Source organism: Pseudomonas sp. PB103, from assembly GCF_009764635.1.
In the GTDB taxonomy this organism is placed as follows: domain Bacteria; phylum Pseudomonadota; class Gammaproteobacteria; order Pseudomonadales; family Pseudomonadaceae; genus Aquipseudomonas.
The window spans coordinates 1-42,608 of the sequence record NZ_RWIL01000024.1 but is presented as its reverse complement, the minus strand read 5'-3'; the positions used below and the strand labels follow the sequence as shown (position 1 = coordinate 42,608).

At 59.2% G+C, this 42,608-nt stretch carries 38 protein-coding genes and 1 pseudogene; 23 read left to right on the top strand and 16 right to left on the bottom strand.

Features of this window, described 5'->3' with window-relative positions; genetic code table 11:
* Positions 1-76 precede the first annotated feature (76 nt).
* Positions 77-517 carry a peptidoglycan-binding protein LysM gene (lysM, locus tag EJA70_RS05075; RefSeq protein ID WP_158830016.1) on the bottom strand — a complete coding sequence of 147 codons (441 nt, stop codon included), beginning with the start codon at positions 515-517 and terminating at the stop codon, positions 77-79.
* 137 nt (positions 518-654) lie between these two features.
* Here lysM and EJA70_RS05070 point away from each other — a divergent pair, with 137 nt between their 5' ends.
* From EJA70_RS05070 to EJA70_RS05055, 4 genes are all read left to right on the top strand, one after another.
* Positions 655-1,542 (top strand): LysR family transcriptional regulator, encoded by an 888-nt coding sequence (locus EJA70_RS05070; protein WP_158830015.1) that lies wholly within the window; start codon positions 655-657, stop codon positions 1,540-1,542.
* Positions 1,543-1,634: 92 nt separating this feature from the next.
* Entirely contained in the window at positions 1,635-2,474 is an 840-nt protein-coding gene (fdhD, locus tag EJA70_RS05065) for a formate dehydrogenase accessory sulfurtransferase FdhD (RefSeq protein WP_158830014.1), read from the top strand.
* Complete coding sequence (locus tag EJA70_RS05060) at positions 2,471-4,819, top strand: FdhF/YdeP family oxidoreductase (protein WP_158830013.1); 2,349 nt, start codon at positions 2,471-2,473, stop codon at positions 4,817-4,819. Before fdhD ends, EJA70_RS05060 begins: the two co-directional genes overlap by 4 nt.
* Positions 4,820-5,109: 290 nt before the next feature.
* Positions 5,110-5,592, top strand: a complete 483-nt coding sequence (locus EJA70_RS05055; protein ID WP_008080497.1) for a glycine zipper domain-containing protein — start codon at positions 5,110-5,112, stop codon at positions 5,590-5,592.
* Positions 5,593-5,688: 96 nt separating this feature from the next.
* On the opposite strand, the gene EJA70_RS05050 is transcribed toward EJA70_RS05055, so the two are convergent.
* From EJA70_RS05050 to EJA70_RS05035, 4 genes are all read right to left on the bottom strand, one after another.
* Positions 5,689-6,123, bottom strand: coding sequence for a thioesterase family protein (locus EJA70_RS05050; RefSeq protein WP_158830012.1), 435 nt, complete (start codon positions 6,121-6,123; stop codon positions 5,689-5,691).
* Positions 6,124-6,266: 143 nt separating this feature from the next.
* Complete coding sequence (locus tag EJA70_RS05045; protein WP_158830011.1) at positions 6,267-7,493, bottom strand: 3-hydroxyacyl-CoA dehydrogenase; 1,227 nt, start codon at positions 7,491-7,493, stop codon at positions 6,267-6,269.
* A gap of 209 nt (positions 7,494-7,702) precedes the next feature.
* Positions 7,703-9,631, bottom strand: coding sequence for an ATP-dependent DNA helicase RecQ (locus tag EJA70_RS05040; protein WP_158830010.1), 1,929 nt, complete (start codon positions 9,629-9,631; stop codon positions 7,703-7,705).
* Between the two features lie 156 nt (positions 9,632-9,787).
* Complete coding sequence (locus tag EJA70_RS05035) at positions 9,788-10,291, bottom strand: polysaccharide deacetylase (RefSeq protein ID WP_158830009.1); 504 nt, start codon at positions 10,289-10,291, stop codon at positions 9,788-9,790.
* Positions 10,292-10,594: 303 nt separating this feature from the next.
* Here EJA70_RS05035 and EJA70_RS05030 point away from each other — a divergent pair, with 303 nt between their 5' ends.
* The 6 genes from EJA70_RS05030 (at position 10,595) to EJA70_RS05005 (ending at position 14,916) form a co-directional block, all read left to right on the top strand.
* Positions 10,595-10,855, top strand: coding sequence for a hypothetical protein (locus EJA70_RS05030; RefSeq protein WP_158830008.1), 261 nt, complete (start codon positions 10,595-10,597; stop codon positions 10,853-10,855).
* A gap of 106 nt (positions 10,856-10,961) precedes the next feature.
* On the top strand, positions 10,962-12,104 hold the full coding sequence (locus EJA70_RS05025; protein WP_158830007.1) for a hypothetical protein: 1,143 nt from the start codon (positions 10,962-10,964) through the stop codon (positions 12,102-12,104).
* A 347-nt stretch (positions 12,105-12,451) separates the two neighbouring features.
* Positions 12,452-12,757, top strand: a complete 306-nt coding sequence (locus EJA70_RS05020; protein ID WP_158830006.1) for a hypothetical protein — start codon at positions 12,452-12,454, stop codon at positions 12,755-12,757.
* A 66-nt stretch (positions 12,758-12,823) separates the two neighbouring features.
* Entirely contained in the window at positions 12,824-12,988 is a 165-nt protein-coding gene (locus EJA70_RS31050) for a hypothetical protein (RefSeq protein ID WP_008080489.1), read from the top strand.
* 171 nt (positions 12,989-13,159) lie between these two features.
* The gene (locus EJA70_RS05010; protein WP_158830005.1) at positions 13,160-13,654 is read left to right on the top strand and encodes a helix-turn-helix domain-containing protein; all 495 of its coding nucleotides are present in this window, start codon (positions 13,160-13,162) and stop codon (positions 13,652-13,654) included.
* Complete coding sequence (locus tag EJA70_RS05005) at positions 13,651-14,916, top strand: type II toxin-antitoxin system HipA family toxin (protein ID WP_158830004.1); 1,266 nt, start codon at positions 13,651-13,653, stop codon at positions 14,914-14,916. Before EJA70_RS05010 ends, EJA70_RS05005 begins: the two co-directional genes overlap by 4 nt.
* A 56-nt stretch (positions 14,917-14,972) precedes the next feature.
* Here the strand turns inward: EJA70_RS05005 and EJA70_RS05000 are convergent, their stop codons facing one another.
* Both EJA70_RS05000 and hslO read right to left on the bottom strand, forming a co-directional pair.
* Positions 14,973-16,514, bottom strand: coding sequence for a phosphoenolpyruvate carboxykinase (locus tag EJA70_RS05000; RefSeq protein WP_158830003.1), 1,542 nt, complete (start codon positions 16,512-16,514; stop codon positions 14,973-14,975).
* Positions 16,515-16,696: 182 nt separating this feature from the next.
* Positions 16,697-17,599 carry an Hsp33 family molecular chaperone HslO gene (hslO, locus tag EJA70_RS04995; protein ID WP_008080485.1) on the bottom strand — a complete coding sequence of 301 codons (903 nt, stop codon included), beginning with the start codon at positions 17,597-17,599 and terminating at the stop codon, positions 16,697-16,699.
* A 104-nt stretch (positions 17,600-17,703) separates the two neighbouring features.
* Between hslO and EJA70_RS04990 the strand changes: the two genes are divergently transcribed.
* The gene (locus EJA70_RS04990) at positions 17,704-18,504 is read left to right on the top strand and encodes a phosphatase PAP2 family protein (protein WP_158830002.1); all 801 of its coding nucleotides are present in this window, start codon (positions 17,704-17,706) and stop codon (positions 18,502-18,504) included.
* 159 nt (positions 18,505-18,663) lie between these two features.
* Here the strand turns inward: EJA70_RS04990 and EJA70_RS04985 are convergent, their stop codons facing one another.
* Positions 18,664-19,071 (bottom strand): RNA-binding S4 domain-containing protein, encoded by a 408-nt coding sequence (locus tag EJA70_RS04985; protein WP_158830001.1) that lies wholly within the window; start codon positions 19,069-19,071, stop codon positions 18,664-18,666.
* A gap of 116 nt (positions 19,072-19,187) precedes the next feature.
* On the opposite strand from EJA70_RS04985, the gene EJA70_RS04980 reads away from it, so the two are divergent.
* From EJA70_RS04980 to rimK, 3 genes are read left to right on the top strand one after another with little or no spacing between them, the layout of a single operon-like run.
* Positions 19,188-19,967: an EAL domain-containing protein gene (locus EJA70_RS04980; protein ID WP_158830000.1), complete on the top strand. Its 780-nt coding sequence runs from the start codon at positions 19,188-19,190 to the stop codon at positions 19,965-19,967.
* A 34-nt stretch (positions 19,968-20,001) separates the two neighbouring features.
* Positions 20,002-20,463 carry an ATP-dependent zinc protease gene (locus tag EJA70_RS04975; protein ID WP_177323309.1) on the top strand — a complete coding sequence of 154 codons (462 nt, stop codon included), beginning with the start codon at positions 20,002-20,004 and terminating at the stop codon, positions 20,461-20,463.
* Positions 20,460-21,365 carry a 30S ribosomal protein S6--L-glutamate ligase gene (rimK, locus tag EJA70_RS04970; protein ID WP_007952690.1) on the top strand — a complete coding sequence of 302 codons (906 nt, stop codon included), beginning with the start codon at positions 20,460-20,462 and terminating at the stop codon, positions 21,363-21,365. Before EJA70_RS04975 ends, rimK begins: the two co-directional genes overlap by 4 nt.
* A gap of 195 nt (positions 21,366-21,560) precedes the next feature.
* Here the strand turns inward: rimK and EJA70_RS04965 are convergent, their stop codons facing one another.
* Positions 21,561-22,874: an ATP-binding protein gene (locus EJA70_RS04965; RefSeq protein ID WP_008080480.1), complete on the bottom strand. Its 1,314-nt coding sequence runs from the start codon at positions 22,872-22,874 to the stop codon at positions 21,561-21,563.
* 112 nt (positions 22,875-22,986) lie between these two features.
* Positions 22,987-23,727: a two-component system response regulator OmpR gene (ompR, locus tag EJA70_RS04960; RefSeq protein ID WP_008080479.1), complete on the bottom strand. Its 741-nt coding sequence runs from the start codon at positions 23,725-23,727 to the stop codon at positions 22,987-22,989.
* Between the two features lie 360 nt (positions 23,728-24,087).
* On the opposite strand from ompR, the gene EJA70_RS04955 reads away from it, so the two are divergent.
* The 7 genes from EJA70_RS04955 to tauD all read left to right on the top strand — a co-directional run bounded on the left by EJA70_RS04955 (position 24,088) and on the right by tauD (position 32,687).
* A complete protein-coding gene (locus EJA70_RS04955) occupies positions 24,088-26,412 on the top strand; it encodes a Tex family protein (RefSeq protein WP_158829999.1) in 2,325 nt (774 codons plus the stop codon).
* Positions 26,412-26,795: a PaaI family thioesterase gene (locus EJA70_RS04950; protein WP_053116527.1), complete on the top strand. Its 384-nt coding sequence runs from the start codon at positions 26,412-26,414 to the stop codon at positions 26,793-26,795. Before EJA70_RS04955 ends, EJA70_RS04950 begins: the two co-directional genes overlap by 1 nt.
* Positions 26,796-27,056: 261 nt before the next feature.
* Positions 27,057-28,640 carry a glutamate--cysteine ligase gene (gene gshA, locus EJA70_RS04945; protein ID WP_158829998.1) on the top strand — a complete coding sequence of 528 codons (1,584 nt, stop codon included), beginning with the start codon at positions 27,057-27,059 and terminating at the stop codon, positions 28,638-28,640.
* 436 nt (positions 28,641-29,076) lie between these two features.
* On the top strand, positions 29,077-30,054 hold the full coding sequence (gene tauA / locus EJA70_RS04940) for a taurine ABC transporter substrate-binding protein (protein WP_158829997.1): 978 nt from the start codon (positions 29,077-29,079) through the stop codon (positions 30,052-30,054).
* 16 nt (positions 30,055-30,070) lie between these two features.
* Entirely contained in the window at positions 30,071-30,865 is a 795-nt protein-coding gene (gene tauB, locus EJA70_RS04935; RefSeq protein WP_007917917.1) for a taurine ABC transporter ATP-binding subunit, read from the top strand.
* On the top strand, positions 30,862-31,701 hold the full coding sequence (gene tauC, locus EJA70_RS04930; protein ID WP_158829996.1) for a taurine ABC transporter permease TauC: 840 nt from the start codon (positions 30,862-30,864) through the stop codon (positions 31,699-31,701). The genes tauB and tauC overlap by 4 nt, the downstream gene beginning before the upstream one ends.
* 143 nt (positions 31,702-31,844) lie before the next feature.
* Positions 31,845-32,687 carry a taurine dioxygenase gene (tauD, locus tag EJA70_RS04925; RefSeq protein WP_158829995.1) on the top strand — a complete coding sequence of 281 codons (843 nt, stop codon included), beginning with the start codon at positions 31,845-31,847 and terminating at the stop codon, positions 32,685-32,687.
* A gap of 162 nt (positions 32,688-32,849) precedes the next feature.
* Here tauD and mgrA read toward each other — a convergent pair whose 3' ends face one another.
* The 3 genes from mgrA to EJA70_RS04910 form a co-directional block, all read right to left on the bottom strand.
* On the bottom strand, positions 32,850-33,887 hold the full coding sequence (gene mgrA, locus EJA70_RS04920) for an L-glyceraldehyde 3-phosphate reductase (protein ID WP_158829994.1): 1,038 nt from the start codon (positions 33,885-33,887) through the stop codon (positions 32,850-32,852).
* Between the two features lie 193 nt (positions 33,888-34,080).
* Positions 34,081-35,400, bottom strand: coding sequence for an LLM class flavin-dependent oxidoreductase (locus EJA70_RS04915; RefSeq protein WP_158829993.1), 1,320 nt, complete (start codon positions 35,398-35,400; stop codon positions 34,081-34,083).
* Between the two features lies 1 nt (position 35,401).
* Positions 35,402-37,627 carry a TonB-dependent receptor gene (locus tag EJA70_RS04910; RefSeq protein WP_158830017.1) on the bottom strand — a complete coding sequence of 742 codons (2,226 nt, stop codon included), beginning with the start codon at positions 37,625-37,627 and terminating at the stop codon, positions 35,402-35,404.
* 206 nt (positions 37,628-37,833) lie between these two features.
* Between EJA70_RS04910 and EJA70_RS04905 the strand changes: the two genes are divergently transcribed.
* On the top strand, positions 37,834-38,871 hold the full coding sequence (locus EJA70_RS04905) for a LacI family DNA-binding transcriptional regulator (RefSeq protein WP_158829992.1): 1,038 nt from the start codon (positions 37,834-37,836) through the stop codon (positions 38,869-38,871).
* Between the two features lie 99 nt (positions 38,872-38,970).
* Here EJA70_RS04905 and EJA70_RS04900 read toward each other — a convergent pair whose 3' ends face one another.
* Together EJA70_RS04900 and EJA70_RS31045 are read right to left on the bottom strand one after the other, a co-directional pair.
* A complete protein-coding gene (locus EJA70_RS04900) occupies positions 38,971-39,435 on the bottom strand; it encodes a type II toxin-antitoxin system HicB family antitoxin (RefSeq protein ID WP_371924505.1) in 465 nt (154 codons plus the stop codon).
* Positions 39,432-39,615 (bottom strand): annotated as a pseudogene (locus tag EJA70_RS31045) (type II toxin-antitoxin system HicA family toxin). The gene EJA70_RS04900 and the pseudogene EJA70_RS31045 overlap by 4 nt, the downstream one beginning before the upstream one ends.
* A gap of 396 nt (positions 39,616-40,011) precedes the next feature.
* Here EJA70_RS31045 and EJA70_RS04890 point away from each other — a divergent pair.
* Positions 40,012-40,272: a hypothetical protein gene (locus EJA70_RS04890; protein ID WP_053116800.1), complete on the top strand. Its 261-nt coding sequence runs from the start codon at positions 40,012-40,014 to the stop codon at positions 40,270-40,272.
* Between the two features lie 23 nt (positions 40,273-40,295).
* On the opposite strand, the gene betT is transcribed toward EJA70_RS04890, so the two are convergent.
* A complete protein-coding gene (gene betT, locus EJA70_RS04885; protein ID WP_172828122.1) occupies positions 40,296-42,257 on the bottom strand; it encodes a choline transporter BetT in 1,962 nt (653 codons plus the stop codon).
* Positions 42,258-42,608: the final 351 nt, after the last annotated feature.

Below are 42,608 nucleotides of genomic sequence, written 5' to 3'. Positions count from 1 at the left end.
AGGCTGCGATCTTTTGATCTTGCAGTTTAAAGATCAAAAGATCGCAGCCTGCGGCAGCTCCTACAGGGTTTGCGGGTTATTCAGGGATACGCAGTGTCTGGCCTGGGTAGATTTTGTTTACATCCTTGAGCAGCGGTTTGTTGGCGTCGAAGATTTTTTGATACTTGTTGGCGTCACCGTACACACGCAGAGAAATCGCGCTGAGGGTGTCGCCCGACTTGACCACAACAAACTGTGCAGCCGTCACAACCGGCCCGCTCACCGTGATCTGATCATCAACACTGCCAACACCGGCAATATTGCCCACGGCCAGCAGAATCTTCTCTTTCTCTTCCTGACTCGCCACCTCACCGGTCACGGTGACCTTGTCGCCGTCGACAGTCGCCTGCACGTTCGGATTGCCCAGCCCGACCTTGCTGATGTGCTCCTTCAATTGCTCACTGGCATTGGCGTTGCCTGGGGTCAGCAGATCGATCAGCTTTTCACCGGCTTCTTTCACAAAGCTCAAAAGACTCATAGCGCACACTCCTTGATTTGGGTTCCAGACGTCCAAGCCTAGACCACGCCGGACAAACCCGGTTCCTGGCCGACCAATGACCCTGCCGGGCGCCAGGCGTTAGAATCGCCTACCCCTGCCAGCCCCCCGGAGCGAAGATGGACATCAAGCAGCTGAAATTCCTCATCGCCCTCGACGAAACCCGCCACTTCGGCCAGGCCGCCGCGCGTTGCCACATCACCCAGCCGACCCTGTCGATGCGCCTGCGCAACCTCGAAGAAGAACTCGATCTGCCACTGGTCAACCGTGGCCAGCGCTTCGAAGGTTTCACCGCGCCCGGCGAGCGCGTACTGGCGTGGGCGCGTTCGGTAATGGCCGCTTACGACGGCTTGCACGCAGAAGCCGCGGCGTGTCGCGGCAACCTCATCGGCACGTTGCGTCTCGGGGTGGTGCCGCTGTCGAGCTTCGATCCGCTGCCATTGCTGCAACGCCTGCACGCCGCGCACCCGAACCTGCGCTTTGAAATGTCGGCATTGAGTTCCGAGCAGATCCTCGAACAGCTGGCCAACAATCGCATCGACATTGGTGTGTCCTATCTGGATCGGCTGGATAACGAACGCTTCGAATCGCACGCGTTCAGCGAAACCCGCATGGGCCTGCTCTACGACCAGCGCACCTTCACGTTCGGCGAGGCGCCGTTGAGTTGGCAAGCGCTGATCGAATTGCCGTTAGGCATGCTCACCAGCGGCATGCACTTTCGTCAGTCCATCGACCACAACTTCCACAGCCGTGGCCTGACCCCGCAGCCGTTGCTGCAAACCGACGCGGTGCATCAATTGTTACAAGCCGTGCACGGCGGATTCTGCTGCGCAATCATGCCGCTGGACGGCGGTCTGGAAAAACTCACCGACCATCTGCGTCTGCAACCGATCGAAAACGCGCAGACCCTCGCCCCGCTGGGCCTGATCATGCGGCGTGGCGCCCCGCGTTCAGCGCTGGCCGAGGCCTGTTTTGCGCTTTATCAACAATCGCCAAGCGGCGCTTGATCGACGGCATCTATCGATAGATCGACAGTAGCAATTAGACGCGACAACTTGCCGCGCCTAGTCTTAACGTTGATCAATCCGTCGGTGATGCCATGAACGCCAAGCGCCCAACTTGCGCGGCGCCTGCACTCGAAACGCCCGCGCCTGCCGCCAGCCAGACCTACAGCTACAGCGATCTTCCCCGTGAGGAATCGGCCAGCACCGCGCTGGCCGAGGAAGTCGCGTTGGCGATCGCCTACAACGGCATCAGTCAGGCCGTGATGCTGGTGACGCCGACCGACCTTGAAGATTTCATCGTCGGCTTCAGCCTCGGCAGCGGCATCATCGAGGACGCGACCGACATTTATGATCTGCAATTGACCGGCGCCGGCTCCGCGCAATACGCGCAAGTGACCATCGCCAACCGTGCCTTCTGGAACCTCAAGCAACAGCGTCGGCAAATGGCCGGCACCAGCGGTTGCGGTTTGTGTGGCGTCGAGGCCGTGGAACAGGCATTGCCTGAGCTGAAAGTCCTGACCGGTGCACTGTTGCCACCGATTGCCTGGCTCGACGGCCTGCGCCAGCGCATCAGCGCGTTTCAACCTTTAGGCCAGTACTGCGGCGCGGTACACGCCGCCGTATTCATGAATGCCAGCGGCGAGTTGCTGCTCGGTCGCGAAGACATTGGCCGGCACAACGCCCTCGACAAACTGATCGGCGGACTGATCCGGCAAAAGATATCCACAAACGGCGGCCTGGCGATTGTCACCAGTCGTTGCAGCCTCGAATTGATCCAGAAAGTCTTGCGCGCCGGCATCCAGACCCTGGTCAGCCTGTCCGCGCCCACGGGCCTTGCCGTGCAATGGGCCCGTCGACACAACCTCAATCTCATCCACCTGCCGCAGAAAAGTGCGCCGCGGGTGTATAGCCCCGCGATGGAGAATCAAGCGTGAGCCAACATCATCAAGCCGACCAGAAACCTGTCCCGCGCTACAAGCCATACAAAGGCGCCGCCGGTGGTTGGGGTGCCCTGATCAGTGTGGCCCAGGCCTGGTTGACCAGCGACAACGCGCTGAAAAACCTGCGCATGATGCTCAAGACCAACCAGAATGGCGGCTTCGACTGCCCAGGTTGCGCGTGGGGCGACTCGCCGGAAAGCGGCATGGTCAAGTTCTGCGAAAACGGCGCGAAAGCGGTGAACTGGGAAGCGACCAAGCGCCGTGTGGACGCCAAGTTCTTCGCCAGGCACAGCGTGACCTCGCTGCTTGAGCAGAGCGACTACTGGCTGGAGTATCAGGGTCGTCTGACCGAGCCGATGGTCTACGATGCCGAGACTGATCGCTACAAACCGATCAGCTGGGACGACGCCTACGCGCTGATCGCCAAACACCTGCAGAGTCTGCCGAGCCCGGATCTGGCCGAGTTCTACACCTCGGGTCGCGCGAGCAACGAGGCGGCGTATCTGTATCAGCTGTTTGTGCGCGCCTACGGCACCAACAACTTCCCGGATTGCTCGAACATGTGCCACGAGGCCAGCGGTGTCGCGTTGGCACAAAGCGTTGGCGTCGGCAAAGGCACCGTGACCTTCGACGATTTCGAGCACGCCGATGCAATTTTTGTCTGGGGCCAGAACCCCGGCACCAACCACCCGCGCATGCTTGAACCGTTGCGTGAAGCGGTGAAACGTGGCGCGCAAGTGGTGTGCGTCAATCCGTTAAAAGAGCGTGGACTGGAACGTTTCCAGCACCCGCAACACCCGATCGAAATGCTCACCAACGGCGACAAGCCGACCAACACCGCGTATTTCCGTCCGGCACTCGGCGGTGACATGGCGTTGCTGCGCGGCATGGCCAAGTTCCTCCTGCAGTGGGAACGCGACGCACAGAAGGCCGGCGAACCGGCAGTGTTCGATCATGACTTTCTCAATGAGCACAGCACCAACGTGCTGGAGTACCTCGGTACCGTCGACGACACGCCGTGGGAGCAGATCGTCGAGCAATCCGGCCTGACGCTGGTCGAGATCGAGCAAGCTTCGCGCATGTACGCCAAAGGCAAAAACGTGATCATGTGCTGGGCGATGGGCATCACCCAGCATCGCCATTCAGTGCCGACCATCCAGGAAATCGCCAACCTGATGCTGCTGCGCGGCAACATCGGCAGGCCGGGTGCCGGTCTGTGCCCGGTGCGTGGTCACAGTAACGTACAGGGCGACCGGACGATGGGCATCAACGAGCGTCCGCCGGTGGCGTTCCTCGACTCGCTGGAGCGTCGCTTCCAGTTCAAGGTCCCACGTCATAACGGCCATAACGTGGTCGAGGCGATCCATGCGATGGCCGAAGGCCGCGCCAAAGTCTTCATCGGTCTGGGCGGCAACTTCGCGCAAGCGACGCCGGACAGCCCGCGTACATTCGCAGCGCTGAGCAATTGCGACCTGACTGTGCAGATCAGCACCAAACTCAACCGCAGCCACCTGGCGCACGGTAAAGACGCGCTGATCCTGCCGTGCCTCGGTCGTACCGACATCGACATCCAGACCGAAGGCCCGCAAGCCGTCACCGTGGAAGATTCGTTCAGCATGGTTCACGCCTCTAACGGTCAGTTGCAGCCGCTGTCGAACCAGATGCGCTCGGAGCCGTCGATCATCGCCGGCATCGCTGCCGCCACTTTGGGCAGCAAGCCGGTGGACTGGAATTGGCTGGTAGCCGATTACGGACGCATTCGCGAACTGATCGCCGACACCATTCCGAATTTCAAAGAGTTCAACGAGAAAATCAAAAACCCGGGCGGTTTCTACCTCGGCAACAGCGCCGGCGCGCGCAAGTGGAACACCCCGTCGGGCCGCGCCAATTTCCGTGCGAACATGCTGCCCAAGGATCTGGTGCACGAACGCACCCGCGCCACCGGGCAACTGCCGGATTTGATCCTGCAATCGATGCGTTCCCACGATCAGTACAACACGACGATTTATGGCCTCGACGATCGTTATCGTGGAGTGAAGGGTCAGCGTGATGTGTTGTTCGCCAACGAGGCAGACATCATTCGTCTGGGCTTTCGGCCGGGGCAGAAGGCTGACATCGTTTCGCTGTGGGACGATGGTCGCGAGCGTCGGGTGAAGGGCTTCACCTTGTTGGCGTTTGATATTCCAGCGGGGCAAGCAGCGGCTTATTACCCGGAAGTGAACCCGCTGGTGCCGCTGGAGAGCACCGGTGATGGCAGCCATACGCCGACGTCGAAGTTCATTGCGATCCGGTTGGAAGCGGCGAGTGAGACTGGGTTGATCATGGCCAAGTCGGCTTAACACAAGATCAAAAGATCGCAGCCTTCGGCAGCTCCTACAGGGATCAGTGTAGGAGCTGCCGAAGGCTGCGATCTCTTGGTTTTTGCATTTCAATCGCCCACAAAAAAGGCCGCTTTTTCACAAAAGCGGCCTGTCCGAAGTAGTTAAAGACCGGCGAAAATCGGTTAAGTTCCGCATACAAAACAGTAACTTGCGAAATTGTATACAAGTCGTGTTATTCGTCGGATTTCGATTGTCACGCTTGTTACACAGCCTCAGGATCGGCGCCGTCATCCCTTTGAGGCTCCTCTATGAAGTTCTCCCAAATTCTCTTGTTGTCCCTTGGCCTGGTCAGTGGTTTTGCGTCGGCAGGCGGCACCACCGAAGCAGGTGTCGGCGGCGCATTGGGCGGGGTTCTTGGCTCGGTCGTCGGTCAGTCATTAGGCGGCAATACAGGTTCCACTATCGGCGCAGCCTTGGGCGGCGCGGGTGGTAGCGCAGTCGGTGCCGACAAACGCAGCCGTGGCGAAGCCGCCATCGGCGGTGCATTGGGCGCTGCCGGCGGTAACGTGGTTGGCCGCAGCATGGGCGGCACCACCGGCAGCCTGATCGGCTCCGCAGCAGGTGGCGGCGCCGGTGGCGCGCTGGGCAACTACATGGGCAACAAAAGCGATGACGATGATCGTCGCTACGACCGTCGCCATGATGATCGCCGCTACTATCGTGACGACCACCGTGGTCGTGGTCATGCCTACGGCCATCGCAAGCATCACAAGTATTATCGCCACCGCTGATTGCTGATTGGCGGCACGTAGATCCAAAGATCGCAGCCTGCGGCAGCTCCTACACAGATCAATGTAGGAACTGCCGCAGGCTGCGATCTTTTTGCTTTACCCCACCACCAGACGCTCCAGCGCCTGCCGTAATTGATCTGGAATCGGCACCGGCTGATTGCTCGCCCGATCCACGAACACATGCACGAATCGCCCGGCCGCACACGCTTCACTTTCGCCGACCTTGAACACCGCCAGTTCGTATTGCACCGAGCTGTTGCCCAACTTGCCGACCCGCAGGCCGATCTCGATCAGATCCGGAAAGGCGATCGACGCAAAGTAATCACACGCCGAACTGACCACAAACCCCACCACTTCACCGTCATGGATATCCAGACCACCGACCTGAATCAGGTAAGTGTTCACCGCCGTGTCGAAGAAACTGTAATAGGTGACGTTGTTGATGTGGCCGTAGGCGTCGTTGTCATGCCAGCGCGTGGTGATCGGCTGGAAGTGTGGATAGTCGCTGCGTTGAGGAATCGGGGTGGACATCGGTAATGATCCATTAAGTTTATCAGCAGTTTAAAGCGAACTACGCGTTGCCCCTATCGCGAGCAGGCTCACTCCTGCCTTGGAATGCGTTCCCTGTAGGAGTGAGCCTCCTCACGATAGCGGTGGCTGATGCAGAGTATCTCTCACTGGTCAGCAAAGCCCTTGCCCTGCGCCGCCAACTCACCAATCAACCGCGCCGGTTTCCACTGATCGCCCTGCCGCGTCTCCAGCGCCAGCAAGCGCTGATGAATATCCGCCAGCCCCTGTTGATCCGCCCAGGCCATTGGCCCGCCCTTGTCCGCCGGGAAGCCATAGCCATTCAGATACACCAGGTCAATGTCATGCGCCGACTCGGCAATGCCTTCCTGCAGAATCTTTGCACCCTCGTTGACCAACGCCAGCAGGCAACGCTCAAGAATCTCCTCCGGGCCGATCTCTCGACGCTGGAAGCCCAAGCCCTCGCTGACCTGCAACACCAACGCATCGACCTCAGGATCGTGCTCGGCCTGACGACTGCCCGGCTCGTAGTGGTAATAACCGTTACCCGACTTCTGGCCAAAGCGGCCCAGTTCGCACAAACGGTTATCGACTTGAACCTCCGGCGCGTCCTGGCCTTTGCCGGCCAACTCGCGGGCACGCCATTCCAGGTCAATACCGACCACGTCGTACATGCGAAACGGGCCCATGGCAAAACCGAAACCCTGCAACGCCGCGTCGACCTGCTGTGGATAAGCGCCCTCAAGCAACATCTTGCGCGCCTCCAGCACATACGGGTGCAGCATGCGGTTGCCGATAAAACCGTGACAGTTGCCCGATACCACGCTGACCTTGCCCATGCGTTTGCCCAAGGCCAGTGCGGCATCCAGCGCCGCCGGCGAAGTCCGCGCGCCACGAACGATTTCCAGCAGTTTCATGATGTGCGCCGGGCTGAAAAAGTGCAGGCCCAGCACCTGCTCCGGACGCCGGGTTACGGCAGCAATCGCATCGATATCCAGCGCTGACGTATTGCTCGCCAACAACGCTTCAGGTTTCAGCAAGCCATCCAGCTCACGAAAGATCTTCTGCTTGAGCTCAAGATTCTCATACACCGCTTCAATCACCAGATCGACAGTGCGGATCGCCGCGTAATCCGCCGCTGCAGTGACGCGAGCCATACGCGCATCAGCCTCGGCCTGATCAATACGGCCCTGACGCACGTTGTGTGCATAAGTCTCGGCGACGCTGGCGAGGGCTTGCTCAAGCATCTGTGGATTGTTATCGACCCACTGCACACTGACGCCGGCATTCGCCAGGCACATGACGATGCCCCGGCCCATGGTGCCGGCGCCGATCACGGCCGCTTGCTGAATATCGAAGGATGTCTGGCTCATGTTGTTCTCTTGTTGGCGATCCAAAGACTGGTCTCACCATAGTCAGCGAACGACGCTTTTTGAAGTTTATTACCGTGATGATCGACATTCAGCGAATGGATAAACCACTCAATGTAGGAGCTGCCGCAGGCTGCGATCTTTTGATTTTGTTTTTTGATCAAACATTGAAGATCAAAGGATCGCAGCCTTCGGCAGCTCCTACATAGGGTTTAGAGGTGTGTTTGGGTCCAGTGGCGGACTTCGGCGTAGGGGTATTCTTCAAGGGCTGCATAGCCGGCAATCGTCCGCGCCTTGAGCTTGGTAAACAACGGCACGCTGATCCCGCACAAAAACCGCGTCAACCGTTCCGCCGTCGGTGCTACCGCGGTGAGTTGCTCATGCCTGTGGATAAAATCTCCACACAGTGCCGCGAAGTTTTTATCCACAAGCGCCGGCAATTCCGGCGGCGCCGGCAACCGCGCAACTTGCCCGTGGCATACCGAACAATGCCCACAGTGCTCAGGCGCATCGTGATCGCCAAAATACTCCGCCAGTCGATAACCCAGGCAGCGTTCAGTCGCGAACACCTCAAGCATCGCGTGAATTCGTGCGACCTCGGTCTGTTCATGGCGGGTGAAATAATCGTGCAGTTCGCCACCCAGAACATCACTGTCGAAGTCACTGCGCAGCACGCTGTAGACCTCGGTCATCTGCTTGCTCTCAAGCTCGACCCAGCCCTTCTCCTGGAAATAGTCCAGCGCCTTGACCACCCGATTGCGTTCTGCCGAATACTGTTCGTACATCGACTCGAAACTCACCGTCGCCCAAGTACGCGCGCGGCTTGAAGTCTGGATAATCGCCGCGACAAAATCCCTGCGCTCACCTTCAAAACGCTCAAGCAGTGCCTCAGGCTCCAGCAGGTATTTGAAGCGGTACTCGGCGTAATAGGCGTAGCGCGGCGCGATCAGCCCACGCAACTCCAGTTGCACCAGCAAGGTCTTCAGCGGCAACGAGCGGATGTTGCTTTGATCCGCCAGCGGCCCGAGCAAAAACTCCCACTGCCCGTCCGGCACCGAAGCCTTCAATTCGTCGAGCACATAACGAATGCCTTCGCGCTCTGGCGTGTCGCCGTAGACGAAATTCTCCAGCACGTTGAGGCTGTCGCGGTTGGCCAGCACCAGACAGTCCGATGGCTGCCCGTCACGCCCGGCGCGACCGATTTCCTGGCTGTAGTTTTCGATGGATTTGGGCAGGTCGAAGTGCACCACATTACGGATGTCACTTTTGTCGATGCCCATGCCGAAGGCGATGGTGGCGACGATGCAATTGGACTGTCCGGCCATGAAACGTTTCTGGATCGCTTCACGTTTATCGTGGGGCAAACCCGCGTGATAGGCCTCGGCCTGAATGCCGTTGCGTTCCAGATGTTCAGCGATGTGCTCAGCGGTTTTCTGCAAGGTCACGTAAACGATGCTGGGCTGGCCGGGGCGCTCGCTCATCCACTCCACCAGACGCCGGCGCTTGTCCTGACCGCGCACCGGTTCCACCAGCAGATTGAGATTGGGTCGGTAGAAACCGGTGGTCACCACATCCTCAGGGGCAATGGCGAATTTGGCTTGCATGTCGGCGATGACCTGGGGGGTCGCCGTGGCCGTCAGCAGCAGGGTCTGCGGGATGTTGAACTGGCGCTGATAGTCCGGCAGTTTGAGGTAGTCGGGGCGGAAGTTGTGGCCCCATTCCGAGATGCAATGCGCCTCGTCCACCACCAGCAACGAGATCGGCACCTGCTGCAAAAAGTTACGGAAGCGCTCGTTTTTCAGGCGCTCTACCGAGATCATCAAGATCTTCAGCTCACCCAATCGGGCACGCGCCATTACGTCATTGGCGTCCTCGCGACTCTGTGCCGAATCGATGCTGCCCGCCGAGATGCCATGGCGTTGCAGGAACGCCAATTGATCCTGCATCAGCGCCAGCAACGGCGAGACCACCAGCGTCAGATGCGGCAGCAGCAACGCCGAAATCTGGTAGCAAAGGGACTTGCCGGAACCGGTGGGGAAAATCGCCGCCGCCGAGCGCCCGGCCAGCACCGCGCTGATCGCGGCCTCTTGCCCGGGCCTGAACTGTGGATAACCAAAAACCTGTTCCAGGGTGTTGTGCATTCGCTGTCACTCCTTTGACCGCTGCTATGCCAACAGCCTAGCGGGCGATCGCAGCGAGTCGAGAAAAGGTCGGGGCCAAATCGATTCGGAATGATACAGCGGATCACGCAGACCCTGTGGAAGCGAGCTAACTCGCGAAGGGGTCAACCCAGAAACTCAAGGGCGCAGCACCGCCACCCGCAGTTGCTCATTCAACACCTGCTCATGCACGCCCTGGCTCTTGCTCGCCCACAACGCATGGGCCGGGCTGATATCACCGGTGAACGCCGCCGCCAACTGGCGCAGATCCGCGACGCTGCGCACGCGCGGGCAGAAGGGCTGCTCGTCACAGTTCTGACTGGCGTTGCGATAGGTGCTCAGCAAACGATCCCACAAACCGTCACGCACTTGTCGGATCGATTTGAGTTGCACGTGCGGCACGCCGAGTCGTTGCTCCAGCCCTTTCTCATCAAGTGCTTCGCTGGCCAAAAGGGCTTTGGCGAACGTCAGGACCTCACCACGCGAAGCGGTGTCCATGTCGGCCTGGCTGGTCAGCGCATCCGGCCAGCCAGTGCGGTGCAGATTGTTGAACATCGGTGCGTTGTTTGCGTCAGACGCCATTGTCAGACGGCAACCGCTGGCCCACAGCAATAAAATCGAGGCCATTCGTAGCCATTGCATACCTAATTCCCTTTAAGCGCGTGTCAGACGTTTAGAAACGTCCTACAGATTCTGGCGCGCACCATACAGAGGTTTACCGCGAATAGCCTGACAAACCTGTGGGATTTTTTACGCCTAAGGGTTTTGCCTTGAATAAGCCATGAAATGCCGTAGGGAATATCCGTAAACCCGGGAAAAACCCCTACGAATGCTGTCCATTGCAGCTGTCTTGTCCCACCGCGCAACGCCCTTCTATAGTGGCCGGCGCGGCTGAAAACACTCTGTCGGCCGGCCCGAGCGTCTTCGAACAGGACAAGCCTCACCATGATCAACCGCTATCACCCACTCAAGACCTGCTACAGCGAAAACCCCGTCATAGTGATCGACACCGACGCCAGCCACCGCGAACTGCTCGACGCCGCCGATCAACGTCTGCGCGCCGCCAGCGATCTGCTGGAAACACTTTACTGTGTGTGTTTCAAACAAGCCGACGCCAAAGACATTCCCAATATCGTCAATGCGCTTTATCTATTGGTTCAAGATGGTTGCGACTTGCTTGAAGTTGCAAAGCTACAAACTCCGTAATGCAAAGATTGCAGAAAATTCACAAACCTCGAAACAACCCAGCACTTTCTTTATCAACTCATTCAACACTAAGTTGTTTGCTCTTATATTCAACAAGAGCAAGACCATGACAACAGTCACTATATTTTTCTGCGGCACCGGCTCCAACAAGTTCGACGTTACACACGAAAACTTCTGGGATGGCGAACTTGTATCGACGCTGGCCTCGCATCACGCCGGACGCGAATTCGCCGAATGGATTGTGGTCGACGGACCAGGCAGCGGCAACCTGCAGGCTGACGCCCTCTTCACCCAGACCAAGGATTACGGCCTCAGCGGCACGCTGTTCGGCAAGGGCTGGGAAGAAAACGTACAACACGCCATGAACATCCTCAAAGGTCAATGCGACTGGCAGCGCCAACAACTGACAGAGGCCGAATACAACCGTCTGAAAGCCGCCGGCATTCCCATCGAAGATGTAAAGGCAGAGGGTTCCTGGTTTTGGCGCAAATACAACTACGGCGACCGAAGCGTCACTCAACAGAAGTTGCAGGAACAGATTATCAAGACGTTCCGCAAAGACGGACTCATCCCCACTCAAGTTAACCTGGTCGGCTGGAGCCGCGGCGGTATTAGTTGCCACATGCTGGCCAATGCGATGTTCAAGGACAGTGCATTGAAAAACATTCCGGTTAATATTTTCGCCCTTGATCCCGTACCGGGCATTGGCAACTTCCAGAATGAACGCGTCAAACTCGCGGCCAACGTCAAAGAGTATGTCGGCGTCTACGCCCGCGACGAGCGCTCCAAAGGCTTCAGCTGCGTCATTCCACAAACCGCTACGGGCACCAAAACCTACATCTACCCGATGGCCGGCCGCCACGCCACCATGGCCGGTAACGCCACCGCCAGCGGCGGCGTTCCGACCAGCGCCAACGACCGCAAAGCGCTGATCGAGCCCGGCCGCATCGTCCGCCACCTCGCCGAGATCTGCCTCAAGCGCTGGGGCGTGCAACTGAACAAAACCCTGAACCTGACCCAGGCCGACCTGCAAAATTTCACCAATGCCATCGCCCGCGACGAGGCGAAATACAAGCTCATGCACAACCTTTCCTACACCTACTTCACCGAGCTGGACAAAGGCGAACGCTATGTTTCGCTGGGCAGCAAAGGCGTGGCGTTCTCGACGGTAAAAGGCCCAATCTACAAACCGGCGACAGGGTTGGCGACGAGCTTGCTGGATATTTCGGCGTATGCGCATTTGCGTTGAAAAGTGTTGAAGGTTCGGTAGGAACGTCCGATGAAATCTTCGTCCCGTTCCTACAGCGACAGACGCTTTGTCGACTATCGGGATTTGAGGGTGCGAATCTATAGTCGTGCCTGTCGCTGCTAATCAGCGGCTCGGGCTTGGTCACCCGTATTAGATGTGCATTCACAGTCGTTGTATGCTGCTGGCGCTTTTTTGTGTCAGTACGCTTTATGGCGGCTGTGTTCGGGACGCTTTCGGGCGTGCCGGTTGTGAATGCCTCATCGGTTGACCAACCCGAACGCAGTCCGCCACCTATCGCTTGGTCACGGTGGGAGTGGATTCTCATGACGCAATACGAGGCAAAAATAATGAAAACATGGAATCAATTCACCACCGATCGCTACCGCTCACTCGAGTCCAGTCTCACTGACACCAACCCACTGATCATCGACACAAAAGCCAACCCGCAAGACATCCTCGAATGCGCCGTCCAGCGCTTGCGCGCTTCAAGCGACCTGCTACGCACCCTCTACTGCCTCAACTTCAAACAAGCCGACGTCGAAGACATTCCCCACATCACCCACGCCCTTTATCTGCTGACGCAGGATGGCTGTGACCTGCTGCAAGTTGCGCAGCAGCAAATGCTCAACTGGAAAGTCCCGACCGGTGCTTGAGTGATCACACCGCTCTCACCTATTCGTCGGGAGTGGTAAATAAGGCCATTAACCATCGGAATAACCATGAGCAAGTTTTTTGACGAGTTGATGGCAAGCGTCCAGGAAATGGACGAGATCTTACGCAGGGAGCGTCACGCTTCCAGTCCGACCTCTACACCGGAAACAGACGACAAGACCGCTTTGTCGTTTGAGCAAAAGCAAGCCTACTACGACAAGAACAAAAACTGACTGGCAATCACTACCGCCATAAGTGGCAGTATTCTGGCTATATATTGTAAAAACAGTTGGAATAATGCCATTTAAAACCTTAAACACTGCAGATCCGCCCAGCCCTGCATTTTTCAACTTAAGTGCTATTATTCTGGCAGTTATAGTTAAAAAATGAAGGAATACTGCCACATGGCCAAGAAAACAGCGCCGCTTTTGCCCTCTACTGCTCGACTTCTGGTCGACTTAGGCGAACGCCTGAAACTGGCTCGCCTGCGCCGCAAATTGACGGCCAAGCAAGTCGCTGAACGCTCCGGCATGTCGCTGACAACCTTGCGCAATGTGGAGACGGGAGGATCAGGAGTGACCATCGGCGCCTACCTTTCGGTCATGCAAGTGTTGGGGTTGGAAAAGGATCTGAACAAACTGGCTGCAACCGATGAGATGGGACGCCAGTTGCAGGATGCGCAGTTAATCCCTGCAACAAGATCCGCAGCCAAAAAAACCAAGCGAGTACGAGCAGCCAGTGCGGTAAAAAAGGGCGCACCCGAACACGTCGGGACTTCGAACGTTATCGATGCCGCCACTACCACGAAAATTCCGGCTGACTTCCCACTCAACACACACTCACTCTCCAGCCTTTTGAACAAGAGAAAAAAGGTCGGCCCCCCAACAGGTGAAGAATGACGCTGATTGCTGTTTATGCAGACTGGGAATCCTTGAAAGGCGCCAGACGCCTCGGATTTCTGCATGCAAGGAAAACACGCAACACCAACGTGTTCGAATTTGAATACGATCCTAAGGCGCTGGCCGACCCCGAGTTGAGTTTCATAACTTTAGACCCGCGCATCGGCCCCTTCGAAGGCCGCCAATTCCCCGGCGAACATCAGAGCCGCTTTGGCGTCTTTGCAGACTCGAGCCCTGATCGTTGGGGCCAAATGCTTATGAAGCGCCGTCTGGAGAGGGACGTTCGCGACGGCTTGCTTCCCAGCAACAGCAAGTTGTTTGAATCCGATTACCTGCTTGGCGTGCACGACCTGTTCCGTGTCGGTGCCCTTCGCTACAAACTCAATGACGCAGGCAACTTCCTCGACGACCGCGACGGCGTTGCCGCCCCACCCTTTGTCGAACTACGCGCCTTAGAGCAGGCAAGTCTCGCCTTGGAAAACGATAGGGACAACACAGCCCTCGATGGCCGCGAATGGCTAAGAATGCTCATCGCACCGGGCGGCTCGCTGGGCGGCGCCAGGCCGAAAGCCAGCGTCGTCGACGAGTTCGGCCGACTGTGGATCGCCAAATTCCCAAGTACGAGAGATGACTACGATGTAGGTGGTTGGGAATTTGTAGTAAACGCTTTGGCGCTCAATTGTGGCCTACGTGTTGCCACCGGCATGGCCCGACGCTACGCAAGCGATCACCACTGCTTCCTGGTGAAGCGTTTCGACCGAACCGAACGCGGCGGCCGACATCACTTTGCATCGGCCATGACCATGACCAACCGCGTCGATGGCGACGACGCCTCAACCGGCGCCAGCTATCTAGAGTTGGCGGAAGTAATCATGGAACACGGCTCGGAACCCAACACCGACCTCCGTGAACTCTGGTCACGAATCGTCTTCAACATCCTCGTATCCAATACCGATGACCACCTACGGAATCATGGGTTTATTTTCGATCCTGGGCGAGGATGGCGATTGTCGGCAGCCTACGACATGAATCCGGTGGCGCATGCGGATGGGTTGAAGCTGAACATCACTGATTCTGACAACGCGTTGGACTTAGAGCTGGCGAGGGAAGTCGCTGGTTATTTTCGGGTGAGCCGTGAGGATTCAGCAGACATCATTGAGCGCACTCAAGACGTGATCCGTCTTTGGTCGGAGATCGCGAATGCGCTTGGAATGTCCAGAAGTGAGCAGGAAAGGATGGCACCTGCTTTTCGTACCTTCTGATCACCCAAAAAAAAGCCGCCCCGAAGGGCGGCTTTTTCATTCACAACAAACCAATCTTACAACTTCGGCCCAGCAGCCTTGATCGCGTCGCTCACTTCGAACTTCTTGAAGTTCTCGATGAACAGACCGGCCAATGCCTTGGCAGCCTCGTCGTACGCAGCCTTGTCAGCCCAGGTGTTGCGCGGGTTGAGCAGGTTGGTTTCAACGCCCGGTACGGCCAGTGGCACGTCGAGGTTGATGGTGTCGAGGTGCTCGGTGTCAGCACCGATCAGCGCGCCGCTCTGGATCGCTGCGATCACCGCGCGGGTGGTCGGGATGTTGAAGCGTTTGCCGACGCCGTAGCCGCCGCCGGTCCAGCCGGTGTTGACCAGGTAAACCTTCGAACCGAAACCGCGGATGCGCTTGATCAGCAGCTCTGCGTATTCGCCAGCCGGGCGCGGGAAGAACGGTGCGCCGAAGCAGGTGGAGAAGGTCGACTTGATGCCGCTGCCGGAACCCATTTCAGTCGAGCCCACCAGCGCGGTGTAGCCAGACAGGAAGTGGTAGGCCGCTTGTTCTTCGTTGAGGATCGACACTGGCGGCAGGACGCCGGTCAGGTCGCAGGTCAGGAAGATAACAGCGTTTGGCTCGCCACCGAGGTTCTGCTCGGAACGCTTGGCAACGTGCTCCAGCGGGTAAGCCGCGCGGCTGTTCTGGGTCAGGCTGACATCGGCATAGTCGGCGTGCTTGGCGTCGTCGATGACAACGTTTTCCAGCACAGCGCCGTGCTTGATGGCTTTCCAGATAACCGGCTCGTTCTTCTCGGAGAGGTCGATGCACTTGGCATAGCAACCGCCTTCGATGTTGAACACCACGCCTTCGCCCCAGCCGTGTTCGTCGTCACCGATCAGGTAACGGCTTTCGTCGGCCGACAGGGTGGTTTTACCGGTGCCCGACAGACCGAAGAACAGGGTCACGTCGCCTTCTTCGCCGATGTTGGCAGCGCAGTGCATTGGCAGCACGTCAGCGGCCGGCAGCAGGAAGTTCTGCACGGAGAACATGGCTTTCTTCATCTCACCGGCGTAACGCATGCCGGCGATCAGCACTTTCTTCTGGGCGAAGTTGAGGATCACGCAACCGTCGGAGTTGGTGCCGTCACGCTCAGGCACGCACTCGAAGTTGGCGACGTTGAGCACTTGCCATTCTTCACGGCCAGCCGGGTTGTACTGGGCCGGGTTGATGAACAGGCAACGACCGAACAGATTCTGCCAGGCAGTCTGGGTGGTCATTTTCACGGCCAGGTAGTGATCTTCAGCCGCGCCTACATGCACGTGGGAAACAAAGTGCTCTTGCGCGTTGTTGAATGCCTCGACGCGAGCCCACAGCGCGTCGAACTTGTCGGCCGGGAACTTGCGATTGATCGGGCCCCAGGCGATAGCGTCCTGGGTGGAAGGCTCTTCAACGATGAAACGGTCAACAGGCGAACGACCGGTGCGGTGACCGGTGCGAACAACCAGAGCGCCGGTATCGGCAAGCTCGCCCTCACCGCGATTCAAGGCTTCTTTTACCAGATCATCGACACTCAGATCGGTGTACACGGCGTTATTGGCTTGCGTCATGAGATTCCCCGTCGGCCAGTGGCCGAGTGTGCTCCAAACGTTTTGTAGTAGAAAGTCGTGCACTACTACCGCGACAAAAAGTGGGCCGGATTATGCCAGAAACGCCCAAAAAGAGTAGGGTCCTCCCGTCGTAACGGCGATATTCCGTCGTTACGCAGTGAATTTACCTGCGCTGAACCGTTTTAGTGCCGGGTATCTGACGGGGTGTCGACACCTGCGCCAGCGAACAATTGAGCAATATCGGCTGCGTCGAACAGATAACGCTCGTTGCAAAACTGGCAATCGATCTCGACGGTGCCACCCTGTTCGGCGACCAATGCCTGCGCGTCTTCCAGACCCAGACTGACCAGCGCATTGCCGGAACGATCCCGCGAGCAGCTGCAACGGAAGCGCAGATTCTGCACATCGAACAGACGCACCTGCTCTTCGTGGTAGAGGCGATGCAGCACGGTTTCGTTGTCCAGGCTGAGCAGTTCATCGGCGGTCAGGGTAGTGGCCAACGCGGTGATGTGCTGCCAGCTGGCGGCGCGATCTTCTTCGTCTTTCAGACGGTCAGCCGGCAGTTGTTGCAGCAGCAAACCACGGGCACGACGACCGTCGGCAAACAGCTTGAAGCGGGTGCCAACCTGTTGCGACATGACGAAGTAGTTGGTGAAGCAATCGGACAGGGTTTCGCCGTCGAGGTCGACGATGCCCTGGTAGCGCTGGCCGACAGTCGGGTCGACGGTCAGTGCCAGAACACCGTTCGGCATCAGGTCGGCGAGGGTCGCATCCGGCGCGATCTGATCGGCGTGATAACGCGCCAGACCACGGATGTCGCGGTCGCTGGAGCACTCGATCATCAGCATCGGGATCGGTCCTTCGGAACGCGCCTGCAGAATCAGCAAACCGTCGAACTTTAGAGTGCCCACCAGCAACGAGGCGGCGGCCATCAGTTCGCCCAGCAATTGCGCGACCGGCTCCGGGTACGGGTGCTTGGCGAGGACTTCGGCGTAGCTGCGCTCAAGCGCGACCAGTTCGCCGCGGGTGTCGCTGTCATCGAAGATGAAGCGTTGGGTGAAATCGGTATCCGGTAGGTCGGTCATAGGTCTGGGTATCTGAATGTGGTGACAAAATGGTTACAAGACGTGAAAATTTGCGTTTCTGGCACCCTTTTTGGTGCCGACTGCTCTGCCATGGGAGGCATTTTATGAACAATCCGGGTTTGTTCCAATCAAGGTGGAACCTCGGCCGGCTGGTTGTGTGCAACGTATTGCCATTAGCGCTACTGGCTTTCTGGTTATGGCCTACGGGCAACGCGCTGTGTGTGATTTTCGACGAGTGGCTGTTCCGCTCGCTCAATGCTCCGCTGGCCAGCAACCCGATATGGCTCCACATATGGGCAATTGCAAGTATGCGGCCGTTCGACATCGTCGTCGGGCTGATTCTGCTGACACTGCTGATCAAGGGCGACTGGGTGTTCAGGGCGATTGACGTACGTCGGGCTTTTTTCGGTTTTCTGTCGATCCTGTTGTTGATGGTGGTGATTCGCGCACTGTTTTCCAAGTTCGCCGACTACATGGATTGGCAGCACAGCAGTCCGTCGATGGTGCTTGAGGGCGCTGTGCATATCAGTGACTACTTCCCGGATCTGGAAAAGACTTGGGAGCTGAAAGATCGCTCCAGCCAGAGCTTTCCCGGTGATCATGCTTCGGTGTTGTTGATCTGGGCGCTGTTCATGGGCGTGTTTAGCCGCACGGTCGGGCAGTTTTTGACGGTGTGGGGTTTGGCGGTGTTGTTCATGTTGCCGCGTCTGGTGGCCGGTGCGCATTGGGGCCAGGACGATTACATCGGTGGGGTTTTGCTGGCGGTGTGGGCGCTGGGCTGGGGTTATTACACGCCGTTTGCCTATCACGCGGCGAACTTCTGGCTGAAGGTGACGGCGCCGGTTTTCGCGTTGCTGGGCAAATTGCCGGTGGTTTCGCGGATGAGTGTGGTACGTAGCGCCTGATACCGCGTCGTCCATGGCGAGTGCTGCGCACTCGATCGCGGGCAAGCCACGCTCCCACAATGATTTTCAGCGAACACAAATCATGTGAACACCTGAGAAACCTGTGGGAGCGGGCTTGCCCGCGATGGCATCAGCACCAGCAACACAAAAATACCGTCTTTATTCGTCGTGGCTGCTGCCGCGAAACTTGAACAAATCCCGCCGCTGTTTCTTGCTCGGCTTGCCGTCGGTGCTGACCCCCAACGCCCCGGCCTTGCGCATTGCCGCCGCCGCTTCACGTTTGGCGACACTCTCGTCAGTCTCCACGTACAACGTCTGCGCTTCGGGTGCGCCACGTCGCACGATCGACAGCGCCTCGACCTTCACCGTGCGCACTTCGAACCCCATACGAATCTCGAACTCATCGCCAATGCGTGGCTCTTTGCCAGGCTTGCAGCGATCACCTCGACAATGCACCTTGCCACTCTCGATCGCCGTTTTGGCCAAGGCGCGGGTTTTGTAAAAGCGCGCGGCCCACAGCCATTTGTCGAGACGGACCTTGTCGTCCTCTTCGCTTTTTTGAGCCATATGAATTCCTCGTTCAGCCAGTAGTCGGAACTCTACTACCGTTTCTGTCGGGCGCAATAACTCCGCCCTCCAGATAAACTGTGATCTGGGCCGGTTCATCGGCATGGAGTGATCGAGTGACTAAATTTCCGTCTTCATTAACCTCACCCAAGGCCGGTTGCCAAGGGTGTCAGCAAAGCGAACCCTTGGGCTTCGATTTTTCCTTCGCTTATCAACCGATCGTGGATCTGCGCGATCAGTCGATTTTCGCCCATGAAGCGCTGGTCCGTGGCGCTGCGGGTGAAGGCGCATTGACGGTGTTGGATCAAGTAACAGAAGAAAACCGCTACCGTTTCGACCAGCTCTGCCGCACCCGCGCCATCGAAGGCGCGGCCAATCTAAATATGCAGACACACTTGTCGATCAACTTCATGCCCAACGCCGTCTATCGTCCAGAGTTATGCATTCGCAGTACGCTCGAGGCGGCAAAAAAACACAATTTCCCGATCAACCGATTGATTTTCGAAACCCTGGAAAGCGAGCACGTAGATAACTATCGCCATTTGACCAATATTCTGCGTGAATACCGCGAATTCGGCTTCAAGACCGCCATCGATGATTTCGGTGCCGGTTATTCGGGGCTCAATCTGCTGGCTGATTTCCAACCGGATCTGATCAAACTCGACATGGCGCTGATCCGCGATGTCGATCAAGACCGTGTTCGTCAGGCGATCGTTCGGGGGATTGTCACAATCTGTGCGGAGTTGGACGTTACAGTCATTGCCGAAGGCATTGAGAGCGCCGGTGAACGGGACTTCCTGGCGGACTGTGGAATATTTCTGATGCAGGGCTACTGGTTCGCCAGACCTGCATTCAAAGCGTTGGCCCAGGTCACACCTGAGGCCTGGAAGCGTTAATCGTTGGTTGCTCCTATTGAAGACATTTGACCATTTGACCGTTGTCGGTCTGCGCGAGTGGGTGGCGCTCCCGGATCTGGGAGTCGCGGGCCTGCGGGCGAAAATCGACACCGGTGCCAGCACCTCCAGCCTGCACGCCACCGACATCGAGCCGTTCGAACGCAACGGCGAGAAATGGGTGCGCTTTACCGCGCACCTGGGCACGGTGGTGCAGTTGCGTCATCGGCGTTGTGAAGCACCGCTGGTCACGCGCAAAACCATTAAAAGCTCCAACGGCCATGCGCAGGTGCGTTATGTGATCAGCACCACCCTGGCCCTCGGTGATCGGGTCTGGCCGGTCGAGTTCACCCTCGCCTGCCGCAAGTCCATGCGTTATCGCCTGCTGCTCGGTTCCAAAGCCCTGATCGATGGCCAGTTGGTGGTCAATCCGGGCATCAAATATGTACAAGACAAGCCGGTGTTCCCGGTATCTACCTCCTCCACAGGTGTTGCATGAAGATCGCTGTGCTGTCGCGGAACCCGCGTCTGTATTCCACCCGCCGTCTGGTCGAAGCCGGAACCGAGCGCGGGCATGAAATGGTAGTGATCGACACCTTGCGCGCCTACATGAACATCGCCAGCCACAAGCCGCAGATCCACTATCGCGGCAAACCGCTGGAAGGCTTCGACGCGGTGATCCCGCGCATCGGCGCGTCGGTGACGTTCTATGGCTGCGCTGTGTTGCGTCAGTTTGAAATGATGGGGGTGTTCCCGCTCAACGAATCGGTGGCGATTGCCCGTTCGCGGGACAAATTGCGTTCGCTGCAATTGCTCTCGCGTCGCGGCATCGGTTTGCCGGTCACCGGGTTTGCCCACTCGCCGGATGACATTCCCGACCTGATCGACATGGTCAACGGCGCGCCGCTGGTGATCAAAGTGCTGGAAGGCACCCAGGGCATCGGTGTGGTGTTGTGCGAAACCGCGACCGCGGCCGAATCGGTGATCGAGGCGTTCATGGGCCTGAAGCAGAACATCATGGTTCAGGAATACATCAAGGAAGCCGGCGGCGCGGATATTCGTTGCTTTGTAGTGGGTGACAAAGTCATCGCGGCGATGAAGCGGCAGGCGAAACCGGGCGAGTTCCGCTCCAACCTGCACCGTGGCGGCAGCGCCAGCCTGATCAAGATTACGCCGGAAGAACGCATGACGGCGTTGCGTGCAGCGAAGGTCATGGGGTTGTCGGTGGCGGGCGTGGATATCCTGCGCTCCAATCACGGGCCGCTGGTGATGGAAGTGAACTCGTCGCCGGGGCTGGAAGGGATCGAGACCACCACCGGGAAGAACGTGGCGGGGATCATCATTGAGCATCTTGAGAAAAATGGCGGGCCGAATATGACTCGGACAAAAGGCAAGGGCTAGAGCGAAGAGCAAGAGCCCCTAACCCTCTCCCGAAGGGAGAGGGGACTGATTGGGGGATATTGGAAAACTCCGCCGACATGATCGATCTTTACCGAATCCATAATCGACTCGGAATTTCAGGTCGATGTATGACGCCAGACACCTCGGTCAGCGCCCTCTCCCTCCGGGAGAGGGCTGGGGTGAGGGTTTTATGGTTTAAACGGCATCCCGAGGCAACATCAACCCCAACGGCAACCGCACCCGCGCCTCCAGCCCACCGCCGGACCGGTTACGCAATTCAACATTGCCGCCGTGCATCGAAGCAATCCGCTTGACGATCGCCAAGCCCAACCCTGTGCCCTTCCCGCCTCGCGCACGATCACCACGAGTAAACGGGTTGAAGATCGCCTCAAGCTCCGAAGGATCAATCCCCGCCCCACGGTCCATCACGCTCAGCACCACGTACGGCGCACTGACGTCGCCGGACACATACGCCGCAACTTCAACGCTACCGCCCGCATGGTTCAAGGCGTTGCCGATCAGATTGTTCAGCAAGCGTTTCATCGATACGCGACGCAACGGAAACGGCTGGATCGGTTCCAGACGTAAATGCACTTTCTCTTCATTCTGGTTGTACGGCGCAGCCACTTCGCGCACCAGATCCGTAAGATCGACCTCTTCCACCGACTCGTCACGACCATCGCGAATGAATGCGAGGAACTGGTCGAGAATCGCGTCCATGTCCTCGATGTCACGCACCATGTCGTCAGTCAGATCGTTGCGATCGCCCATCAATTCCAGCGACAGCCGCAAGCGGGTCAACGGCGTGCGCAAGTCGTGGGAAACCCCCGCCAGCATCAACTCGCGCTCGCGGCCGGCCTGCTCGACGTCTTCGGCCATCTGGTTGAACGCGCGATACACCTCGGTCATTTCGCTCGGCGTATCGCTGATCGGCAGACGCACACTGCGGCCCTGACCGAGTTGCCGGGCGGCAAACACCAGACGCTTCAACGGCTGGTTGAGCTGGCTGACGAAAATCCATGCCGAAGCCGTCGACAGCAAGCCGATGGCGAGGAACCAGCCGAGCACGTTCCAGATTTTCTGGCCGCGCAATGGATGCGGATACAACGGCACTTTCAGCCAGCCATCACCGAGGCTCGGCGCGCGGACCCACAGCGCTGGCGGCGAATGCATGCGCAAACGCACTTCGGTGTCGGCACCCAGCTCCGCCTGCATCTGCCGCTGATAGATTTCGCTATACGGCCAGTGCTGTTCGCCTTCCGGCACACCGGCACCGACCACCCGGATCAGGGTCGCGGCATCGGCAATCTTCGCGCGGTTTTCTTCGTCAGCGGCCCAATAGGCGCGCAGCGTCAGGGCGACGCCGTGGCTGTATTGGCGATCCACCAGCACGTCTTCGTTCATCAACAGATAAACCAGGGTCAGCGCCTTGGAAAACAGCACGACGATGAGCACCAGCCAGAGGGTGCGGGAGAAAAAGCTTTGGGGGAACCAGACGGGGGTTTTCATGAATAACCGCTACACACTTGCAGGAGCGAGCAATGCTCGCATATTGCGGATTGCGAGTCTGCGGGGCAGGTCATTCAACCCGGCCCACAGACCCGCTCCTACAAATCGCCGATCACTTGGTGGCGGCGCCATCCGGTACGAACACGTAGCCCACGCCCCAGACAGTCTGGATGTAGCGCGGCTTGGATGGATCGGGTTCGATCATCCGGCGCAGACGCGAGATCTGCACGTCGATGGAACGCTCGAGGGCATCCCATTCGCGGCCACGGGCCAGGTTCATCAGCTTGTCGCGGGTCAGCGGCTGACGCGCGTTCATCACCAGGGCCTTGAGTACCGCAAACTCACCGGTGGTGAGCATGTGCACTTCGTCGCCGCGCTTCAGTTCGCGGGTGGCCAGCGACAACACGTAATCACCGAAGGTGACGTTTTCGTCTTCGCTGCCCGGCGCGCCCGGCACCGGTGCGGCCTGACGGCGCAGAACGGCTTTAACCCGCGCCATCAGCTCGTCCGGATTGAACGGCTTGGCCAGATAATCGTCGGCGCCCAGTTCCAGGCCCTTGATGCGGCTGATCTCATCGCCCTTGGCGGTGAGCATGATGATCGGGATCTGATTGTTCGCGGCGCGCAGGCGGCGGCAAGCGGTCAGGCCGTCTTCGCCCGGCAGCATCAGGTCGAGTACGACCAGATTGAACACCTCACGCGACAACAGACGATCCATCTGCTCGGTGTTCGGAACGGTACGGGCGCGGTAGCCCTTGCTGACGAAGAAACGTTCCAGCAGGCTGCTCAGCCCCGGATCGTCATCAACGATAAGAATTTTTTCGCCTTCAGCAGTTTGTGCAGTGCTGCTCATTGGATGCTCCTTTTAGCTCGGCGCGCATTATGGCGTAGCTGCCGTTATACGCACCGTGTGCATTGTTAGCAGATTTTTCCTTCACTGCCAGAAAACCGGGGTTTATGCCTACAGACTGCAACACCCCCGAATGACAGAACGCTGGTTATAATGCGCGGCGTTTTGTGCCAGGCAACGTCTGAATCGTTACCGCAGGTGGCAGCCGGTTTTTTTCATGGCAACCGCAGTAATTGTTCGATTTCACGGGTCAATGGGGTGCCTTTTGACCCAGGCAGCGGCCATCTTCATGCCGCTCAACCAGACTCCGGGCCTTTATTTCCGTGCCTGCGAGCCTGCTTTCACACTATGTCAGGTGGTTTTATGGACAGCATCAACAGCCGCATCGCCGAGGAACTCGGCGTACGCCCACAACAGGTCGAAGCGGCCGTCGCGCTACTCGATGAAGGCTCAACCGTTCCCTTCATCGCCCGTTACCGGAAAGAAGTCACCGGCAGCCTCGATGACACCCAGTTGCGTCATCTGGAAGAGCGCCTGCGCTACCTGCGAGAACTCGACGAACGGCGCATCAGCATCCTCGCCAGCATCGAAGAGCAAGGCAAACTCACCCCGCAGCTTGAGCGCGACATCAAGCTTGCCGACACCAAAACCCGCCTCGAAGACTTGTACCTGCCGTACAAGCAGAAGCGCCGCACCAAGGGCCAGATCGCCCTGGAAGCCGGCCTCGGCGACCTTGCGGACGGCCTGTTCAACGACCCGAACCTGGCCCCGGAAACCGAAGCAGCACGTTTCGTCGATGCCGAAAAAGGCGTGGTCGATGTCAAGGCAGCCCTCGAAGGCGCCAAGTACATCCTCATGGAACGTTTCGCCGAAGACGCCAGCCTGCTGGAAAAACTGCGTAACTACCTGAAACAGGAAGCCACCCTCAGTGCCCGCGTTATCGCCGGCAAGGAAGAGGAAGGCGCCAAGTTCCGCGACTACTTCGAACACGACGAACCACTGAAAAGCATGCCGTCGCACCGCGCGCTGGCGATTTTCCGTGGCCGCAACGAAGGCATCCTCAGTTCTGCGCTGAAAGTCGGCGACGAGCTGCCGGGCACCATGCACCCGTGCGAAGGCATGATCGGCCAGCAATTCAACATCCAGAACCAGAACCGTCCGGCCGACAAATGGCTCGGCGAAGTGGTGCGCTGGACGTGGAAGGTCAAGCTCTACACGCACCTGGAAACCGACCTGCTCGGCGAGCTGCGTGACGGCGCCGAAACCGAGGCGATCAACGTATTCGCCCACAACCTGCACGACCTGCTGCTGGCCGCCCCGGCCGGCCCGCGCGCTACTCTGGGCCTCGACCCGGGCCTGCGTACCGGTTGCAAGGTGGCCGTGGTCGACTCGACCGGCAAGATGCTTGATCACGCCACGGTTTACCCGCACGTGCCGCACAACAAGTGGGATCAGACCATCGCCATCCTGGCCGCCCTGTGCGCCAAGCACTCGGTTGACCTGATCGCCATCGGCAACGGCACCGCCAGCCGCGAGACCGACAAACTGGCGATCGAACTGATCAAAAAATACCCGGCGATGAAAATGACCAAGGTCATGGTTTCCGAGGCCGGCGCATCGGTGTACTCGGCATCGGAACTGGCGGCCAAGGAGTTCCCGGATCTCGACGTGTCGATCCGTGGCGCCGTGTCCATCGCCCGCCGTCTGCAGGATCCACTGGCAGAACTGGTGAAAATCGATCCGAAATCCATCGGTGTCGGCCAGTACCAGCACGACGTTTCGCAGCTGAAACTGGCGCGTGGTCTGGATGCAGTGGTTGAAGACTGTGTGAACGCCGTCGGCGTTGATGTGAACACCGCTTCGGTGGCGCTGCTGGCGCGTATCTCCGGCCTCAACTCGACGCTGGCGCAGAACATCGTGACTCACCGCGATGAGCACGGCGCGTTCAAAACCCGTGCAGCCCTGAAGAAAGTCGCGCGTCTGGGCGAAAAAACCTTCGAACAGGCGGCCGGATTCTTGCGCGTGATGAACGGCGACAACCCGCTGGATTCCTCGGCGGTTCACCCGGAAGCCTATCCGCTGGTGCAGCGCATTGCCGCTGAAACCGACCGCGACATCCGCTCGCTGATCGGCGATGCAAGCTTCCTCAAGCGTCTGGATCCGAAGAAATACACCGACGAGACCTTCGGTCTACCCACCGTCACCGACATTCTGCAAGAGCTGGAAAAACCGGGCCGCGACCCGCGTCCGGAGTTCAAGACAGCGGAGTTCCAGGAAGGCGTTGAAGACCTGAAAGACCTGCAATTGGGGATGATCCTCGAAGGCGTGGTCACCAACGTGACCGCGTTTGGTGCCTTCGTCGACATCGGCGTGCATCAGGACGGTCTGGTGCACATCTCGGCGCTGTCGGAGAAATTCATCAAGGATCCACGCGAAGCGGTGAAGGCCGGTGACGTGGTGAAAGTGAAGGTCATGGAAGTCGATATCCCGCGCAAACGCGTTGGCCTGTCGATGCGCATGGGCGACACCCCGGGCGAGAAGATCGACGGTGCGCGTGGCTCGCGTCCGGGCTCGGCGCAGCGCCAGCCTTCGAACAATGCGCCACGCAAGGAAACCGCCACCGCCGCGCCGGTGAACAATGCGATGGCCTCGCTGTTCGCTAACGCCAAGCAGTTGAAGAAACGCTGATGGAGATTCCGGCCGGGCTCGTCGAGAGCGCGTTTTTCAAGCTGTTGGGCTGCCGCCTGCACAGCCTGGAAACCGGGGTGGCGCAAGTCGCCCTGGTGCTGGAACCCGAACTGCGTAATCGCGGCGGCAAATTGCACGGTGGCGCGCTGTTCAGCCTGGTCGACATCGCCATGGGGCTGGCCTGTTCCAGCACTCACGGCTTCGATCAGCAGAGCGCGACCATCGAGTGCAAGATCAACTATATCCGCGCCGTTTCCGACGGCGAGGTCATGTGCACGGCGCGGGTTATCCACCCGGGCCGGCGCACGTTGGTGGTTGAAGCCGACGTGATGCAGGGCGACAAACTGGTCGCAAAAGCACAAGGCACGTTCGCTGTCCTGTAGCTACCGGTCATCATTTTGAGTTAATTTCGGCGCAACGCATCCTGTAGGAGCTGCCGCAGGCTGCGATCTTTAGATTTTGTTTTCCAAGAGCAAGATCAAAAGATCGTCCGATCGCGGCCCGAGCCTTCGGCAGCTCCTACAGAGTATGTGTGCGGCTGACCGGCTAGAAAAACCAGGCGATAACGCCAGTTTCAACTTCACCCTTGTAGACCGTCCTGCCCACCCCCATATTGGGGCGACTGACGCGTGAAGGAATCCAAATTGAGCGAACTTCTCAACCGCCGCCTGGCTCTGCTCGGCGAGCGCGCTAACCTCTCTCTGCTCGAGCAGTGCCTGCACGGTATCGAACGTGAATGCCTGCGCGTGACCAGCGAAGGTCGCCTGGCGCAAACGCCGCACCCCGAAGCCTTGGGTTCCGCGCTGACCAACGAACAGATCACCACCGACTACTCCGAGTCGCTGCTGGAATTCATCACGCCCGCCCTGCCTGACCCGGCTGATACGTTGGCGAGCCTGGACAAGATTCACCGTTTTGCCTACAGCAAACTCGGCAACGAGTACCTGTGGAGTCCATCGATGCCGTGCCCGTTGCCGGCCGAGGAAGACATCCCGATCGCCTATTACGGCACCTCCAACATCGGTCAGCTCAAGTACGTTTACCGCAAGGGCCTGGCCCTGCGCTACGGCAAGACCATGCAGTGCATTGCCGGGATTCACTACAACTTTTCCCTGCCGGAAAAGCTCTGGCCACTGTTGCGTGAAACCGAAGGTTTTGTCGGCACGGATCGCGATTTCCAGTCGGTTTCCTACATCGCGTTGATCCGTAATTTCCGTCGCTACAGCTGGCTGCTGATGTACCTGTTCGGTGCCTCGCCTGCGCTGGACGCCGGTTTCCTGCGTGGTCGTTCGCATCAGCTCGAACAACTCGATCCGGACACCCTGTATCTGCCGTACGCGACCAGCCTGCGCATGAGCGACCTCGGTTATCAGAGCAACGCCCAGGCCGGCTTGACGCCGTGCTACAACGATCTGGCGAGTTACACCGACAGCTTGCGCAAAGCCGTGGCCACGCCGTACGCGCCTTACGTTGAAGTCGGCACGCACAAGGATGGTGAGTGGGTGCAGCTCAACACCAACATCCTGCAGATCGAAAACGAGTACTACTCCAACATCCGCCCGAAACGCGTGACCTACACCGGTGAGCGGCCGATTCAGGCGCTGGTGGCCCGTGGCATTCAGTACGTCGAAGTGCGCTGCCTGGACATCAACCCGTTCCTGCCGATGGGCATCGACCTCACCGAGTCGCGCTTCCTCGACGCGTTCCTGCTGTTCTGCGCGCTGAACGACAGCCCGCTGCTGACCAACACCTCGTGCGGCAATGCGACGTCGAACTTCCTCAGCGTGGTCAAGGAAGGTCGCCGTCCGGGTCTGGAGTTGCAGCGTGACGGTGAGTCGGTCGAGATGAAGACCTGGGCTGCCGAACTGCTGGAACAAATCGCCCCGCTGGCGGCGTTGCTGGATCAGAGCCATGGCGGCGATGCGCACAGCAAGGCACTGGATGCGCAACTGGCCAAGGTCAGTGATCCGTCCCTGACGCCGTCCGCGCAGGTTTTGGCGGCGATGGCTGAGCATAAGGAAAGCTTTGCGCAGTTCTCGTTGCGTCAGAGCCAGGCGCATGCGGAGTTTTTCCGTAGCGAGCCTTTGGCGGCGGATGAGCAGGCGAAGTTTGAGGAGTTGGCGCGTTCGTCGCTGGCTGCGCAGGCTGAGCTGGAGCAGAACGAGGTGGGGGATTTTGATGTTTTTGTCGGGTCGTATCAGGCGAGTATTTTGGCGATCAGCAACTGAATAGCCCCTCACCCTAGCCCTCTCCCAGAGGGAGAGGGGACTGACCGCGTTGTTGATGCGAAGTACACCGACCTGAACTACCGCGCCGAACTCAGGCCTTGAAAAGCACAGAGATCGGCTCCCTTTCCCCCTCGCCCCTTGGGGGAGAGGGCTGGGGTGAGGGGGCAAGAAATCTAACGTCGAACGCTCGATCCGAAATATCCACAATTTTGATCGTTCCCATGCTCCGCGTGGTAACGCCTCAAGGGACGCTCTGCGTCCAGGTGACGCGGAGCGTCACCGGCTGCATTCCCACGCAGAGCGTGGGAACGATCTGACTCCCTTCTTAGATTTTTCCGCTCATAAGCTCATTCGAAAAAGTTATTTATTTACTGATTCTTAGATCATTTAGTCTCCTTTCACGCCGACGCTCGGTCGCCTGATATGGAGCTCTTCAATGAAACTGAATATCCCGCTTCGCCTGCTCGCCGCAGCCTCCCTGGCCGCCGCGAGTTTTCTGGCTCAGGCCGCCGACCTCACCGTCGCCTACCAAACCACCGTTGACCCGGCGAAAGTCGCTCAGGCCGACGGCGCTTACGAAAAAGCCACCAAAGCCGACATTGCCTGGCGCAAGTTCGACAACGGCGCCGACATCATTGCCGCCATCGCCTCCGGTGACGTGCAGATCGGCTACCTCGGTTCGAGCCCGCTGACCGCCGCGATCACCCGCAAAGTCCCGGTCGAAACCTTCCTCATCGCCACTCAGATCGGCGCTGCCGAAGCACTGGTCGCCCGCGACGGTTCCGGCATCAAGACGCCGCAGGATCTGATCGGCAAGAAAATCGCCGTGCCGTTCGTGTCCACCGGTCACTACAGCCTGCTCGCGGCGCTGAAGCACTGGAACATCGATCCTTCGAAAGTCACCGTGCTCAACCTCGCCCCTCCAGCGATCATCGCCGCGTGGAAACGCGGTGATATCGACGCTACCTACGTGTGGGATCCGGCGCTGGGCGTGGCCAAGGAAAACGGCAAAGTGCTGATCACCTCCGGCGAGCTGGCCAAGTTCGGCGCGCCGACTTTCGATGCGTGGATCGTGCGCAAGGACTTCGCCGAGAAGCACCCGGAAATCGTTACCGCGTTCGCCAAGGTCACCCTCGACGCCTACGCCGACTACCGCAAAGACCCGAAAGCCTGGCTAGCCGATCAATCCAACGTCGACAAACTGGTGAAACTCTCTGGCGCCAAGGCCAGCGACATCCCATTGCTGCTGCAAGGCAACGTCTACCCGCTGGCAGCTGATCAGGTCGTCACCCTCGGCGCGCCGACCACCAAAGCCATCACCGACACCGCTGCGTTCCTCAAGGAGCAAGGCAAGGTCGAAGCCGTTCTGCCGGACTACGCGCCGTACGTCAGCGCCAAATTCATCACCAACTGATCGGGAGTTAACCGCGATGGCCTTGCTACAGCTGGAGCGCATCAGCGCACAGTACCCGGGCAGCCCGACACCGGTGCTGGCGGATATTTCTCTGACCCTGGGGCCTCAGCAATTGCTGGTCGCCCTCGGCCCGTCCGGCAGTGGCAAGACTTCGCTGTTGAACCTGATTGCCGGTTTCGTTGAACCGAGCGCCGGGCGCATCACCCTCGACGGCGTGCCGGTCAAAGGCCCGAGCGCCGAACGTGGCGTGGTGTTCCAGGACGACGCGTTGCTGCCTTGGCAGGATGTGTTGGCCAACGTCGCATTCGGCCTGGAGCTGGCCGGCGTCGCCAAGGACAAACGCGAAAAAATCGCCCGTGAAATGCTCGCGCTGGTTGATCTTTCCGGTTTCGAAAGCCGCCGAATCTGGCAACTGTCCGGTGGCCAGAAACAACGTGTCGGCCTCGCCCGCGCCCTCGCCGCTGATCCGCGTGTGTTGCTGATGGACGAGCCTTTCGGTGCCCTCGACGCGTTCACCCGCGAGCAGATGCAGGAGCTGTTGCTGCAAGTCTGGCAACGCACCGCCAAGCCGGTTTTCCTGATTACCCACGACATTGAAGAAGCGGTGTTCCTCGCCACTGACCTGATTCTGCTCGCGCCGAATCCGGGGCAGATCGTTGAGCGTCTGCACTTGGATTTCGGTCAGCGTTACGCCGCTGGCGAGTCCGCCCGCGCGATCAAATCCGATCCGCGCTTTATCGAAACCCGCGAACACGTACTGAGCAAAGTGTTCTCGCAACGCAGCGCCGGGCAACGGCAGGAGCGCGCATGAGCAGTTACGACGTTTCCTCGGCGGCGGTAAAACCGGTCAGCGCATCGGTGGTGATTCCGGTGCGCCGCAGCCTCAGCACGCGCTGGATCAGCTTGCTGACCTTGTTTGCATTGTTAGCGATCTGGTGGGCGGTAACTGCCACCGGTTTGATCGAACCGCTGTTCTTGCCGCCACCGTCCGCCGTGCTGCAAAAGGGTTGGTTGCTGGCGACCACCGGTTACATGGATTCGACGTTGTGGCAGCACCTTGGTGCGAGCCTGAGCCGTATCGGTCTGGGTCTGGGTTTTGCGATTCTGACCGCTGTGCCGGTGGGCATTGCGATCGGCGCCAACCGCATCGCTCGAGGTGTGCTCGATCCGCTGATCGAGTTCTACCGGCCGATTCCGCCGTTGGCTTATCTGCCGCTGATTGTGATCTGGTGCGGCATCGGCGAGTTGTCGAAAGTGCTGCTGATTTATCTGGCGATTTTCGCGCCGATTGCCATCGCTACCGCAACCGGTGTTCGTACAGTTGACCCGGCGAAATTGCGCGCGGCGCAGTCGTTGGGTGCGACGCGTTTGCAGCTGATTCGCCATGTGATTTTGCCGAGCGCGTTGCCGGACATTCTCACTGGTGTGCGCATTGGTCTGGGTGTTGGCTGGTCGACGCTGGTCGCCGCCGAACTGATCGCTGCCACCAGCGGTTTGGGCTTTATGGTGCAATCGGCCGCGCAATTTCTGGTCACCGACGTTGTGGTGCTGGGGATTCTGGTCATCGCCCTGATCGCCTTCGCCATGGAAATGGGCCTGCGCGCCCTGCAGCGCAAACTGGTGCCATGGCACGGCCAGGCCCACTAAAACATCTTTTGAATCACCCCCCTGTAGGAGCTGCCGCAGGCTGCGATCCTTTGATCTTGATCCTCTTAAAAACAAGATCAAAAGATCGCAGCCTGCGGCAGCTCCTACAGGGAGGTGGTTATCCGCAATTGACGAGAAAGACCATGAGCAGCCTCGACATCACCCCGTTAAGCTCGGCCCTCGGCGCGCAAATCAGCGGCGTCGACATCAGCCAGCCACTGAGCCTGGAACACCGCGACGCGATCGAGCAGGCGCTGCTCAAATACCAGGTTTTGTTCTTCCGCAACCAGCCAATCGAACCGCCACAACAGGCGCGCTTTGCGGCGTACTTCGGTGACCTGCACATTCACCCGATCTACCCGAACGTGCCGGAACAGCCGGAAGTGTTGATCCTCGACACCGCCGTCACCGACGTGCGCGACAACGCGATCTGGCACACCGACGTGACCTTCCTGCCGACGCCGGCGATGGGCGCGGTGCTCAGCGCCAAGTTGCTGCCGGAGTTTGGCGGCGACACGTTGTGGGCCAGCGGGATTGCTGCGTATGAAGCGCTGTCAGCGCCGCTGAAAGGTTTGCTTGAAGGCCTGACTGCGACTCACGACTTCACGCGCTCGTTTCCGCTGGAACGTTACGGCAACACGCCAGAAGCATTGGCGCAGTGGGAAGAAGCACGGCGCAAGAATCCACCGCTGTCACACCCGGTGATTCGCACGCATCCGGTCAGTGGGCGGCGCTCGCTGTTCGTCAACGAAGGCTTCACGTCGAAGATCAATGAGCTGTCGGAAACCGAGAGCGAGGCGATTCTGAAGTTCCTGTTCGCCCATGCGACACGGCCGGAATTCACCATTCGCTGGCGCTGGCAGCAGGACGATATTGCGTTCTGGGACAACCGCGTGACGCAGCATTACGCGGTGGATGACTACCGCCCTGCGCGGCGGGTGATGCAGCGGGCGACGGTGTTAGGGGATGTGCCGTTTTTTAAATAAGCCCAGGTTTCTCTAGCGCTTGAACCGGCCTCTTCGCGGGCAAGCCCGCTCCCACAGGGTTCATTGTTGGAACACCATTTTGTGTTCGAAGCAGAAACCTGTGGGAGCGGGCTTGCCCGCGAAAGCGTCAGAGCAGGCGCCGGGAAAATCGGCGCCAGTCACTTATTCAGCCGTCGAAGGCCTCTCCCAAAGATTGATCCCGCCCTCTTGGGCAAACCGGTCAATCTCCGCCAGCTCTTCAGCACTGAAGCTCAGATTCTTCAACGCCCCAACGTTCTCGATGATCTGCTCCGGCCGGCTCGCGCCGATCAGTGCCGAGGTCACCCGAGGATCGCGCAGCGTCCACGCCAGCGCCAATTGCGCCAGACTCTGACCACGACGCTTGGCGATCTCGTTCAGTGCGCGCACGTGAGCGATGTTGGCCTCTGACAAATGCGAAGCCTGCAACGAACCACCGCCCGGACGATTGACCCGCGCATCCGCCGGCACGCCGTTGAGGTATTTGTCGGTGAGCAGACCTTGCGCCAACGGAGTGAACGCAATCACGCCCGTGCCGAGTTCATCGGTGGTATCGAGCAGATCCTTTTCCACCCAGCGATTGAGCAGGTTGTACGCCGGCTGATGGATCAGCAGCGGAACTTTCCACTCTTTGAGCAGCGCAGCGATCTCACGGGTTTTCACGCCCGAATACGACGAGATCCCGATGTACAAAGCCTTGCCTTGCTGCACCGCAGTGGCAAGGGCGCTGGCGGTTTCTTCCAGTGGGGTGTCCGGGTCGAAGCGGTGCGAATAGAAGATATCCACATAGTCGAGACCGAGGCGTTGCAGGCTCTGATCGAGGCTGGCCAGCACGTATTTGCGCGAGCCGCCGCCCTGACCGTAAGGGCCGGGCCACATGTCCCAACCGGCCTTGCTGGAGATGATCAGTTCGTCGCGGTATTGCTTGAAGTCTTCACGCAGCAGACGACCGAAATTGATCTCGGCGCTGCCGTACGGCGGGCCGTAGTTGTTGGCCAGGTCGAAGTGGTTGATACCCAGGTCGAACGCGGTGCGCAGCAGGGAGCGCTGGGTGTCGATCGGCGTGCTGTCACCGAAGTTGTGCCACAGGCCCAGCGACAGCGCCGGCAGCACCAGACCGCTGCGCCCGACGCGGCGGTAAGGGATGGAGTCATAGCGATTTTCGGCAGCGGTGTAAGTCATCGAATCCTCTCTTGTCTGTCTTTTAGTCATCAGAAACCGGACACCTTTGTGGCGAGGGGATTTATCCCCGATCGGCTGCGAAGCAGTCGTAAAACCAGCGCACTCGGTACATCAGGTTGACCGAGGTTTCAGGTCTTGGGGCGGCTCCGCCACCCGTCGGGGATAAATCCCCTCACCACAAAAGCTCTACCAATCATGCAAAGCGATTTACAGGTCGGGCGAGCCCGAGGTTCTGGCGCAATGTCCGGCCTTCATACTCCGTTCTGAACAACCCACGCCGCTGCAGTTCCGGGACCACGCCATCGGCGAAGTCTTCGAGCCCGCCCGGCAGGTGCGGCACCAGCACGTTGAAGCCGTCCGCCGCGCCCTGCTCGAACCATTCCTGCAAACGATCAGCAATCTGCTCAGGCGTACCGACCAGGCTGTAATGCCCGCGCCCGCCAGCAATCTTGCGGCCCAACTCGGCGAGGCTGAGGTTCTCCCGCCCCGCCAGCTCAGTGAGCAATTTCTGCCGACTCTGCTGGCCGCTTTCGGTCAGTGGCAATTCGGGCAACGGCCCGTCCAGCGGGTACTTCGACAAATCGAAGTTGCCCAGCATACGCCCAAGCAAGGCGACGCCAACCTCGGGTTCGACTAATTGCTGAAACGTTTCACATTTTTCCTGCGCTTCGGCTTCGGTGCGGCCGACCACAACAAAAACACCGGGCATGATTTTCAACGAATCGGCGCTGCGACCGTACTTGGGCAGACGTCCCTTGAGGTCGGCGTAAAACGCCTGAGCGTTGGCCAGGGACGTCTGCGCGGTAAACACGACCTCAGCCGTTTGCGCCGCCAACTCGCGTCCGGTTTCGGAGGATCCCGCCTGCACGATCACCGGTTGCCCCTGCGGCGAGCGCGCAACGTTCAGTGGGCCTTTGACCCGGAAGTGCTCGCCGACATGATCCAGCACATGCAACTTCGCAGGGTCGTAATACGCCCCGCTCGCCTGGTCGCGCACAAACGCATCGTCCTCCCAGCTGTCCCAAAGCCCGGTGACCACCTGATGAAATTCGCGCGCACGGCTATAGCGTTCGGCATGACCGATATGCTCATCACGACCAAAATTCAGCGCTTCGGCAGCATTGTCCGAAGTCACCAGATTCCACCCCGCTCGGCCACCCGACAAATGATCGAGCGAAGCGAATTTGCGCGCCACGTGATACGGCTCGTTGTAGCTGGTGGTTGCCGTCGCAATCAGACCGATGTGCTCGGTCACCGCACTCAGCGCCGAGAGCAACGTCAACGGCTCAAAGTGATCAGAGCGCGCCATGCGACTGGCGATGTCCTGAGTCGGCGCGGCGACGCTGTCAGCGACAAACAACGCATCGAATTTCGCCGCCTCGGCAATCTGCGCCAGCCGTTTGTAATGGGCGAAATCCAGTCCCGCATTCGCCGGCACATCCGGATGACGCCACGCCGCCACGTGGTGCCCGGTGGCCATGAGGAATGCACCGAGTTTCAACTGTCTGCTCATCTCAGAAATCCTTGCGCAGTTGCACGCCAAAGTAACGCTCGTCATCCCGTGGCACGGCGCGGTAGATGTAGTTGCCACCGCTGGCGAGAACCGGTGAGTAAGACTTGTCGGTGAGGTTTTTGCCGAGCAACGCAACACGCCAGCCGTTGCTGTAATCGGCAAGTGCGATGCTGGCGTTCCAGATGCCGTAGGCGCCCTGTTTGGTGTCGACGTTCTGGCTGATGTCGTACTGCACTTCGCTCTGCCAGCTGTAGTCGGTGCCGAGTTCGATATCCAGGCCGTTATCCAGCGGGATCGTGTAGTCGGCGCGCACGTAGCTTTTCCAGTCCGGGCTGAATGGCAGCGGTTTGCCGTTGACGTTGCACGACGCCGCCGCGCCCGCCGGGCAGGCGAATTCGTCGATCCGTGCGCGGGTGTAGGCCAGTGCGCCGGACAACTTCAATTGCTGGGTCGCTTGCAGGGCGTAATCGAGTTCGACGCCCTCGGTGCTGACGCTGCCGGCGTTGATCAAACGCGTCACCACCTGCCCGGCGACGGTATCGAAGAAGTTCGCCTGGTAGTTGTCGTACTCGCTGTGGAACACCGCGAGGTTGGTGGTCAGGCGGTTGTTCCAGGACGTGGCTTTGATGCCCGCCTCCCAGGTATTCGAAGTCTCCGGTTTGAGGGCTTCGGTGTCGCGCGGCTGCATGTTGAAAAACACGTTGTAGGCCGGGCCTTTGTAGCCGCGCGAATAGGTCAGGTAAGTGGTGACTGCATCGCTCAAGTCGTACTGCACACCGAGGCGGCCGGACCAGCCATCTTCATCGACAGAACCTGAGCTGCTGGTCGCCGGTTGGATACCGCTGACGGTGGTGGCCGACGTCGACACGCGGCGGTGATCGTATTCAAGATCATCGTGGGTGTAGCGCAGGCCGGCGATGCCGCGAAAGTCGGACGTGAAGTTCAGCGTACTCTCGCCAAACACCGCATAACTGTCACTGGTGGTGCCGTAGTTGGCAACGCCACGGTCGGTGCGCGTGGTGGTGGTCAGCGTGCGCTGATAGGTCTCTTCGTCCTTGCCGTGCATGTAGAACAGGCCGCCGACGTATTCAAGAAATTCGCCTTTCGGTGAAGCCAGACGCAGCTCTTGCGAGTATTGATCGAAGGCCAGATCGCCCTTGTCAGCCGTGCCGGGAAACGCTGCGGTCACCGTGCCGAGACGGTCGCCGTCCTGATACTGCGTGTTGTCCCAGCCACGCCACGCGGTGATCGACGTCAGCGTGTAATCGCCCAGTTGCCAGTCGAGCTGGCCGGACAAACCTTTGTTGATGTCTTCAACGTGAGAGCGAGTGTCGGTGTTGATGTCGCGGTTGTGGCTGGAGGCATACGCCGGGCTCAGCGCGTTGGCGAAGGCCGGGGTCAGCGACTTGCTGACCACGCCATTGGGGCCGTCGTCGTGGGACTGCATGTAGTCGGCGATCAGGGTGAAGGTGACGTCGTCATTCGGCGTGAACTCGAGTTTGCCGCGCACGCCGCGATGGTTGTAGCCGTTGACCTCCTGACCATTATGTTGGTTGTCGACGTTGCCGTCGTAGGTGCCGAACAGCGTGCTGATCGAGCCTTTCAACGTGTCCGGAATCAGGCTGCCGCCGAGGCCGAATCGGGTGCGGCTTTCGTTGCCGCTGTAGTACGACTGATCGATGTAGCCGTGGGTCTCGGCGGTGGGTGCCTTGCTGGTGATGTTGAGCACGCCAGCCGAGGCGTTCTTGCCGAACAGCGTGCCTTGCGGGCCGCGCAAAACCTCGACGCGCTCAAGATCCAGCAGATCCATGGTTGCCTGTCCCGGACGCGCATACACCACGCCATCAATCACCGTGGCTACGGTCGGCTCAACGCCTGGAGAAGTGGAAATTGTGCCAACGCCGCGCACGAACAACGAGGTGTCTTTGTTCGATGCGCCGGTGCGGAAATTCAGCGATGGCACTTGCTGAACGATGCTTGCCACGCCGTTGCGGTTATCGCGTTCGAGCTGCTCGCCGTCGATCACCGAAACCGCGACCGGCACCTTTTGCAGCGACTCTTCGCGTCGGGTTGCGGTGACGGTGACCGACTTCAGCGTCGGCTCCTGATCGCTGCTGTCAGCAGCGAATGCATTGGGCAACGGCAGCGCCGCCAACCCCGTCAGTAACCAGCCAGCGGCGCGAATCGACTGCGCCAGTTTGTGTGTCGCCCCAGGAATGTTGTGCATGTTCTGCCCGCTCGAAATTGGCCCTGATCCGCTGCCGTTCTGCGACGACAGCGCCTGAATCGGTGTCTTGGGCATTCGCTCGAGCGAGTAGCAGACAACGCGCTTTGTTAGCGCTAACATCACCAATATTGGCCATCCGCACATAGACCGTCCAATACTGAAAAATTAGTTTTATATGCGATTTGGTTTTTAACAAGGATCGAACCATGAGCGAAGAAAAGCCCCGCAAACGCCGTGGCGCCGGACGCGTGACCCTGAATGCAGTGGCGCGTGAGGCCGGGGTTTCCGCGATCACCGTGTCGCGGTATTTCAATCAGCCCGAACAGGTTTCGCCCGAGCGTCGCGAGCGGATTGCGGCGGTGGTAGCAGAGTTGGGTTATGTACCGAATCTGGTAGCCGGCGGGCTGGCCTCGGCGCGGGGGAAAATCGTCGGCATGGTCATCCCGAACATTTCCGGGCCGATCTTCGCCAACACCATTCAAGGCTTCAGCGACACGCTCAGTCGTCATGGTTATCAACTGTTGCTGGCGTCGAGTTATTTCAGCACCGAACAGGAAGAGAACGCAGTGCGCGCGTTTCTCGGCTGGGCGCCGGCGGCGCTGGTATTGACCAGCCATTTTCACAGCGCGGGCACGGAAAAAATGATCGCCGAGGCGGATATTCCGGTGATTGAAACCTGGGATTACCAACCGGATCGCGAGCCGATGCAGATCGGTTTTTCGCATTTCGACGTAGGCGTGACGGCAGCGAAATATCTGCTGGGAAAAGGCTATCGACGCATTGCGTTCGTGCAGAACAGCGCGCCGGGCGACTTCAGCGCCCTAGAGCGCCGCGACGGTTACGCGGCGACCTTGCGAGAGGCCGGCCTGGAGCCGTGGGTGTTCGCCCCTGACGCTGACCGCGCACCATTCGAGGCCGGCAAGCAGGCGATGGACGCCTTGATGAACACCTCACCGCGCCCGGACGCAATCATCTTCGCCAACGACAACCTCGCCGCCGGCGGCCTGCTCGCCGGGCAACGCGCCGGTATGAAAATCCCCAATGACTGCGCCGTTCTCGGCTTCGGCGACTACCCCTTCGCCGAGATGCTCCTGCCCAGCCTGAGCACCATCAAACCACCGGCGCTGGAGATAGGTGTGCTGGCGGCGACACGCGTGCTGGAAAGCCTTGGGGTATTGCCGAGCGATGAAGTGCAGCGGCTGAATCTGCTGCAGTGCCAAATCATCGAACGCGAAAGCACCTGAAACGGACATCTCAGTAGGAGCTGCCGCAGGCCGCGATCTTTTGATCTTTAAAAACAAGTCAAAAGATCGCAGCCTGCGGCAGCTCCTACAGGGTCATCTTTACATCGAGAGTTCGCGCAAGGCGGCTGCCGCGAGGAAACCGGAGCGGGAGCTATAGCGTTGGTCACGTCGGACAGTTTGGTCGATGCGCTCAAGCAACTGCTCAGGCAGCGTGGCGTTGAACCGCACTGACTTACCGAAATACGGGGTGATATCAAAATCGACCACACCCCAGATCCCTCCCGCGTAATCCGGGTTATCGAGATGAGCATCAATATCCCGCACTTGCGGCAACGGCGCGGCGTCGGCGACCAACCCCTCATAGTGAAGCGCCAACGCTTCCTGAGTATTCTCAAACGCCTCAGCGACCGTAGTGCCCGCAGAGAAACAGCCCGGTACATCCGGGATGATCACGCCGTAGTCTGAGTCGGCATCCTTGTGCAGAACGACCGGGAATTTCATGTGAGTGAGTCCTTCCTCTGACAGGCCCTTAAAACGGCCTTCGTTTCCAATAACGGGCCTCATTTCAGGCCCGCCTGTTTCAAAATGCTGTTGATCGTGCCCTTGGGCAGATCGGAGTCGGGGGTGTTTGATCGTCACCCTTCCCTGCTTGAACGGATGCTTGTACTAGTGGTGACTGCCTTTTACCGCCACCAAATACCACCCATCGTCCTCGATCATCCTGATCATTTCCCGACTGCGCATTTCCTTTGCCCTGTTCGACCGCTAGAGCTGTTTACTCTAGGGGACGCAGGCGACTTTTATACACACGATACACACTTAGATAAATACTAGCGTACTGAACAAACGCTCGGTTATGGGACAGATCAACGGCAGGCGCGGGCAAGCAAGCAAAACACGTCGCCGACCGAACTCTGTGCAGGAGTCGCAAAATGTGTCCAGTAGAGAAGCAGGACGGGCAGTGGCGGGGGCGGGATTGGCTATGCTCTAACTGACACCGAGGTGGCCCCATCGCGGGCAAGCCCGCTCCCACAGGGTTCTGCGTCGTTCACAAATTTTGTGTCCAACCCCGAAACCTGTGGGAGCGGGCTTGCCCGCGATGGCGGCCGATCAGGCACCGCACATCCCGCAGGCACCACAATGCACACCGCCATCATCATCTTCTTCGGCCTGGTCCTGCTCGCCCTGATGCTCTACATCGGCGAGCGCATCGGCTTCAGCCGTCAGACCATGGCCTACAGCTTCGCCGCCCTGTGGCTGGCGTTGACGGTGATAAATGGCGCGGTGGGTGTGGTGCATGCGAAGCAACCGCTGGGTTCGGAAATAGCGATTGGCAGTGCGGTATTTGGCGTGCCAATGGCGGCGATGGTGTTGTTCATGGTGCTGAGCGCCGAGTCGTAAACGTCCCGGCGCTCAACTGCCAATCAACGCACCAGATGCAGGAACTGCATGTGGCGTTCGTACTGGTCGAGGATGTCGTTGATGATCTGCTCTTTGGTATAGCCGACCAGATCGTAGTCCTGACTGCCCTCACTCAAATGCACTTCGGCGCGGTAGTAGCGACGATTGTTGAGCTGCTTCGAGCCCATCCCGCCACGCGCGAACGACGGCGTGAAGTAGCCGCGCATCTGCACCTGATAGATGAACGGATGTGCATCACCGTGGCCGATTTCCAGGCTGACGCTGTCATTCGCCGGATCTGGCTGGGTGACCACGTTAAGACCTTTCTCGACGAACACCGCCGTCACTTCTTCAATCGCCGGACGCACCGTGGTGTCCATGAAACGGTACACCTCGTCACGTGACGGGAAGTGCACCGCCTGACTCAGACGCTGACGCCAGCCGCCCGTGCCGCGTCGCGAACCGGAAACCGGTGCCAGCGAATGCAGTTGCGCGATCTGCTTCTGCGACTCGAGATAGAACGCCTTGTGCAGGCCCCACATCATCAGGAGCAGAATCAGCGAGAACGGCAACGAGGTCAGTACCACCGCTGACTTCAGTGCGTCGATGCTGCCGGAGAACAACAGCGCACTGGTGATCAGCGCAGTCATCGCACCCCAAAACACCCGCAGCCATTTCGGCCCGTCTTCGTCCGGGTTGCCACCCTTGGCCGACAGGGTCGAGAGCACCACGGTGCCGGAATCGGCAGAGGTGACGAAGAACACGAAGCTGATAAACACCGTCACGGCGATGACGGTTTTGCTCCATGGATAGGTTTCCAGCAGCAAGTAAATACTCATCGACGGGTTGTCGAGGGCCGACATGCCCAGCGCACTCATGCCGTGGTTGAGCACCTGATCGATGGCGCTGTTGCCGAAGATCGACATCCACGCGAGGGTGAAACCGAGCGGAATCAGCAGCACGCCGAAGACGAATTCACGGATGGTGCGGCCACGGGAAATACGTGCGATGAACAGGCCCACGAACGGCGACCATGCAATCCACCAGGCCCAGTAGAACACCGTCCAGCCGCCGAGCCAGTCGCTCGGTTTGTCGTAGGCGTAGAGGTCGAAACTCTTCATCGGCAAGGCGCCGAGGTAGTCGCCGATGTTCTGGATCAAGGTGTTGAGCAGATGCTGGGTAGGCCCGGCGAACAACACAAACAGCAGCAGCGCACAGGCCAGCAGCATGTTGATGTCGGACATCACCCGCACGCCTTTATCGACGCCGGAGACCGCAACAATGATCGCCGCGCCCATCATCAGCGTGATCAGGCCGACCTGAATCCACTGGGTGTGAGCGATGCCGAACAGGTAGTCGAGACCGGAGTTGAGGTGCAGCACGCCGAAGCCCATGTCGGCACCGAGGCCGAACACCGTGGCGATGATGCCGAAGCCGTCGACCGCGTAACCGATCGGGCCGTTGATGCGTTTGCCGATCAGCGGATACAGCGCTGAGCGCAGCGCCAGCGGCAGGTTGTGGCGGTAAGCGAAGTAGGCCAGCGCCATGCCGACGAAGGCGAACACGCCCCAGCCATGCAGGCCCCAGTGCAGAAACAGAACCTGCATCGCCTGACGCGCCGCATCCGCCGTGCCGGCCTCGCCTTGCGGCGGCTGCAGCATGTGGGTCAGCGGTTCGGACACGCAAAAGAAGAACAGCGTGATGCTGATCCCGGCGGCGAACAGCATGCCGGCCCAGGACAGGTAACTGAATTCGGGCTCGTCGTGGTCGGCACCGAGTTTTATCTTGCCGTAGCCGGATAAGGCGGTGACCACCACGAAGACCAGATACAGGGTCATCGCGAGCATGTAGTACCAGCCGACCGTGTTGGCCGCCCAGTTTTGCGCTTCCAGCAGCCAGGCGCCGGCCTGTTCAGGCATGGCGATAACGACGAGACCAAACAGCAGAATGACCGTCGCGGCGAAGTAGAACACCGGCGGATTCATGCGCACCAGACCGCTGGCGGGGGTAGACGATGCACTCATGAAACGTGCACCTCGAGGGGTTGAAACGTGGCTGAAATGATCGGACTCAGCAAAGGCAAGCCTCCTGTTGTGAGCGGGCAGCGAACCACCGGTTTAACTTGAATGAACGTTCAAGTTAAACATGGATAGGGTGGTAAGGACTAATCGCAGGGCTGGGCGGTAGTTTTCCTACAGTAGCCCAAGGAGGTGTATGACGCGGGTTTGGAGGAATTCGTTCAACAGCAACATGGCCTTATGTCCATACCTGTAGGAGCTGCCGAAGGCTGCGATCTTTTGATCTTGTTTTTGTAGATCAAAAGATCGCAGCCTTCG

Coding starts and splice junctions, on each gene's coding strand:
- fdhD (WP_158830014.1), top strand. CDS start 1,635: ATGAACGCCAAGCGCCCAACTTGCGCGGCGCCTGCACTCGAAACGCCC.
- lysM (WP_158830016.1), bottom strand. CDS start 517: ATGAGTCTTTTGAGCTTTGTGAAAGAAGCCGGTGAAAAGCTGATCGAT.
- EJA70_RS04910 (WP_158830017.1), bottom strand. CDS start 37,627: ATGCACAACATTCCTGGGGCGACACACAAACTGGCGCAGTCGATTCGC.
- EJA70_RS05040 (WP_158830010.1), bottom strand. CDS start 9,631: ATGCACAACACCCTGGAACAGGTTTTTGGTTATCCACAGTTCAGGCCC.
- EJA70_RS04985 (WP_158830001.1), bottom strand. CDS start 19,071: ATGGCTCAAAAAAGCGAAGAGGACGACAAGGTCCGTCTCGACAAATGG.
- EJA70_RS05000 (WP_158830003.1), bottom strand. CDS start 16,514: ATGACGCAAGCCAATAACGCCGTGTACACCGATCTGAGTGTCGATGAT.
- EJA70_RS04990 (WP_158830002.1), top strand. CDS start 17,704: ATGAACAATCCGGGTTTGTTCCAATCAAGGTGGAACCTCGGCCGGCTG.
- EJA70_RS31050 (WP_008080489.1), top strand. CDS start 12,824: ATGAGCAAGTTTTTTGACGAGTTGATGGCAAGCGTCCAGGAAATGGAC.
- EJA70_RS05055 (WP_008080497.1), top strand. CDS start 5,110: ATGAAGTTCTCCCAAATTCTCTTGTTGTCCCTTGGCCTGGTCAGTGGT.
- EJA70_RS04950 (WP_053116527.1), top strand. CDS start 26,412: ATGGAGATTCCGGCCGGGCTCGTCGAGAGCGCGTTTTTCAAGCTGTTG.
- EJA70_RS04905 (WP_158829992.1), top strand. CDS start 37,834: ATGAGCGAAGAAAAGCCCCGCAAACGCCGTGGCGCCGGACGCGTGACC.
- EJA70_RS05070 (WP_158830015.1), top strand. CDS start 655: ATGGACATCAAGCAGCTGAAATTCCTCATCGCCCTCGACGAAACCCGC.
- tauB (WP_007917917.1), top strand. CDS start 30,071: ATGGCCTTGCTACAGCTGGAGCGCATCAGCGCACAGTACCCGGGCAGC.
- EJA70_RS04900 (WP_371924505.1), bottom strand. CDS start 39,435: ATGAGGCCCGTTATTGGAAACGAAGGCCGTTTTAAGGGCCTGTCAGAG.
- EJA70_RS04955 (WP_158829999.1), top strand. CDS start 24,088: ATGGACAGCATCAACAGCCGCATCGCCGAGGAACTCGGCGTACGCCCA.
- EJA70_RS05045 (WP_158830011.1), bottom strand. CDS start 7,493: ATGAGCCAGACATCCTTCGATATTCAGCAAGCGGCCGTGATCGGCGCC.
- EJA70_RS05030 (WP_158830008.1), top strand. CDS start 10,595: ATGATCAACCGCTATCACCCACTCAAGACCTGCTACAGCGAAAACCCC.
- tauC (WP_158829996.1), top strand. CDS start 30,862: ATGAGCAGTTACGACGTTTCCTCGGCGGCGGTAAAACCGGTCAGCGCA.
- betT (WP_172828122.1), bottom strand. CDS start 42,257: ATGAATCCGCCGGTGTTCTACTTCGCCGCGACGGTCATTCTGCTGTTT.
- mgrA (WP_158829994.1), bottom strand. CDS start 33,887: ATGACTTACACCGCTGCCGAAAATCGCTATGACTCCATCCCTTACCGC.
- EJA70_RS04890 (WP_053116800.1), top strand. CDS start 40,012: ATGCACACCGCCATCATCATCTTCTTCGGCCTGGTCCTGCTCGCCCTG.
- EJA70_RS05005 (WP_158830004.1), top strand. CDS start 13,651: ATGACGCTGATTGCTGTTTATGCAGACTGGGAATCCTTGAAAGGCGCC.
- EJA70_RS05050 (WP_158830012.1), bottom strand. CDS start 6,123: ATGTCCACCCCGATTCCTCAACGCAGCGACTATCCACACTTCCAGCCG.
- ompR (WP_008080479.1), bottom strand. CDS start 23,727: ATGAGCAGCACTGCACAAACTGCTGAAGGCGAAAAAATTCTTATCGTT.
- EJA70_RS05020 (WP_158830006.1), top strand. CDS start 12,452: ATGAAAACATGGAATCAATTCACCACCGATCGCTACCGCTCACTCGAG.
- EJA70_RS04915 (WP_158829993.1), bottom strand. CDS start 35,400: ATGAGCAGACAGTTGAAACTCGGTGCATTCCTCATGGCCACCGGGCAC.
- EJA70_RS05035 (WP_158830009.1), bottom strand. CDS start 10,291: ATGCAATGGCTACGAATGGCCTCGATTTTATTGCTGTGGGCCAGCGGT.
- EJA70_RS05025 (WP_158830007.1), top strand. CDS start 10,962: ATGACAACAGTCACTATATTTTTCTGCGGCACCGGCTCCAACAAGTTC.
- EJA70_RS04965 (WP_008080480.1), bottom strand. CDS start 22,874: ATGAAAACCCCCGTCTGGTTCCCCCAAAGCTTTTTCTCCCGCACCCTC.
- tauA (WP_158829997.1), top strand. CDS start 29,077: ATGAAACTGAATATCCCGCTTCGCCTGCTCGCCGCAGCCTCCCTGGCC.
- EJA70_RS05010 (WP_158830005.1), top strand. CDS start 13,160: ATGGCCAAGAAAACAGCGCCGCTTTTGCCCTCTACTGCTCGACTTCTG.
- hslO (WP_008080485.1), bottom strand. CDS start 17,599: ATGACCGACCTACCGGATACCGATTTCACCCAACGCTTCATCTTCGAT.
- tauD (WP_158829995.1), top strand. CDS start 31,845: ATGAGCAGCCTCGACATCACCCCGTTAAGCTCGGCCCTCGGCGCGCAA.
- rimK (WP_007952690.1), top strand. CDS start 20,460: ATGAAGATCGCTGTGCTGTCGCGGAACCCGCGTCTGTATTCCACCCGC.